50 protein-coding genes (2 of these 50 running past the window's edge) are annotated in these 57,671 nt (G+C 63.3%); 41 read left to right on the top strand and 9 right to left on the bottom strand.

From position 1 onward, the window contains the following. The 4 genes in view from ppk1 to HNQ39_RS07825 are tightly spaced (at most 15 nt apart) and all read left to right on the top strand, a layout consistent with a single transcriptional unit that may run on beyond the window. Nucleotides 1–1,298, top strand: partial view of a polyphosphate kinase 1 gene (ppk1, locus tag HNQ39_RS07840; protein ID WP_184193424.1) — the 3' portion only. 772 nt of this gene lie to the left of the window's left edge; the window shows 1,298 of its 2,070 coding nt (coding positions 773–2,070); its start codon lies beyond the left edge, outside the window; the stop codon is at nt 1,296–1,298. Beyond that, nucleotides 1,295–1,900 carry a DUF5995 family protein gene (locus tag HNQ39_RS07835; RefSeq protein WP_184193422.1) on the top strand — a complete coding sequence of 202 codons (606 nt, stop codon included), beginning with the start codon at nt 1,295–1,297 and terminating at the stop codon, nt 1,898–1,900. The genes ppk1 and HNQ39_RS07835 overlap by 4 nt, the downstream gene beginning before the upstream one ends. Further along, nucleotides 1,897–2,814, top strand: coding sequence for a hypothetical protein (locus HNQ39_RS07830; RefSeq protein WP_184193420.1), 918 nt, complete (start codon nt 1,897–1,899; stop codon nt 2,812–2,814). Before HNQ39_RS07835 ends, HNQ39_RS07830 begins: the two co-directional genes overlap by 4 nt. Before the next feature lie 15 nt (nt 2,815–2,829). Next, nucleotides 2,830–3,528, top strand: a complete 699-nt coding sequence (locus tag HNQ39_RS07825; protein ID WP_184193418.1) for a protein kinase family protein — start codon at nt 2,830–2,832, stop codon at nt 3,526–3,528. Here the strand turns inward: HNQ39_RS07825 and HNQ39_RS07820 are convergent. Further along, nucleotides 3,525–4,763, bottom strand: a complete 1,239-nt coding sequence (locus HNQ39_RS07820; RefSeq protein ID WP_184193416.1) for a TPR end-of-group domain-containing protein — start codon at nt 4,761–4,763, stop codon at nt 3,525–3,527. The two genes, HNQ39_RS07825 and HNQ39_RS07820, sit on opposite strands and share 4 nt — an antisense overlap. A 67-nt stretch (nt 4,764–4,830) precedes the next feature. On the opposite strand from HNQ39_RS07820, the gene HNQ39_RS07815 reads away from it, so the two are divergent. The 4 genes from HNQ39_RS07815 to HNQ39_RS07800 all read left to right on the top strand — a co-directional run bounded on the left by HNQ39_RS07815 (nt 4,831) and on the right by HNQ39_RS07800 (nt 7,656). Beyond that, nucleotides 4,831–5,478 (top strand): SGNH/GDSL hydrolase family protein, encoded by a 648-nt coding sequence (locus tag HNQ39_RS07815; protein WP_184193414.1) that lies wholly within the window; start codon nt 4,831–4,833, stop codon nt 5,476–5,478. Between the two features lie 7 nt (nt 5,479–5,485). Next, nucleotides 5,486–6,031: a hypothetical protein gene (locus HNQ39_RS07810; RefSeq protein WP_184193412.1), complete on the top strand. Its 546-nt coding sequence runs from the start codon at nt 5,486–5,488 to the stop codon at nt 6,029–6,031. 78 nt (nt 6,032–6,109) lie between these two features. Continuing rightward, nucleotides 6,110–6,826: a PEP-CTERM sorting domain-containing protein gene (locus HNQ39_RS07805; protein WP_184193410.1), complete on the top strand. Its 717-nt coding sequence runs from the start codon at nt 6,110–6,112 to the stop codon at nt 6,824–6,826. Nucleotides 6,827–6,981: 155 nt separating this feature from the next. Then, on the top strand, nt 6,982–7,656 hold the full coding sequence (locus HNQ39_RS07800) for a PEP-CTERM sorting domain-containing protein (RefSeq protein ID WP_184193408.1): 675 nt from the start codon (nt 6,982–6,984) through the stop codon (nt 7,654–7,656). Here the strand turns inward: HNQ39_RS07800 and HNQ39_RS07795 are convergent. The 3 genes from HNQ39_RS07795 to HNQ39_RS07785 form a co-directional block, all read right to left on the bottom strand. Beyond that, nucleotides 7,653–8,381, bottom strand: a complete 729-nt coding sequence (locus HNQ39_RS07795; protein ID WP_184193406.1) for a VanW family protein — start codon at nt 8,379–8,381, stop codon at nt 7,653–7,655. The two genes, HNQ39_RS07800 and HNQ39_RS07795, sit on opposite strands and share 4 nt — an antisense overlap. Then, entirely contained in the window at nt 8,378–9,703 is a 1,326-nt protein-coding gene (locus tag HNQ39_RS07790) for a BNR-4 repeat-containing protein (RefSeq protein ID WP_184193404.1), read from the bottom strand. Before HNQ39_RS07790 ends, HNQ39_RS07795 begins: the two co-directional genes overlap by 4 nt. A 79-nt stretch (nt 9,704–9,782) precedes the next feature. Beyond that, nucleotides 9,783–10,976: a hypothetical protein gene (locus HNQ39_RS07785; protein ID WP_184193402.1), complete on the bottom strand. Its 1,194-nt coding sequence runs from the start codon at nt 10,974–10,976 to the stop codon at nt 9,783–9,785. Between the two features lie 58 nt (nt 10,977–11,034). On the opposite strand from HNQ39_RS07785, the gene HNQ39_RS07780 reads away from it, so the two are divergent. Beyond that, the gene (locus HNQ39_RS07780; RefSeq protein WP_221289891.1) at nt 11,035–13,020 is read left to right on the top strand and encodes a DEAD/DEAH box helicase; all 1,986 of its coding nucleotides are present in this window, start codon (nt 11,035–11,037) and stop codon (nt 13,018–13,020) included. Here the strand turns inward: HNQ39_RS07780 and HNQ39_RS07775 are convergent. Next, complete coding sequence (locus HNQ39_RS07775) at nt 13,017–14,582, bottom strand: beta-N-acetylhexosaminidase (RefSeq protein ID WP_184193400.1); 1,566 nt, start codon at nt 14,580–14,582, stop codon at nt 13,017–13,019. The genes HNQ39_RS07780 and HNQ39_RS07775 overlap by 4 nt on opposite strands. A gap of 66 nt (nt 14,583–14,648) precedes the next feature. Here HNQ39_RS07775 and HNQ39_RS07770 point away from each other — a divergent pair, with 66 nt between their 5' ends. The 6 genes from HNQ39_RS07770 to HNQ39_RS07745 all read left to right on the top strand — a co-directional run bounded on the left by HNQ39_RS07770 (nt 14,649) and on the right by HNQ39_RS07745 (nt 18,886). Then, entirely contained in the window at nt 14,649–15,323 is a 675-nt protein-coding gene (locus tag HNQ39_RS07770) for a hypothetical protein (protein ID WP_184193398.1), read from the top strand. A gap of 53 nt (nt 15,324–15,376) precedes the next feature. Then, entirely contained in the window at nt 15,377–16,288 is a 912-nt protein-coding gene (locus HNQ39_RS07765; protein WP_184193396.1) for a S1 family peptidase, read from the top strand. A gap of 80 nt (nt 16,289–16,368) precedes the next feature. Then, complete coding sequence (locus HNQ39_RS07760; protein ID WP_184193394.1) at nt 16,369–16,953, top strand: sigma-70 family RNA polymerase sigma factor; 585 nt, start codon at nt 16,369–16,371, stop codon at nt 16,951–16,953. Between the two features lie 5 nt (nt 16,954–16,958). Beyond that, a complete protein-coding gene (locus tag HNQ39_RS07755) occupies nt 16,959–17,558 on the top strand; it encodes an anti-sigma factor family protein (protein WP_343075957.1) in 600 nt (199 codons plus the stop codon). Between the two features lie 11 nt (nt 17,559–17,569). Continuing rightward, entirely contained in the window at nt 17,570–17,890 is a 321-nt protein-coding gene (locus tag HNQ39_RS07750) for an FmdB family zinc ribbon protein (protein ID WP_184193390.1), read from the top strand. Nucleotides 17,891–17,893: 3 nt separating this feature from the next. Continuing rightward, complete coding sequence (locus HNQ39_RS07745) at nt 17,894–18,886, top strand: Gfo/Idh/MocA family protein (protein ID WP_184193388.1); 993 nt, start codon at nt 17,894–17,896, stop codon at nt 18,884–18,886. A gap of 126 nt (nt 18,887–19,012) precedes the next feature. On the opposite strand, the gene HNQ39_RS07740 is transcribed toward HNQ39_RS07745, so the two are convergent. Continuing rightward, complete coding sequence (locus tag HNQ39_RS07740; RefSeq protein WP_184193386.1) at nt 19,013–20,062, bottom strand: lactonase family protein; 1,050 nt, start codon at nt 20,060–20,062, stop codon at nt 19,013–19,015. A gap of 161 nt (nt 20,063–20,223) precedes the next feature. Here HNQ39_RS07740 and HNQ39_RS07735 point away from each other — a divergent pair, with 161 nt between their 5' ends. The 26 genes from HNQ39_RS07735 to HNQ39_RS07610 all read left to right on the top strand — a co-directional run bounded on the left by HNQ39_RS07735 (nt 20,224) and on the right by HNQ39_RS07610 (nt 54,334). Next, entirely contained in the window at nt 20,224–20,913 is a 690-nt protein-coding gene (locus tag HNQ39_RS07735; RefSeq protein ID WP_184193384.1) for a prolipoprotein diacylglyceryl transferase, read from the top strand. Next, nucleotides 20,882–21,208: a hypothetical protein gene (locus HNQ39_RS07730; RefSeq protein WP_184193382.1), complete on the top strand. Its 327-nt coding sequence runs from the start codon at nt 20,882–20,884 to the stop codon at nt 21,206–21,208. Before HNQ39_RS07735 ends, HNQ39_RS07730 begins: the two co-directional genes overlap by 32 nt. A 27-nt stretch (nt 21,209–21,235) precedes the next feature. Continuing rightward, a complete protein-coding gene (locus HNQ39_RS07725; RefSeq protein ID WP_184193380.1) occupies nt 21,236–21,886 on the top strand; it encodes a Uma2 family endonuclease in 651 nt (216 codons plus the stop codon). A 260-nt stretch (nt 21,887–22,146) separates the two neighbouring features. Continuing rightward, nucleotides 22,147–22,698, top strand: a complete 552-nt coding sequence (locus tag HNQ39_RS07720) for a hypothetical protein (RefSeq protein ID WP_184193378.1) — start codon at nt 22,147–22,149, stop codon at nt 22,696–22,698. Continuing rightward, entirely contained in the window at nt 22,695–24,065 is a 1,371-nt protein-coding gene (locus HNQ39_RS07715) for a radical SAM protein (protein WP_184193376.1), read from the top strand. Before HNQ39_RS07720 ends, HNQ39_RS07715 begins: the two co-directional genes overlap by 4 nt. A 174-nt stretch (nt 24,066–24,239) precedes the next feature. Next, nucleotides 24,240–24,629, top strand: coding sequence for a hypothetical protein (locus HNQ39_RS07710; protein WP_184193374.1), 390 nt, complete (start codon nt 24,240–24,242; stop codon nt 24,627–24,629). Nucleotides 24,630–24,758: 129 nt separating this feature from the next. Next, nucleotides 24,759–26,582, top strand: a complete 1,824-nt coding sequence (locus HNQ39_RS07705) for a CocE/NonD family hydrolase (RefSeq protein ID WP_184193372.1) — start codon at nt 24,759–24,761, stop codon at nt 26,580–26,582. A 13-nt stretch (nt 26,583–26,595) separates the two neighbouring features. After that, nucleotides 26,596–26,856 (top strand): hypothetical protein, encoded by a 261-nt coding sequence (locus HNQ39_RS07700; protein ID WP_184193370.1) that lies wholly within the window; start codon nt 26,596–26,598, stop codon nt 26,854–26,856. 76 nt (nt 26,857–26,932) lie between these two features. Beyond that, nucleotides 26,933–29,413 carry a type I pullulanase gene (gene pulA / locus HNQ39_RS07695; RefSeq protein WP_184193368.1) on the top strand — a complete coding sequence of 827 codons (2,481 nt, stop codon included), beginning with the start codon at nt 26,933–26,935 and terminating at the stop codon, nt 29,411–29,413. Continuing rightward, nucleotides 29,410–31,017, top strand: a complete 1,608-nt coding sequence (locus HNQ39_RS07690; protein ID WP_184193366.1) for a sulfatase-like hydrolase/transferase — start codon at nt 29,410–29,412, stop codon at nt 31,015–31,017. The genes pulA and HNQ39_RS07690 overlap by 4 nt, the downstream gene beginning before the upstream one ends. After that, nucleotides 30,992–32,422 carry a sulfatase family protein gene (locus HNQ39_RS07685; RefSeq protein WP_184193363.1) on the top strand — a complete coding sequence of 477 codons (1,431 nt, stop codon included), beginning with the start codon at nt 30,992–30,994 and terminating at the stop codon, nt 32,420–32,422. Before HNQ39_RS07690 ends, HNQ39_RS07685 begins: the two co-directional genes overlap by 26 nt. Beyond that, nucleotides 32,419–33,921, top strand: a complete 1,503-nt coding sequence (locus HNQ39_RS07680) for a sulfatase (RefSeq protein WP_221289881.1) — start codon at nt 32,419–32,421, stop codon at nt 33,919–33,921. The genes HNQ39_RS07685 and HNQ39_RS07680 overlap by 4 nt, the downstream gene beginning before the upstream one ends. Beyond that, nucleotides 33,918–34,235 carry a hypothetical protein gene (locus HNQ39_RS07675; RefSeq protein ID WP_184193361.1) on the top strand — a complete coding sequence of 106 codons (318 nt, stop codon included), beginning with the start codon at nt 33,918–33,920 and terminating at the stop codon, nt 34,233–34,235. The genes HNQ39_RS07680 and HNQ39_RS07675 overlap by 4 nt, the downstream gene beginning before the upstream one ends. Before the next feature lie 6 nt (nt 34,236–34,241). Beyond that, nucleotides 34,242–34,883 (top strand): SMI1/KNR4 family protein, encoded by a 642-nt coding sequence (locus tag HNQ39_RS07670; RefSeq protein WP_184193359.1) that lies wholly within the window; start codon nt 34,242–34,244, stop codon nt 34,881–34,883. Between the two features lie 48 nt (nt 34,884–34,931). Further along, nucleotides 34,932–35,462: a hypothetical protein gene (locus tag HNQ39_RS07665; protein WP_184193357.1), complete on the top strand. Its 531-nt coding sequence runs from the start codon at nt 34,932–34,934 to the stop codon at nt 35,460–35,462. A 72-nt stretch (nt 35,463–35,534) separates the two neighbouring features. Beyond that, nucleotides 35,535–36,083 (top strand): hypothetical protein, encoded by a 549-nt coding sequence (locus tag HNQ39_RS07660; RefSeq protein ID WP_184193355.1) that lies wholly within the window; start codon nt 35,535–35,537, stop codon nt 36,081–36,083. Between the two features lie 36 nt (nt 36,084–36,119). Further along, complete coding sequence (locus HNQ39_RS07655; RefSeq protein ID WP_184193353.1) at nt 36,120–37,652, top strand: arylsulfatase; 1,533 nt, start codon at nt 36,120–36,122, stop codon at nt 37,650–37,652. Nucleotides 37,653–37,828: 176 nt separating this feature from the next. Next, a complete protein-coding gene (locus HNQ39_RS07650; protein ID WP_184193352.1) occupies nt 37,829–40,828 on the top strand; it encodes a tetratricopeptide repeat protein in 3,000 nt (999 codons plus the stop codon). A gap of 3 nt (nt 40,829–40,831) precedes the next feature. Beyond that, nucleotides 40,832–42,388 carry an L-serine ammonia-lyase, iron-sulfur-dependent, subunit alpha gene (locus tag HNQ39_RS07645; RefSeq protein ID WP_221289880.1) on the top strand — a complete coding sequence of 519 codons (1,557 nt, stop codon included), beginning with the start codon at nt 40,832–40,834 and terminating at the stop codon, nt 42,386–42,388. Then, nucleotides 42,385–43,722, top strand: coding sequence for a sulfatase (locus tag HNQ39_RS07640; RefSeq protein ID WP_184193351.1), 1,338 nt, complete (start codon nt 42,385–42,387; stop codon nt 43,720–43,722). The genes HNQ39_RS07645 and HNQ39_RS07640 overlap by 4 nt, the downstream gene beginning before the upstream one ends. Nucleotide 43,723: 1 nt before the next feature. After that, entirely contained in the window at nt 43,724–45,874 is a 2,151-nt protein-coding gene (locus HNQ39_RS07635; protein WP_184193350.1) for a family 20 glycosylhydrolase, read from the top strand. Nucleotides 45,875–45,885: 11 nt separating this feature from the next. Continuing rightward, nucleotides 45,886–47,712, top strand: coding sequence for a sulfatase-like hydrolase/transferase (locus HNQ39_RS07630; RefSeq protein ID WP_221289878.1), 1,827 nt, complete (start codon nt 45,886–45,888; stop codon nt 47,710–47,712). Nucleotides 47,713–47,795: 83 nt separating this feature from the next. Beyond that, nucleotides 47,796–49,742 carry a sulfatase-like hydrolase/transferase gene (locus HNQ39_RS07625; protein ID WP_221289876.1) on the top strand — a complete coding sequence of 649 codons (1,947 nt, stop codon included), beginning with the start codon at nt 47,796–47,798 and terminating at the stop codon, nt 49,740–49,742. A gap of 1 nt (nt 49,743) precedes the next feature. Beyond that, complete coding sequence (locus HNQ39_RS07620) at nt 49,744–50,181, top strand: nucleoside deaminase (RefSeq protein WP_184193347.1); 438 nt, start codon at nt 49,744–49,746, stop codon at nt 50,179–50,181. After that, the gene (locus tag HNQ39_RS07615) at nt 50,178–51,533 is read left to right on the top strand and encodes an arylsulfatase (RefSeq protein ID WP_184193346.1); all 1,356 of its coding nucleotides are present in this window, start codon (nt 50,178–50,180) and stop codon (nt 51,531–51,533) included. The genes HNQ39_RS07620 and HNQ39_RS07615 overlap by 4 nt, the downstream gene beginning before the upstream one ends. A gap of 152 nt (nt 51,534–51,685) precedes the next feature. Continuing rightward, a complete protein-coding gene (locus HNQ39_RS07610) occupies nt 51,686–54,334 on the top strand; it encodes a sulfatase-like hydrolase/transferase (protein WP_184193345.1) in 2,649 nt (882 codons plus the stop codon). Nucleotides 54,335–54,348: 14 nt separating this feature from the next. Here HNQ39_RS07610 and lon read toward each other — a convergent pair whose 3' ends face one another. The 3 genes from lon to HNQ39_RS07595 all read right to left on the bottom strand — a co-directional run. After that, nucleotides 54,349–56,889 carry an endopeptidase La gene (lon, locus tag HNQ39_RS07605; RefSeq protein ID WP_184193344.1) on the bottom strand — a complete coding sequence of 847 codons (2,541 nt, stop codon included), beginning with the start codon at nt 56,887–56,889 and terminating at the stop codon, nt 54,349–54,351. A gap of 35 nt (nt 56,890–56,924) precedes the next feature. Further along, nucleotides 56,925–57,329 (bottom strand): Hsp20/alpha crystallin family protein, encoded by a 405-nt coding sequence (locus HNQ39_RS07600; RefSeq protein ID WP_184193343.1) that lies wholly within the window; start codon nt 57,327–57,329, stop codon nt 56,925–56,927. Nucleotides 57,330–57,442: 113 nt separating this feature from the next. Then, nucleotides 57,443–57,671, bottom strand: the 3' portion of a protein-coding gene (locus HNQ39_RS07595; protein ID WP_184193342.1) for an NIL domain-containing protein. The gene runs 53 nt beyond the window's last position; only the last 229 of its 282 coding nucleotides appear in the window; its start codon lies beyond the right edge, outside the window; the stop codon is at nt 57,443–57,445.

The following is a 57,671-nucleotide window of genomic DNA, read 5'->3' as shown; positions in this document are numbered from 1 at the left end:
ACTTTGGCTTTGTCACCCGCCTTGAAGTGACGGAAGCCATGCCCACGACCATCCGCAACCTGGTGATCGAGGGGCTAGAGATGGACCCACGAAACCTGGTTGCCACGGGCGCGAGCCTCGGCGGCGAGCTCGGGTACTCATCGCTGATGGAGCTGATGAAGGTAGACCGCCCCGATCTCAAGGACAAGCCCTATGTCCCCCGCCTCCCCGCCACCCTCTCCACCGGGCAAGATATCTTTGGCGCGATCGCCAGCAACGATATCCTCCTACACCACCCCTACGACTCCTTCGCGCCCGTGCTCGCCCTGGTCGAGGCCGCGGCGCGGGACCAGAACGTCCTGGCGATCAAGCAGACTCTCTACCGGGTCGGGGCCAACTCGCCGCTGGTTCCCGCCCTGGTCACGGCCCGCGATGTGGACACCCAAGTGGCGGTTCTGGTCGAGCTCAAGGCCCGCTTCGACGAGCAGAACAATATCGCCTGGGCACGGCAGCTCGAGCAAGCCGGTGTTCACGTGGTCTACGGCCTGATGGGGCTCAAGACCCACTCCAAGTGCCTGCTGATTGTCCGAAAAGAGGCCGATGGGATCAAGCGCTACGTCCACCTGGGAACCGGCAACTACAACGCCACCACCGCCCGCTTCTACACCGACCTGGGGCTCCTCACCTGCGACCCCGAGCTCGGGGCGGATGTCACCGATCTCTTCAACTACCTCACGGGCTACTCACGGCAGACTAAGTTTCGCAAGCTCCTGGTCGCCCCAATCAACCTGCGCCAGGAGATGGCCCGCCGCATCCAGCGGGAGGCCGAGCACGCCAAGGCAGGCCGCCCCGCCCGCCTGATCTTCCAGATGAACGCGCTGGTGGACCCCGAGATGATCGAGCTCCTCTACGCGGCATCGGGTGCAGGAGTGAGAGTCGAGCTCATTATCCGCGGTATCTGCTGCCTGCTGCCTGGCCTACCGGGCTGGTCGGAGAATATCCGGGTAGTCTCCATTGTGGGGCGTTTCTTAGAGCATGCGCGCATCTTCTACTTTGAGAATGGCGGCGAGCCGGAGCTCTACGCGGGCAGCGCCGACCTGATGCAGCGCAACCTGGATCGCCGTGTCGAGGTGGTCTTCCCCATCGAGAACCCCAAGCTCAAGGCACACGTGGTCAATAAAGTCCTGGCGACCCTGCTCGCCGACAATGTCCAAGCCCGAGAGCTCAAGCCCGATGGGAGCTACGAGCGGCTCAAGCCCAAGGACCGTAAGCGCCGCGATGCCCAGATGCTCTTCCAGCGCACCGGCCAGCGTCGGTGACCCTCGCCGCGGAGCGTGAGCGTTTCTTGCAGGAGGGGACCCTGGCAGATGTCTTTGCGGTGGCGTACTTCCACGTGACGCGCCTGATCCCCACGGTCCCCCTGCGCTACCCGACGGTCACAGCGGCGCAGCAGCAGGCGTTCTACGCGGCCTACGCCAACCGTGCAAGCCTGCCCCACTGGCAGCCGTACCTGGCACTTGCAGGAGACAGACGGCTCCGGCGCGGCACCGATCCCGGCGCTCTGCTCCAGACCCTGCTCCTGCGCGCGATGACCGCACACATCACCGTCGATCTCCCCCCCGTGCTTGTCGCAACCCGCCCTCCCGCTCTGGCATGGGAGAGCCTCGCGCCGGATTTCTTCGCTCTTGATCCTCTCTTTGATAAGGCCCTCCACGCCAGCTTCGATGACTTTGGGCGCGTGACGGGTCGGCATCTTGGAGCGCTACGCACCACCCACCGGGAGGCGCTGGAGCTAGGTAACTGGCTCCTCTGTCGCTTTGGGAAGGGCTCGGTTCAGCTACGCCACCTTCGCCGGACAGCGTGGCAAAACGCACAGCGGGTCACGTTTTCCCAAGAAATGCCGTACAATACGGTGAGATGACACCACTACGCTACCACCTTGTCGATCTTTCCGGGCCGAACCCGAGCGCCAAGTTTGGCCTACGCTCGCGTCTGGCAATCAACGATGCCGGAACTATTGCGGGGGCGTGCGACGATCGCGCGGCGCTCTGGGAGCGGGGTAAGATCCACTTTCTCGCCGGTCCGGGCACCTATGCCTGGGGCATCAACCCCAAGGGTGAGGTGGCGATCGAAGACGGTAAATCCGGGCTTTTCTGGCGTAAGGGGCAGCTCGAGGCGCTCCCGATCCAGACGCAGCCGGGCGAGCGTGTCGTGCCGCGTGATATCGCCGAGGGCCGGACGGTTGTCGGCACTACCGAGAGCAAGGGGCTCCCGCTGGGACAGGCGTGGGTTCTCAAGGGGACGATCTTCCGCTGGCTCTCCGATGCCGCCGAGGCGCGTGTCCTCTGCCCGGATGGTCGGGTCGCGGGCTTTGTCCATGTGGCCCAGGGCGATGTCCCTGTGGTCTGGAAGAGCAACCAGATCGCCTGGCTCCCGCTCCCTGCACGCTGCAAGACCGGCCGCGCGACCGCAGTCAATGCCACCGGAACCTTGGTGGGAACGGGCATGCTCGCCGACGACGACACCGAGGAGGGGTTCCCCACCCGTGCGCTCCGCTGGCGTCCCAATAGCTCCGCCGAGATTCTCTTCCCCGGAGTCGCCACGGCCATCAACGACCGCGGCTGGGTCGCCGGGCACCAGGCGGAGAAATTTGAGAGTGTGGGCGCAGGCGGCGTCCTATGGGCAGAGGGCAAGAAACACTTCGTGGACGACCTGATCGAGAGCCGGGGCCACTGGCACGTGCTTGAGCTCCATGGCCTCAACAACAAGGGACAGCTGGTCGGGCAGGCCCTCTACCGCGACGAGCTACGGGCGGTCTTGCTCGATCCTCGCTAGCCCCTCCTTCTCTCGATGACCGCGTTTCAGTGGCTTGCCGCCAACCTCCCCGATGCCTGCCCGTTTGAGAAGAGCGACAGCGCCACCCTGGCCTGGCGCACCCCAGCGCTCTTTATCAAGTTCTTCCCCTACGCCCTCCAGGAGCGTGCCGCGGTCGAGGCGGAGCTCAGCACGGCCAACCTCCACGAGAATATAATTCCGTCGTTGCTGATGTCGGGGGTCGATGATGGCGTGCTGCTGATCTACCCCTTTGTCTCGGGCGAGACCCTCAATACGCCCGAGGCCCGCGAAAAATTCTACACCCTCCCCGACACCGAGCGCCGCGCCGCACTCCAAGTGATCCTCGCCGCGCTCGCCGCAGTCACGTCGGCGGGGTGGACACTCGTGGACTTCTACGAGGGCAACCTGATCTACGACTACGAGAACAAGAAGCCCTGGCTCTTCGACTGGGACCTGTGTGTCAAGGCCCCGAGCTTCTCGCTCACCACCAACCGCAACTGGGGCAGCTCACGCCTCATGGCCCCGGAGGAGTTTCTCAAAGGGGACACCATCGACGCACAAACTAATGTCTTCAATGTCGCCCGCTTCGCCCTGCTCGCCCTCGGGGAGAGCGCCACGGAGCAGGAGAGAGCCGTCCTAGCCCGCGCTACCAGCCCCGAAAAAGCCGCGCGCCCCAGCTCGGTCGCGGCCCTTGTGGCGGAACTAGGGCTCTAACGAAACTTCTCGGCGTAGCGGCTGGCGGCAAGAAACGCTCTGAAGTCGGAGATGTGGAGGATATCGTGGACGGCTTGTTTCTTGTCCGCGGCGTTTTTGTAGTACGCCTCACAGATCTTGTAGCCCATGAAGTAGCCGAGGTCATCGGGGCGCTTGCCCTCGCCGCTGTCGGAGTAGAGCCAGACTTTCTGCCTATCGAAGCGTAGCATGTCCTGCTGAAACCTCTCCCAGAGCTCACGCTCGTGGGCGTTGCCGTAGGGAAAGACCTCGCGCTCGTGGAACTGCCCCACGCTCCCGGAACAGAGCTCACCCAAAAAGTCCGCGCTCCCCTCTTGGATGCAGGCGCGCAGCAGGGTCATGTCCAGCGTGTTGTAGCGCTGCTGAAAGTGGATCATCTCATGGGCGATGATAAACGGCAGGTCGTGGGTCGGGGTGAGCACGAGCTTCTGCCAGCGCCCCAGCTCGTCGGTGGGGGTCTGGGGGGTGGCGGTGTACATCTCCGCGCTCATCAAGAGGCTCCGCCCCGAGACCGTCCCGCCGCCGTAGAACGCCCCGATACAGAAAGTCGAGGCAGGAAACTGGGCGTCGGGGTAGAGCGCCTTGAACTTGCGAAACGCCGCGACCGTCGCCGGGCGCTGCTTGGCGATCTCGTAGGTCGCGGGGCGAATTGCGGCAAAGAACTTCGGGTTTGCTGTCACAAAGCCCGCCACTCCCGCCGCGCTGGCGCGGCGCACCCGCACCCAGTCCTTCATCCCCGGCGTCGCCTTATCGAAGTACTCGCTCTGGAAGATCGAGGCGCGTTGTGCCCCCGGCGGAACCGCAACTGCCTTGTCGTAGGCCGCCCAAAACCGCGGGATATCGTCGGTGACAAACGGCGCACGGTCCGGGTTCGCCAGGGCGAGGCGGCGCTTCTCGGCGGCCTTTTCGGTGCGCGCCAGAATCCCCGCCCAGCGCGAGTCGGTGCGCAGGCTCTCAAGGTCCGAGTCTTTCTTGAGGAGCGGGGCATCGTCGAAGCCCACCTTCAGCGCCTGCTCCAGCACCGAGAACGCCCGGTCGCGGTCCCCTGCGAGGGCAAGTGCACAGGCCGTGTTGTAGAGCGCCTCGGGCTGGCGCTCCCCTAAAGAGATCGCGTAGAGGCCCAGTGCGCTCGCCTCTAAGTAACGCTTGGCATCGTAGGCGGCCTGAAACGCCTGAGCAAGCTGCTGAAGACTGGGCGGAGTCTGCGTGAAAATCATAGCTTTTCCAAAGATACGCCCTCAAGCCAGGAAGTTACAGCGCACGAACTTGCGGCATAATAGTGCCATGCTCGCTGATCCCAAGACCTATCTCGCGCCCCTCACCGAGGAGCTGCGCAAGACGTGGCCGTCCAACCGGCTGGTCAATATTGTCTGTCATGGCCATAGTGTGCCCGCCGGGTACTTCAAGACGCCCGTTGTGGATAGCTTTCACGCCTACCCGCACCTGCTCCACCGGGCGCTCAAGGAGCACTTTCCCCATGCCGTGCTCAACGTGATTGTCACGGCGATTGGCGGCGAGGAGTCGGAGAGCGGTGCGCGGCGCTTTGAGGCCGAGGTGCTCTGCCACCGGCCCGATCTGCTGCTGATCGACTACAGCCTCAACGACCGGCGGCTCGGGCTGGAGCGGGCGGCGGCGGCCTGGGGGCAGATGATCCAGGCGGCGCAGAAAAAGAAAGTCCCGCTGATCTGCTGCACGCCGACTCTGGACAACGGCGACCTGGTCGAGCTACGCAAGCACGCCGCGCAGGTGCGGGAGCTGGCGGAGAGAAATAGCCTCGGGCTGGCCGATAGCTTCGCCCGCTGGGAGCGCACCATCGCCGAGGGCACGCCGCGTGAGGCGCTTCTCTCCCAGAGCAACCACCCCAACGAAGCGGGGCATAAGCTCGTTGTCCAGGAGCTCCTGCGCTGGTTTCCGGGGGTCGAGCGGGTATAGTTAAGGCATGAGACGCTACACCTATCTCCTTCCTCTCGCCGCTCTTGGCCTACTGGGCTGCTCTCCTGAGAAGCCCGCCGAGCCGGAAACTGCCGCAACCCCCACCACGACGCTTGCACACTCTGCAGACGATGGCCATGGGCATGGGGCCCCCGACGCTCCTGCGGCCCCTGCGGCTCCTGCTGCGCCTGCGGGTGCCCCGATGGCAGGTGCGACCGATCCCTACGCCCCTCTCTCCAAGACCCCGGAGCTCGACAAGGCAATCGCCGATTCCGAGAAGGCCGGCGACAAGACCGCCCTCGCCGCCGCCTACTCCAAGCGGGGAATGTTCCGCATGAAGGACGACGACAAGGCGGGGCAGCGGGTGAAGTACCGCGCCGCGCTCTCGGACTTCCGCAAGGCACTCGCCGCCGATCCTAAGAATGTCGAGGCGCTTGCCGCCAAGAGCGAGATCGAGAGCATCTACACCGGCATGGGCCGCCCCGTCCCCTCCGAAGCCGAGGCCGACGAGGTCAGCAAGACGGGGGTCTACAAGCCCAAGACTGGCGAGTAAGCCCGGCTTTCTGGCACACTTCTTGCCCTACCTGTTCCTGAAATAATGTCCATTAGACACAGGAACAGGTAGGAAGCATTGAACCCCCTTTTCAAGACCACACTGGTCGCCCTTACACTCGTGGCCACCTCCGCACTCGGTCACGCACAGACCATCACCTTTGCCAACTTCACCCAGAAGTACTCGGGGACTCCCCCCGTAGCGCCGAAGGTCTTTGAGTTTGTCAACACCGGCAACGCCGCGACCACGGGCTTTACCACCACCACCCTGGTGAACTTCACCTTCCTGGTCAACCCCAGCAACCCCGCGATCCCGGTCGGCACGCCTATCGACGCCAACCTCACCATCACGTCGCTGGTCGATGGCTTCTCCACAGGCAACTTTGTCCCCAGCCAGAAGCTCAAGAGTGTCCAGATCTCCTTCACCGGTACGGGCGCTCTCGCGGGCCAGAACCTCCTGACGGTCTTTGCGTCCACGGGAATCCTCTCCGGGAGCAAGGGCTCCGCCACCGCCAACCTAGAAGAGACCGACAACGGCTCCAACCAGATTGTGCAGTACTCGTCGGCGTTCCTAGACTTCAGCACCAGCAACCAGCAGAACTACAGCATCTCCCTCAACAACATCGACAGCCCGGGGCTGGTCCACGATGGCAACTTCCCCAGCGGCTACCTGGCGGGCTTCCAGGCCAACGCGTCGGGACAGTTTGCCTCGAACGCCGCCTTTATCCCGGAGCCATCTACCCTCGCCCTCCTCAGCTTGGGAGCACTGGGGCTGCTCCGAAGACGCCGAAAATAAATTCTCACTGTTAACGATACTGGTTTTCACTGTGTAATTCTTCTCAAAGTACCGAGTTCGGGGTAAAACGTACATAAGTACGCAACTTGGTAGTGGAGAGAAGAATGAATCGTCGTTTTAATAGAGGGACTGTCACTATATTAACGCTCAGTTTTATGACGTTAACAAGATCCGCCTACGCACAGTCCCCTAACCTATTTGCCACCTTTGGTCAGGCAAACCCCGAAAAATCCTTTATCTTCACCCCAAGCGCAGGCGGAGCGAGCTTTGGCCTGAGCTCCGCGATTCCGGTGAACTTCCAGTACCAGACCACCAACGGACTGGGGCCGGTCGGCATCAATATCCCTGCGCTCCTCACCCTGTCCTCGGTCAACCAGGGAAGCCTGATCACGGAGGGTGGGTTCTTGATCCAGCCGCTCCAGAACATCGAGATGCGGTTCACGTCGCTGAGCGCCCCCAGCAATGCGGGCGACCTGCTCCGCCTCTCGCTGACCACGGGGAACCTCATCACGCGCCCCGGCAGCCAGACCGCGAGCCTCACTGGGACGGAGAGCCCCACGGGCGGCTCGGTGGTCAACTTCGCGTCGGACTACCTGGACTTCTCGGTTCCGCTCCAGAACAAGAACTTCTCGATCTCGCTCACCAGTATCGAGCCGCGGATCGCCGACGGTGGCAATGGCTTTCTAGCCCCCTTCACAGCAACCGGCACCGGCAACTTTGGCTCCTCGCCGCTCCCGCCGCCCAAGAACCAGATCCCGGAGCCGGGGACTCTGGCCCTTGTCGCTCTGGGAGGCCTGCTCTTTACCCGCCGCCGCAAGCACGCGGCCTAGTCCGAGTTCACCGCATTCAGGGTCGCGTAGGTATCGTCGGAGAGGCGCTCTCTTGTCGCCCCTTGGGTGCGGTAGGTCGCGACCCGTAGCCCGGGAGTTCCTTGGCTTGCCCGACGACGCCCCGGGACGCGCTCATGGCCGGGCTCCTGCACCGAGAGAACGCGGCTCTCCAGGGTCACGGCGCGGGGGAGCCCCTGCGCCGCCCAGACCTCCACACACAGCCGCTCGCCGCGCACGCTCGCCTGCAAGCGCACGGGGAAGGCGTAGGGGTTCTTCAGCCGCAGGTCCACTCCCGGCCAGGCCACCGCAGCATCGCGGCCCGGCGGGACATACTTGGGCGCGACCGTGTGCGGGTGGCGCTCCACCACGGTCAGGCCCGCCAGCAGTGCCGCATTGTAGAGCGTGGTCGAGGTCTGGCAGACCCCGCCGCCCAGCGCCGGCACCATCGTCCCCTCCACCGAGACCGGCGCGGGAACGTAGCCGCTGTCGTTGTCGTTGGCGGAGACCACGGCGTTGTAGGAGAACACCTTCCCCACCCCGATCACCCGCCCTTCCAGCGCCCGTGCCGCCAGGGTCGCGTTGCGAATCTGGGCCTTCTTGCGCCCCTTGAGGCTGGTCGTGTACCCCGCAAGGCGCTGCTCAGGCTTCGCGGGGACCACCCGTAGGTTTGCCCAGACCAGCCCTGCGAGCACCAAGCCCCCGACAACCACCACGGGTGCCTTCATAGGAGCGCCCTCTCTTGGGACATTGTCTCGGGGAGGGAGAGGACCTTCCCGGAGAGGGTGGCCGCGTAGAGCCGTGAGGCATGGGGCGCACGCTCCTCGTCGAGCGGGTTTCCATCGGCCCAGAGCGCGTAGAAGTCCGGGTGGGCGTGGAGCGGGCGACGGACATACGTATGGTTGCGCGTGGCAGCGGGGGTCAGCGAGGCTCCCTTGTGCCAGGTCTTTCCAAAGTCGCGGGTGGTCCACACAAAGACCTCACCGCCGGTCGTGCCGGGCTGGGGGCCGGGGCCGGTGGGTGCGATCACGCGCCAGCTGCCCTCGCCCTCGATATAGAGCGAGCCGTGGTCGTAGTTGTGGTCGCTCTCGGTGAAGGCGTAGCGCTCCCAGCCGGCTCCTGTCCAGCGGGCGGTCCACCACTGGTACGGCCCACTCTGCGGCCCCGGCTCAAAGCCCTTGCTGGTCAGGTAGAGCACGATCACGCGGCCCTGCGAATCGTAGTTGATATCTTTCAGATAGACCAGCTTCCCCTCTTTTTGGTAGTCAAAGACCAGCGCAGGGTTTGGGGTCTGTGTGAGCGGCAGTGCCAGCCTCTCGCCCAAGATCGTTGTCCAGCTCTTGCCCCCATCGCGGCTCTGCATCAGGTAGAGGTTGGTGCGTGCATTGAGTCCGCCGGGCTTGGGGTGGTAGTCAAAGACCGTGGTCAAGACGCCGCGCTCGGTGTCCGGCCAGCTAATCTGGTAGTGCCCCTCCGCGATAAACGCCGTGGGCTGCGGCTCGGCCCAGGTGCGCCCGTCGCGGCTCGTCTGGCAGAACAGCCCTCGCCCCTTGCTGTAGCGCGTGTGCAGAAAGACAAAGCCATGCCTCTCCAGCCACCACGGCTGCCCATAGGAAAAATTCGTCTCCAGCACGCGCTCCCAGGCATCGATCTCGTAGGGCTTTGCGCTCTTATGGATAAACGACGGCCTCCCGGTCCCGTGAGAGTTGGAGAACACCCAGAGGTAGCCGTCGCCGTCGATTGCCAGGGTCGGGTTGTCGTGGGCATCGTCGGTCTTCTTATCTAGAAGCAGCGCGGGACGCGGCACGGTCCCCGTTTTATGGTCGAAGTAGCTCACCGCGTGCCAGAGCGTGTTCTTGCCTTGCGGGGTCGCCCCGTAGACAAAGAACGTCTTCTGTACTTTCGGCGCGTAGATCGCAATCGGGACATGCTGCTGCGGGTAGGTGGCAAAGCCCCCGCTGTACTTATAGCGCAGGGGGCCTTTCACCGGCTGATTCATGTACCAGATCCCCCGATAGCCCGTGTCTCGTTCCGCCTTGAAGATCGCCATAGCGCATTATACGCCGGGGCGCAACCTCTCCCCCTACCCACTCTCCCGGGCGTTCGTACCTCACTGGGAAAGGGGAATTTCATGTTCTGAGCAGTGGAGTGAGTACCCGGCAGGCTTTGGCGGGATCGAGGCGGTAGGGAACGCTGCCCTCAAAAAAGCAGGCGCGGCGGATGAGATAGGGCAGCATGCTGCCAAACACAATCGCCTCTCCCGTCTCTCGATTGGTAACCAGGCAGTCCGCACTCCCCCCGACTTCCCGGCTCAGGTAGTATGTATCATCGTCGTGGAAGGGATCCAGGTGGTGACCACGGTAGGAAGTTACTTCCACGTGGAGCGGGGATTGCTTTGGCTTGTTCCCGTGGCTGAGAGCTATCCGGAGCGCCTCCGCGAGCCTGTCACGCGAGATACCGCAGGTTCTTAGTGTCTGTGTATCTCTCTGAATCACCGCACCGACACTCTCGCTCTCGGCAAGGAACCGTCGGCGAATCAGAAAAGCGTCGAGCTCTTCCGCTTCCATCCCTCGGTAGTGGGCCAGTACCTCCGTGATCTCACGCGGCGTCATCTGGCAGAGCACCTCGTCCTCGGGGAGAATCCTGGGAAAGCAGTAGTCAAAATCCCCTTCCGGGAGGGCGAGAGTGGGCATCACATCGGCAAGCTGTGGCGGTAGGATACCGCGCAGAGCCATGGTCAGCTCAGGGATGGAGTCGGGGCCACTGTGCTTGAGCACGCTTCCCAGTAGCCCGTGAGCAAGGCCAAGCCGGTACTTTCTGAGGAAAGGCCGATACCGTTTCTGAGCGGTCAGCACGATTTTCCAGAGGCTCAGCGCATCGAGAGCGCGGACGGTTCGCCAGAGTAGCTCCGCCTCTTGGGCACGTGCTTGATCGGTGAGGACACTGAGCAGAGACTCGGGGAGTCCGCCAAAAAGCTTTTCCTCGCGGCGCGCCTTTGCATCGTGGCCCTGCTGCGCAAATGCAAGCAGTTTCTGGTTCTCCGGCTCGGCGAGTAGCGCCTCCAGCGCGCCGGGATGAGCCCGCACAAACGCGGCGAGTGCACGATCGAGCGCATCTATCGCAGGAAGGGTCTCTTGAGGGCGCTCCCCAAAAGACTCGCCGCCTTGACGATAGCGCAGAGGAGCTTTCCAGCGCCAGAGGATATGCCCCAGAAGCGTAAAGGCATCGTCGGGGGTGGCGAGTGGGTCAGGCTTTTGGAAGAAGCGGGGGTTCTCGACAATCTGCGCCCACTCTTTCGGTTGACCTGCTATCTCTGCGAGCATTTCGGGGGGGAGTTTAGGCATTTGTGGCGATTCCCTTCGATTAGGGATATACCATCACGTGAAGAAAAACGACAATCCTAAGCCAGGGAAGAAACCCCTGCCCTTTGGCGCGAAGCCAAATGCCCCCAAATCTGCCCCTCGCCCTGCGGCGAAGAAGCCTACCAGTGCGAAGCCGGGTTACCCCGCCAAGCCCCCATTCTCGCCCAAACCTGCCGTAAAACCCGAGGCGAGCGAGCCGAAGCGTGCCGTCCGACCGGCCCCTGAGCCTATCCCCGCACCGCTTGAGCCCCCCACGGCACCGCGCCTGAAGCCGCGCACCATCAAGCCCAAAGAGCCTACCCCCTTCGCAGCGACGAAGGAGCGAAAGGGCGAAGGGGTCGCCGTCTCAGCGGCGGGGGATGTCACCCCCAAAGCGGTAGAGCCCGTTGTTGAGGCACCGCTTGCCACGTTTGCCGACCTGGGCCTCCCCGAGGCGCTCCTCGCCGCGGTGACGGTCGCGGGGTTTGAGTCCCCCACACCGATCCAGGCACGTGCGATCCCTGTCTTGCTAGAGGGCAAGGACCTGATCGGGCAGGCGCAGACCGGAACCGGAAAGACCGCCGCCTTTGCCCTACCCCTGCTCGCCCGAATCGATGTGGACGCGCCGGGGACACAGGCGCTCGTGCTGGTTCCCACCCGTGAGCTGGCGATCCAGGCAGCCGAGCAGATCCACAAGCTCGCCGGGAAGACCGGCCTGCGGGTCGTGCCCGTCTACGGCGGCCAGCCCATCGACCGGCAGTTCCGTGCGCTCATGAAGCCCCCTGCCGTGGTGGTCGGAACCCCGGGACGCCTCATGGACCACATGCGCCGCGGCTCGGTGGTGCTGGATAAGGTCTCGTTCTGTGCGATCGACGAAGCCGATGAGATGCTGGCCTTTGGCTTTATCGAGGATATCGAGACCATCTTAGCGGCGCTCCCCGAGTCCCGCCAGACCGCGCTCTTCTCCGCGACCATGCCCCCGGCGATCTCCGCCCTGGTGAAGAAGTTCCTCCCCGGTGCCCAGAAGGTCGAGATCGCGGCCAAGCAGCGCACGGTCGATACGGTCCGCCAGGTCTACTACGAGGTCGCTCCCGGCAAGAAGCGCGAGGCGCTCACCCGAATCCTGGACATGGAGACCCCGGGGCCGACCATTGTCTTCTGCCGGACGCGCCTCGAGACCCAGGAGCTCGCCGAGCTGCTCAGTGTTCGTGGGTACTCCGCCGAGCCCATCCACGGCGACATGGCGCAGTCCGAGCGCGACCGGGTGATGAAGAAGTTCAAGGAGGGCCAGGCCGATATTCTGGTCGCCACCGATGTGGCCGCGCGCGGGCTCGATATCGACTCCGTGACCCATGTCATCAACTTCGACCTGCCCTGGGATGTGGAGCAGTATATCCACCGGATCGGGCGCACCGGGCGGGCGGGCCGCGAGGGCGATGCCCTGAGCCTGATCGAGCCGCGCGAGCGCCGCAACCTCCTGCGCTTTGAGTACCAGATCGGGACGAAGATCGCGCCGCTCCGGGTTCCTAGCGCCGCCGATATCGCCGTGCGCCGCCGTGAGGTCTTTGCCACCAAGCTGGCCGAGCGCCTGGAGGCCGGCAACTTCGAGGCCCAGTTCCCCATTGTTAGCGAGCTCTCCGAGAGCCACGATATCGCCGATATCGCCGCCGCCGCGCTCCAGCTTCTGTGGGAAGCGACCTCGGCGGGCAACTCCCGTGAGGCGGAGATGGACGAAGAGCTCGCCGCCCAGCGCGAGCAGCCGGAGGCGGGGATGGTGCGCCTCTTTGTGAGCATGGGCCGCGCCGACAAGCTGCGGCCATCGGACCTGGTCGGCGCGATCCTCAACGAGACGGGCTTGCCGCCCAAGGCCGTGGGGACGATCGACGTCCTGGACCGCGTCACCTTCTTCGAGGTGCCCGCCGCCAACGCCGAGCAGGTCATGGACGCGCTCAGCAACACCAAGCTCCGGGGGCGTCGCCCCAAGGTCGGCAACGCCCGTCAGGTGGAGAACCGGGGCCGCTACTAGGCGCTCCAGCGCTGGTCGAAGACCGCCTCAGGAGAGAAGGGAAGCTCTCCTGGGGCGGGGCCACCGCCGTTCCAGAAGTACTCCGCAGCCAACACCATGGCGGTGAACTGGCGCTTCTCCTCCGTTTTTAGAACATCCTCGCTCGACTCATAGCCGCACCAGGTGGTCTGGATCAGCCCCTGCGCCCCGACTTGTGCTGCCGCGCGGCTGAGGGTCTGGATATTCTTGGGTCGGTACCAGCTCGCGGCGACCAGCTTCTGAAAGCCCGCCCCCTTGAGCTGGCGCAGCGACGGAAAATCCGCGTGCTCGCCGTACTGCCAGTCGGCGATTACCACATCGCGCGGGATGCCTGCCCGGATCGCGGCGGCTTGGCTGGCGCTTGGGGCGGTTCCAAAGGCGGGCTTGACCTCGGGGGCATGGAGCGCCATGTCGGCCCAGACATAGATCGGCTTGCCACGGGCGGCAAAGAAGTCTCGCCAGTGCTTGACCCCCTTGAGAAAGAGCTCGGGCGCTGCCGTGGGGCGGGAGCGGTAGGGAAAGCGCCCCTTGAGCGAGACCTCGTCGAGGCCCACGTGAAAGGCCGGTGCCTGGAAGAGCGCATCAGCCTCGGCGACAAAGCGCTCGACATAGCGCACCGCGGCGGGGTCGTTGAGGCAGAGCGCGTAGGGGGTGGCAGGGTCTTCCGCAAAGCGGGAGTTTGTCCCTTGGCCCAGCAGCCAGCCCATGTGTCCCAGGCTCTGCAGGAGGGGATAGACTGTCAGGTTGCGCTCCCGGGCAAAGGCAATTTCCTCACGAAGCTGCGCGGGTGTTCCGGCCCACGGTGGCGCGACTCCCGGGTCGGCGTCCCAGCGTACCTGCTCGACCTCCAGAAAGAGCGCATTGAGCTTGAGGGGGGCAAAGATGCGCTCGATCAGCTTCTGGTGAAAGGGCAGTGCACGGTTGCCATGAAAGAGGTGGACCGCACGCAGGGGCAAAGTCGGCCAGTCGCGCACCGACGCCGCGGCGAGCTCGGTCTTGTCCACAAAGAGCTGCAAGAGAGTCTGCACGCCCCAGAAGAGCCCACGGGCATCGCTTGCAGAGAGCGTCACGCCGTCGGGGAGGACACGGAGTAGGTAGCCTTCGGGTCTCTGGGGCGTGTCCGGGTGCCGTGGTCCCCCCAGCTGGATCGCATTGGGGAGCGCCGTAGCCGAGAGCTTGAGGGGCTGACCAAAGCGTGCGGTCATCGCTGCCTGGAGTGCGGTCACGGCGCGCTGCTCCTGGGGGGTCAGGGCTCCCAGCACGACAAGTGGGGTCTCCGGGCCAAGCTTAAAGACCCCACCCTCACGAAACTGCACTTCTTTGGGACGTGGGATCAGCATGGGCCGGCCCTTGTCGGCGCTCGGGGCCGGTGAGGCGGTAGCGATCGCCAGCTGTCGGAGAGGGATGCCTTCTTCGGGGAGGGGGGTAGGTGTCGGGGCCGGCTCTGCGGGGGGCTCCTTCTGGCAACCCGTCGCCAGTGCTCCCAAGACAGTGGCGGCAGTCGCCAAGGGAAGTAGCTCCGTCCCCCATGATTTCATAGACATACCCTTATGTTCGGCTCAAAATCGTCCGATAAAAAGATATATCTCGTATCGGAGTTTGCGATTCAAATGAAAGTTATTCTCAAACCAGGCGGACTGGCCGTCCTCACAGCCCTCCTTGTCGGTGGTGGAATCGGGCTCACCAAGCTACGCCCCGCTCCTCAAACCCCGGAAGCAGCTCCAACCGGTACCGGGAAAACCACCAAAGCCCCAACCGCTTCGTCCTCGAGTGCGGACCCAACCAGTCCGGTGAGCGGTGCGCCAAAGCCCCTCGGTGGCTCCTCTCTCATCGACCCCAATAAGCAAGAGTGGACCCTAGTCACCCAGAAGCCCGCGGTTGCGGCCATGAAGCTCCAGACCAGCACGGACCTGCCCGCGGGCCTGCAGCACTCCCTGCACCTCGATGTCAAGGCAGTCGATCCCAACAAGTACTGGTGTGCCCAGCTCCTCAAGACTGTCCCCCAGGCAGTGGAGGGCAACCACAACCTCACGGTTCAGTTCTGGGGCCGCTCCGAGAAGAAGACCGCGGTCTATATTGTCTTTGAGGAGGGAGTCTCCCCCCACGCGGCGGAGCTCCAAAAGCAAGTGCGCTTCACCCCGGAGTGGCGACAGTACCAGTTTCCCTTCCGCACCACCAAAGACCACACCGATGTCCACGCGACTTTCTGTGTGAAGGCGGGGATCGAGCCGGGTGAGGTCGATATCGCCAACATGCACGTGGTCGACAACGGCCCCGCAAAGTAGATGGCGCGTTTTTGGACGTAGGAAATCGGGCGCTTCATGGGGAATCCTCTCTTATGAAGCGTCTCCTTGTTTGTGCCCTCGCCCTGAGCCTCGCCCTTCCCAGCCAGGCTATCGTGCGCCGTGACGATGTCGCGGATAGTCAGTACCTCACTCTCGGAGCAGCGTCTCAGTTTAGTGCGGTCGGGAACTTCGGGTTCTGCACCGGCACCTTGATCGCCCCCCAGTGGGTCCTGTGTGCCGCGCACTGCTCGATCTACATGGGCGGTGCCAGCTTCACCCTTGCCGGCGCAGGGACAGCCGCGGTGGCGGAGGTCTTTAATGCCCCGGGTTGGAATGGCCAGCTTGAGAACGGCTCGGATATCTCCCTGGTCCGGCTGGCGACCCCGCTGGTGGGAGTGACTCCTGCGCAGCTCTACACGGGCTCCAGTGAGCTAGGCCAGGTCGCCTACTCCGTAGGCTATGGCGCGATCGGCACGGGCAGCCTCGGCAACACGGGCGGCGGTGACAACCAGAAGCGCGCCGCGATGAACGTGATCGACCAGACCAGCAGTGTCCTCACGGGCTGGGCAACCGACTACCTGATCGCCGACTTTGACAGCCACCTCGTCACCAACACACGCTTCACCCAGTTTGGCTCGGACAACAACCCACTCGCTCTGGAGGGAAGCATCAGCTTTGGCGACAGCGGTGGCGGCACCTTCATCAACGACGGCGGCACCTGGAAGGTGATCGGGGTCCATAGCTGGATCGATGGCCTGGTCAGTGTCAATGGGGTGGCGGGGGATGGCTCCGACAACTCCTCCTACACCGACCTCTATGGGGTGACCCGTGTCTCCACACACCTGGCCTGGATCAACAGTACCCTCGCCGGTAGCAGTGCCCCGGAGCCGGGCTCGGTGATCTTTCTGGGGCTGGGGCTGGGATTTCTGCGAACTTTTCGGCGGCGCTCCCTGTCTAAGAACTAGGACCAGCCGCTAGCGCCGTTGTAAAATATTTTTACATTTGGGAACGCGGCACAGCCTTTGCGACGTAGAGTAGGATAACTATGGCGGAGAGCGAAGCACTAACAGTCGAGAGCCCTTCTTTCGGAGGAAATGCAGGCGGCGTCTTTGAGCGCCTGATGCAGCGCCACCGGAAGCAGGCCTACCATGTCGCCTACCGGATGACAGGCAACCACGCCGATGCCGAGGACCTCCTCCAAGAGGCCTTCGTGCGTGCCTTCCGCTTCTTCGACAACTACCGCCGTGACCTTCCTTTTGAGAAGTGGCTCTTTCGGATCATGTCCAACTTATTCGTGGACGGTGTCCGAAAGAAGAACCGGATGCGCACCACGAGCCTGGATGCCCCGCTCACGGGCGAGGCGGAGAGCAATCTCTTCCTCGATATCCCCGACGCGCGCACCGAGCCCGAGCGGGTGACCCTGCACGAGGAGCTCGATGAGCAGATCCAGCGTGCTCTGGCATCGCTTCCCGCCGATTTCCGCAAGACGGTCATCCTCGCCGATATCGAGCAGCTCTCCTACGAGGAGATCAGCAAGCTCACCGGCTGTACGATTGGAACCGTCCGCTCTCGTCTTCATCGTGGCCGCAAGCTCCTCCGAGCCCGGCTGGAAGGGTTTAGTCTGAGGTAGCTCCGGTGTCGTGTCGTCACTGTCGAGAACGTCTCTCTGCCTATTTGGATTCAGAGCTCTCCCCCGATGAGCGTGAGGGAGTACAGAGCCATCTAGACTCTTGTGCTGCTTGCACGGTGGAGTACCGCGCCCTCGCCGAGACCAAGCGCGCCCTCGCCTCTTTGGGTGCCCGTGTCTCCCGAGAGGAGATCGAGCGCCTCCTCCAGACCGATGTCGGAGAGACTGTCCGGCGCTACGCCAACATGCCGGTCAGCCCTCGAACCATCACCGCCGCGATTCTCTCTGTGATCGGGCTCTGCGCGGTCACGGCCCGCCTGACCACCCGGGAGAGCCGCCGAGGAACCCCGCTCTCGGAGGGGGGCTACCTGGTGATCCAGCCCGATACCCCCCAGGCAACCATGGCCTTCTCGGTCCTAGAGGTCTCGTCGCACCAGCACCTGCTCGCCTCCCAGAACAATATCGCCGAGACCTGCTACGTGGTCCCTGCGGAGAGTAGTGTCCTGCGCCCTGCGATCTACTGTGGGACGGTCTATGCCCTCCCGACCCCGCCTCCCCAGACCAACCGGCACCGCTTCTACTTCCAGGCCAGCTTTACGACGCAGTAGCGTCTCCTCTCATGCCGATCTTTGAGTTCGCCTGCAACGACTGTCCCCAAAAACGCTTCTCCGAGCTGGTGGGGATGCTGGCAAACCCCGCTCCAATCCAGTGCCCGCGCTGTGGGAGCAAGAATGTCCGCAAGCTGGTCTCCCGCTTTGCCCGCCTACGCTCCGCCGACGAAGCGCTGGACTCCTTGGCGGAGCTGGCGGATACTGTGGACGAGAGTAGCCCCCAGGCCATGCGCCACCTGATGAAAGAGGTCGCCCATGGGATGGATGCGGACCTAAGTGGCGACGATGTCGAGGAGCTCTTCGAGACCGCTGCCGAGAGTGAGGAGTAAGAGATGCGTTTTGGAGTTGCCCTTCTGGGTCTAGACCACTGGTACACCGCCCATGGTGTCTGTGAGATTGCAAGCAAGTCGGAGAGAGTCGCCCTGATCGGGGTGAGCTCTCCAGATGCCACCCACCGTGCCTGGGCGAGCGAGAAGTACCCCGAGATCCAGGTCACCGAGACCGCCGCCCCCCTGCTGGCTCGCGACGATGTGCACCTGGTGGCGATCTGCGCCCCCACGGCCGCCGCACCGGAGCTGGCCAAGCAAGCCCTCGCGGCGGGCAAGCATGTCGTCGCGGTCAAGCCCCCCGCACGGACGGTCGCGGAGCTGGACTCGGTGATTGTCGCCGCGGAGGTAGCGGGCAAGTTCTATGGCTCGTTTGAGGGCATGCAGCGCCTCACCCCGCGGGTCCTCAAGCTCCGCGAGCTGCTCCAGTCCGGCGCGATCGGCACGCCCCTCTCCTACCACCAGATCGGCCACGGCGGGCTACCGTCGCCCTGGCCCGGTCAGCCCAGCGGTGCCCCCAGCTGGTGGATCGACTCCAGCCAGGCTCCCACCGGCGCGTGGGCCGACCACGCGATCTACGCCATCGACCTGGCACGCTTTGTCTTCGACGGGGAGATTGTCTGGAGTGCGGGGCTGATCGAGAACCGGGTGCACACGACTCTCCCCCTGGAGGACTACGGGATCGCGCTCCTCAAGCTCCAGCCACGCGCGGGCGGCTCCGCGGTCTCGGTGATGCTGGAAGATACCTGGGCGGCGGCACCAGGCGGCGGCGCACACCGTGTGCTCTTTATCGGTACCCACGGCCAGATCCGCCCCGAGGGCAACGACTGGATCGTGACGGCCAATGGCGAAGAGACCCGGCACACCCCAGACCCGTCCCCCTTCTTCCACCTCGACTCCCTCGCCGAGGCGCTCCAGAGCAACGCAGACATACCCTGGTCCGCCGCCGATGCACGCGCCAACCTCGCCGCGTGCCTCGCGGTCTACGCCGGGGCCTGAAAGGCCCCGTCTAAGCCGCCTTCGGCGAAGCGCCCTGTGGGCGCGTTGAGCGCCTAGATTTCTCCGCGGGCTCGGCCCGCTTCGCGCTTGCGCGGTTCGAGCTGGGGCCTTTCAGGCCCCAGCGAACTACCCAAAGACAATGCAGACGGGAGCAGGAACCTCGATCTTCGCTCCGGTCGCCGTGAGCTTGCCGGTCTTCTTGTCGATCTTGTAGGCGACAATCGTGTTGCTATTCTGGTTGGCGGCAAACAAGAAATTCCCACTGGGATCGATCGCGAAGTTGCGTGGGGTCTTGCCTTGCGTGGACTCATTGCCCACCGTCGTCAGCTTGCCATCCGCCCCGATTGCAAAGATCGCGATACTATCGTGGCCGCGGTTGGAGCCGTAGAGGAACTTGCCGTCCGCGCTCACGTGCACATCGGCGCAGGAGTCGGTGGGCTGGTAGGGCCGCGGGAGGGTCGTGATGGTCTGGAGCTCGCGCAGCGCCCCCGACACCTTGTCCCACGCAAAGACTGTCACCGTGCAGTCCAGCTCGTTGATGGAGTAGACAACCGGCTTCTTGGGATGAAATGCAAAGTGGCGCGGGCCGCCGCCGGGGTGTACCGCGGCAAAGGCGGGGTCGTTGGGGACCAGCTTTCCGGTCTTGGGGTTGGGCCGGAAGATCATGACCTTGTCGGTGCCCAGGTCGCAGCCGTAGGCCAGCTTGTTGCTCGTATCGAGGTTGATCGAGTGGGCGTGCGGCCCTTCCTGGCGGCCTTTGTTGGGCCCCGTCCCGCTATCTTGGATCGTGTCCGTGGCGGGGCGGAGCGAGCCATCGGCACTGACCGGGAGCATCGCAAAGGTCCCGCTGGAGTAGTTGGCGACGAGCACATGACTCCCCGTCTTCAGCACCGAGAGGTGACAGGGATCGGCCCCCTGTGACGGCTGCTGGTTAACAAAGGTCAGTGCCCCGCTCACCGGGTCGTAGCGAAACGCCGCCACGATCCCCTCGCCCACCTCCCCTGTGGCAAAGAGGCGGTGGTTCTTGCGATCTGCCACCAGAAATGAGGGGTTATTGATCTTGGGGATGTTCTGCGCGATCCGTGTCCACGCCCCCGTGGTGTCGTCCATGCGAAAGGCATAGACCCCGTCGCTCTGGTTATCTTTGGTGTAGGTCCCAACAAATACAATACTCATGGTGGGCATTATACCTGCCGTCGTGCGGGCATTGGAAATACCTGCCTACGAATCTGGGAGCGTCCCGAGGACGCAGAGGCATACGCCGTTTGCGCGTCCTCGGGACGCTCTCTTTCTTTCAGTCGGGGACTTTTAGCCCCCGGCATGCGCTACAATGCGCTATGATTCCCCTCGCGGCCCTGATGCACTTCACCCCCGCATCGCAGGTCTATGCCTTGGCCTATAGTGTTGGGATCTTAGTCTTCTGCCTCTTTGCCCAAAAGCGCCGCCTCCTCACCGAGGGAATCGGCTATGTCGCGATGACCGGGCTGATCGGAGGGCTCCTGGGGGCCAATGTCGGGCAGTTTCTCGCGACCAGCGGCGGCACCGGCAAGAGCGTCCTCGGGGGGATTCTCGGGGGCTACCTGGCCGTGATGCTCGCCAAGAAGCGCCTCGGGCTGGTGCGCCCGACGGGCGATCTCTTTGCGGTCGCGCTCATGGCAGGCGAGGCCGTGGGGCGCTGGGGGTGCTTTCTCGGGGGCTGCTGCGGTGGGCGGGAGTGCACACTCCCTTGGGCAATCGCCGGGCACCACCCAACCCAGCTCTACCTCTCCGCCGCCTGCGCTCTGATCTTTGTGCTCCTACTCGTCGCAGAGACCTACCGCCGCCCCGCCGAGAACGGCCTCTGGTACCTCCAAGGAGTGCTCTACTGCCCCGCCCGCTTTGTGATCGAGTTCTTCCGCGACGGTGCGACCCGCCACGGGGGGCTCTCAACCGCACAGTGGGCCTGTCTCGTCGGTTTTGTCTTCTTTGTCTACAAGCTCGCCAAGGAGAAACCCTTTGCAACAGTATCAACACTACCGCTGCCCTAACTGCCAGACCGAGCTCGGGGAGCCGCTCTTTCGCTGCCCGCAGTGTGGGATGCAGCTCCAAGACCGCGCCTCCGAGGCGTTCACAAAGGTCCCCGTAATCGACGGCATCCTGGGAACCCTGGCGGGGCTCATTCTGATCAGCACAGGAATCGGCTTTATCGGCGCCGTGGTCGCCTACTTCCGGCTCCGCTCACGCTACCCCTACTTCTGTGTCGGCCTGCTCACCAGCGCGGTTCTGATACTTCTGCTCATCCTGGGCATCTTCCTCGTCTGCCTGAGTGGAATCCCACGATGACGTATAATTTAGGAAGCGAGGCCTGCGATGATACAAACCATCCCCACACTCTATCCTGAAAGCGACGGCCAGCCGATGGCGGACAATACACAGCAGTTCCAGTGGATCGCTCGGCTCAAAGGCGGCTTTGAGTTCGTCACTGCCCACGATCCCCTAGCCTTTGTCGCGGGTGACCTGCTCTGGTATCCCGTGCAAGGACAGCCACAAACACGGCTTGCTCCCGATGTTCTGGTTGTTTTTGGGCGCCCTAAGGGCCACCGGGGTAGCTACAAACAGTGGGAAGAGGACAATATCGCCCCACAGGTTGTTGTGGAGATTCTCTCGCCCGGCAATACCGTGATTGAGATGAGCCGCAAGCAAGGTTTCTACGAGCGCTACGGGGTGGACGAGTACTACCTCTATGATCCCACTCTCAACGAAGCCGAGGGCTGGCTCCGAGAAGCGGGAGGCCTGCGGCGGATCGAGAGCATGGACGGCTGGACAAGCCCACGCCTTGGGGTGCGCTTCGCCTTCGTCGAGGGCAGCTTTACCGTCTTCGGCCCCGATGGCCGTGCTTTTGAGGACTACGAGACCATCCTTGCCGCCCGAAACTCGGCGGAAGCCCGCGCCACCGCGGAACACGAGCGCGCTGAGCGCCTCGCCGCCAAGCTCCGCGAGCTCGGCATCGAGCCAGAGTAGTGACGTGAAAGCTCCACCGCTTCGCCTCACCCTTTGCTTCTTTCTAGGGCTTGCTTTACTTGGGGTAGGAGCTTGGGTTTTCCTTCCCGGAGTCTGGCGGTATCTTTGTCTATCGGGCTTGATCGCCTTTGGAGTCTGGTATCCAGGTTACTTTCTAGAGATCAACGCTGAACCTTTTCCATCGAAAAAACATAAGACAAACCACTTGCCAAGAAAACGCAAACGACGACACAACCGAAAGGGTAAGCACTCGTAACACGATGTCAACCACTCCCTTCACCGAGGAAACAACGGGCCTTTGCCCAACGTACCTGCGCCTAGCCCCATTTTTTCAGGGCACCAAAAACCACGATACACTCACTTACGGGAAGGGGAAAAAGCTCATGCAAAAACGACGCGACGAGGTTATTCATGCTCTCCTCTATGCAGCTCTCGCCTACATCGTCGCCTACCCGCTCTGGCTATTTCTGGGAGCCAGCTACTTAAGAACCCTTGACCGTTGCAACGACGCCCTCTGCCACTTCCCTAAAATCCTCCTCACACCAGCCACAACCGGCAGTGTTGGTCTTTTTTTCGCCCTCGTTTTCGTGCCATGCAATCCGGCATCGAAGAGGATTCTCGCCCTGCTATTTATGCTCTCCCTGATACCAAGCACACGCGAACTCCTAACAATAGCCCCCTCAGGGCTACCAATCAAGTGGGAGCTCTACCAATCCCTCTCCTTTGTCGGGTACTGCCTGCGCAGTTTCTCCCCACTTCTCCTCTTTGGAGTACTTCTGCCTATAGCCTTCAAGTCGCGAGGGACACAATGATTGAGGAAACAACGGGCCTTTGCCCAACGTGCCTGCGTTCGGTCTCTGCGACGATCTACGAGGAGGCGGGGCGGATCTGGATGCGGCAGAATTGCCCGCGCCACGGGGAGAGCACGGCGCTGCTGGCGAGCAATGCGACCGAGTACCAGCGCTTTCGGACCTACGCGGTAGACCGGAGCGCGGGGGGTGGGTGCTGCGGGCCGGGAACCGAGTGCGCCGATGGCCCGCCCACCTGCGTCTTGCTCCTAGAGATCACCCAGGCCTGCAACCTGCGCTGCCCGACCTGCTACGCCGATGCCCGCGGCCACGAGATGATGCCCGACGCCGAGGCGCGGCGGCGGCTCGATAGCTTCTTTCGCACGCAGAGCCGCTTAGACGTGCTCATGCTCTCCGGCGGCGAGCCGACGATTCATCCGCGCTTTATCGAGCTGCTGGACATGGCCCTGGAGTACCCCATCGACCGGGTCGTGATCAACACCAATGGTCTGCGCCTCACCCAGAGCAAGGAGCTGGTCGAGGCGCTGACAGCACGCAAGGACCGGATCGAGCTGTACTTTTCCTACGGCAGCTTCCGCCCCGAGGTCCACGAGCGGCTCTACGGCAAAGACCTAGTCGCACGCAAGCAGGAGGCACTGCGGATCGCCACCGATGCCGGGCTGTTTATCAACCTCGTGCCGACGGTCGAGGCGGGGGTCAACGACGATGAGATCGGGGAGCTCTATCGGTTTGCGCTGGCCCATGAGACGATCTGCGGGATCACCTACCAGCCCGTGATGAACAACGGGCGCTACGAGCACGGCTACGATCCCGGTGCACGCCTGACCCTGACCGGGGTGTTAGAGCGCCTCGTGGCCCAGACCGACGGTGCGCTCCAGCTCGCGGACTTTGTGGGGCTCCCCTGCTCCCACCCCGACTGCTGCGTCCTGACCTACGGGATTCTCGACGAAAAACGCACGACTCTCACGCCCCTCCCGCGGCACCTGGATGTCGCGCGCTACCTGGACCTGTTCTCCGATAAGATCAGCTTCTCCGGTCTGATCGAGGGCGCGCTCAAGCGGGTCTGGAGCGATACCGTGAACCTGCGCGCGGGCCGCACCCTCCGCGATCTGATGACCCTCTACGCCCACAGCGGCGTCAAAGACCTCCTCCCCCTGCGCAACGATCCCCAAGCCGTGGGCCGCCGGACGTTTCGGATCGTGGTCAAGCCCTTCATGGACGCCCACACTTGGGACCAGAAGCGGGTGGATCAGTGCTGCACCAAGCTCCTCAACGAAAACGGCGAGGCCGTCAGCTTCTGCGAGTACAATGTCTTCCACCGAGGCCGAAAGCCCGAGGTGAGCGGCCTACAGCTCGTGATGGCGAGGTGAGGATCGCCCCCGATTAGATCGCCCCCGTTGGAGGGGGGCGTCTTGCTGTCGTCGCAGGCTCCGACACGAAGGCCTACGGCCATAAATTTGGTATGGGCGGCTCGCCCTTTGTAGCCGCAGGCTCTTCAGTCCCGTCCCTCCAACGGGCGGGATAAAATGGGGAGGAAAGCGCCCATGAAACCGATAGCCCCAATTGTTGCCCTACTCGTTGGCTTACCACTGCTGACGAGTCTTGGCTGTGCCTTTATCGAAGGGCTCCTCCCTCAGCCCGGCATTGATATACTGCAGTTTCCCCTGAATGTCGCCACGTTTCTCCTCGGAGCCATCTCGCACTTCTGGCAAAAACGCAACAACCCGAAGTCTTCGCTACTTACCTGGTTGGTAGGGCTCGTGCTGATTCTTATCCTTGGTTCGCAGGCTATCGCAGGGGTAGGTTTTCTCTTCCGCCCCGCGCTCTTTGCTTGGGCACGCCCCGAGCTCAACCACATTGCCAAGCTCTACAAAGACGATAGGCTTCCGATTCGACTCGGGGAAAAGCCCCGTGCCAGCGAACCGGACCAGTGAACTCGGGATGGGCGCTTGCGCCCTTTGTGTCCGAGGCACTAGGACTGCAAGACGCCCCCCTCCAACGGGGGCGGTCAACGGGGGCGATGCCGTGCAGGAATCCCGCCCCTCGATACGGAAATGAGTTTCATGCGCCGCACTCTCCCTCTCGCCGTTCTTGCCCTTGGCCTCGCCGCTGTCTCCCAGCACGCTGCCGCGCCCCACGCGGCGGCGCTCCGGCGGGTCGAGCAGCGCTACACCAAGCGCGATGTGCAGATTCCCATGCGCGATGGCACCAAGCTCTACACCGTGATCTACACCCCCAAAGACACGAGCGAGAAACACCCGATCCTGATGGAGCGCACCCCCTACTCGGTGCCCTACGGCGCGGACGACTTCGGCCCGGTCGAGGGAAGCTACGCGCAAGAGAACTACATCCTGGTCTTCCAGGATGTCCGGGGAAAGTACCTGTCCGAGGGCGACTACGAGAATGTCCGCCCCCTCAGCCCCGATGGCAAGGGAGTCGATGAGAGCTCCGACACCTACGACACCATCGACTGGCTGGTGAAGAATGTCGAGGGCAATAATGGGAAAGTGGGGATGGTGGGTGTTTCGTATCCGGGCTTCTACGCCGCGGTCGGGGCGGTGCGAGCACACCCCGCGCTCAAGGCGGTCTCGCCCCAGGCTCCCGTCACGGATTGGTTCTTAGGCGACGACGACCACCACAATGGGGCCTTCATGCTCCTGGACAACTTCGCCTGGTGCTTCGGCGGCTTCGACTGGCCGCGACAAGGCCCCAGCAAGCAGGAGTTCGACCCGAAGCTCTCCTACGACTCCAACAACGCCTACGACTTTTATTTGAAACTCGGGGCCTTGAAGAACGCCAACGAGCGCTTCTTCCACGGCAAGATTCCCTTCTGGAACGACCTGATCGAGCACGATACCTACGATGCCTTCTGGCAGGCGCGCACGCCCCTGCCGCACTTTAAGAACATGACGCCCGCCTTCCTGGTGGTCGGGGGGTTCTTCGATGCCGAGGACCTCTGGGGACCGCAGCACATGATCCGCGCCCTGCAAGCCCAGAGCCCCAAGACCCCGGCGTCGATCGTGATCGGCCCCTGGTCGCACGGGGGCTGGGGCGGTGATGGGAGCCGCTTCCACGACCTGAGGTTTGGACAGGACACCGCCGCCACGTTCCGCGACAAGCTGGAGCTGCCGTTCTTCAACTACTACCTCAAGGGCAAGGGAACACCGCCCGATCCCAAGGTCAAGGCACGGGTCTTTGCCACGGGCTCGAACCAGTGGCTTGCCTTCTCCGCCTGGCCTCCGAAGGGCCTGCCCACACGTAGCTTCTACCTCCAGCCCGGAAAAGGCCTCGCGACAGCTCCCGTGAGCAATGAGAAAGCCGCAGCAGATAGCTACGTCTCTGATCCGGCAAGCCCCGTTCCCTATACCAGCTTCCCCGGCGTGCGCCGCGACTCGCGCTACATGGCCGAGGACCAGCGCTTCGCCAGCAAGCGCCCCGATGTGCTCACCTACACCAGTGCCCCGCTGACAAAGGACATGACCACGGTCGGCGGGATCGAGGTCGAGCTCACGGTCGCCACCACCGGCACCGACTCCGACTGGATCGTGAAGGTGATCGATGTCTCCCCCGACACGGGTGTCCAGCGCCTTGTCCGCGGCGATGCGTTCCGGGGCAAGTTCCGCAACAGCTTCACCAAGCCCGAGCCCTTTGTCCCTGGCAAGCCCACCCCGGTGCACTTCGCCCTTGGGGATATCTGCCACACGTTCAAGAAGGGCCACCGCCTTCAAGTGCAGATTCAGAGCAGCTGGTTCCCGCTCGTGGACCGCAACCCGCAGAAGTTCATGAGCATCGGAAAGGCCGACGACAGCGATTTTGTGAAGGCAACGCAGACCGTTTTTCACTCGAAAAAGTACCCCTCGCGGATTCGCTTCACGGTAAAGCCATGAAAGAGCCTGCCCCATGAAAGACCGAACGGGAAAAGACTGGGAGGGCTGGGCCTTTACGTTCTGCAAGGCCGCGTTTCTCGTGCTGATCTTCACGGGGAAGTACGCCCTGCTCGCGCTCTCCGGACTCTCCGCGATCTGCTACATCATCGCCGCGGCAAAGGGCGTGCGCGAGTGGCGCTGCTGGGCCAAGCCGCCCTGGGTGACACTCTTCTGGTGCCTGGTGTTTGCCGTCGAGCTGGCCCGCCACACCGGGCACTTACACCTTACCCCCTAACCCCCGCCCGGCGGGGGAATAAGCTCCCCCGTCGGACGGGGGCGGGGGGGGGGTGGCCGCTGGGTACAATACCCGCATGCTACGCCGCAACCCTGCCCTGCCCGTCCCTGCCCAGCCCGCGTTCCTCGATGCGCTCGATGAGATCCGCTACTGGCTCCCCCAGTCGCTCACCCCTGAGCGGCTCGCGCCACGCTTTCGCGTGCGGGTCGGGGCGCAGAGTATCCCTGTGGTGGCGGTCTCCGGTGGCGAGCCAGCCGCGCCCGTCCGCGATCCCAACAACGTGGTTCTGGCGGGGACGATCCAGGTAGCTTTGGGCGGGCGCGAGTGGAACCCCGCAGGCACGGAGACCCAGCTGACACGCCTCGCCGAGGGCGTGTACGAGCTGGTTGTCTCGCTCCCGGCGGGTAGCTACGCCTACAAGCTCACGCGCGGGGGCTCCTGGGACGAGAACTACGGCGCGGGGTTCGTGCCGGGCGGGGCCAATATCGCGCTGACCGTGCCCAAGGCCCAGCTCGTGCGCTTTGTGGTGGACTTCGGCAAGAAGACAATTCAAGACTCGATCAACCAGCCCGCTACTGTCCCCCTGCCCACCGCGCTTCCCGAGCGCTCTAGGGCCGCGGCACCCCCGGCACGCTTTCAGTCCGTGCGGCTCCGGCTAGCGCGTAAGCTGACCGCGGCAGAGGTCGCGCAGCCCCTGCGTGTCCAGTTCGAGCGGGAGCCCGAGCGCGTGGTCTACGTCCGCGAGGCCCTCTCGGACCCGCTGTTTCACTACGCAGGCGGCGATCTGGGGGCACACTGGAGCCGCACCCAGACGACCTTCACGCTCTGGAGCCCGGTGGCGGAGCAGGTGACCCTGGTACTGGGAGAGAAGCGGCATGCGCTGAAGCGGGGCACGGCGGGAGTCTGGCGTGTGACGGTTCCCGGCGACTGGCACGGGACTCCCTACCACTACGAGCTCCGCTCCTACGGCCAGAGCCGCCGCGCCGCGGATATCTACGGGGTCGCCGCTACGGCCGACTCAGCACGCTCCGTCGTTGCCGATCTGAGCCGCACCAACCCGCCGGGCTGGCCCGCCCCGCGCCCGTTCGTCGGCAAGAGAGCCACCGATGCCCTTGTCTACGAGCTCCATGTCCGGGACTTCACGATCCATCCGTCGAGCGGTGTCAAGCCCGAGTGGCGTGGCAAGTACCTGGGGCTCGCCCAAAAGAGCGAGTACCTGGCGCGACTCGGGGTCACCCACGTCCACCTGCTACCGATCCAGAACTTCAACGCCGCCCACTCCAAGACCTACAACTGGGGCTACGAGACCACACTCTTCAATGTCCCTGAGGAGCAGTACGCCACCCAGCCCGACGGCGACCCACTCGCTCGGATTCGGGAGGTCAAGACCCTGATCGCGGCGCTGCAAAGGCGTGGCTTGGGGGTGGTCTTGGACGTGGTCTACAACCATACGGTCCCCAGTGAGGGCGCCCTCTCCGCGTTCTGGGAGTGCGTCCCCTACTACTACTTCCGCAGCAACGACAAGGGCGAGCTCCTCAATGAGTCCGGGGTGGGCAACGCCCTCCACGACGAGCGCCCGATGGTGCGAAAGTTTATCCGCGAGAGCCTGGCTCTCTGGGCACGGGAGTATAGAATCGACGGCTTCCGCTTCGACCTGCTGGGGATGTTTACCAAGGAGACGGTCGCCGAGCTGGCCAAGGAGATTCGCCGCCACAACCCCGCCGCGCTGATCTACGGCGAGCCCTGGACCGGGGGCGGACCGCTACGCTTTGGCAAGGGTGACCAGCGCGGGCTCGGGGTGGCGGTCTTCAACGACCACTTCCGCAACGCCCTGCGCGGCGAGCTCGATGGCCCCGGCGCGGGCTTTTCGCACGGGGGACGGGTGGAAAGACCCGCGCTGGAGCAGGCGGTCAGTGGCTCGCTGGCAGACTTTGCCGCCGCCCCCACGGAGACCGTGAACTATGTCTCCGCCCACGACAACATGACCTTCTGGGACAAGACCGCCCTGAGCCTCCCCAATGACCCCGCACTCCAGCGCGCCGCTGTCAAGCTCGCCCATGCCGCCGTGCTGCTCTCCCAGGGGATTCCGTTTCTGGAGGGGGGGATCGAGCTGGGGCGCACCAAGGGAATGAGCCACAACTCCTACGACGCCGGCGACACGGCCAATCAGTTCGACTGGGCACGCGGGGAGCGCTTCGCCGATATCCATGCCTATCTCGCGGGCCTGATCGCCCTGCGCCGCGCCCACCCAGCGCTTCGTCTGCACACCGCGGAGCAGGTAAAGAGTACCCTCACCTTCCTGCCCCTAGAGAACGGGGTCGCGTTTCGGGGGATCGCGTTTCGCCTGGAGGGCAGGCGTGTCAAAGACCCCTGGTCCGAGATCATTGTGGCCCTGCACCGGTTCAAAACCCCAAGCACGTTCACGCTCCCCCCTGGCCCCTGGCAGGTCGCGGTGGATGCGCAGACGGCGGGAACACGTAGCCTCGGCACGGTGGAAAACCGCTTGACACTTGCCCCGCTTTCGGCTACCGTACTCTTTCGTAAGGAAACCCCATGAAGCTTCTTCTCTCTCTTGTCTCTCTGGTTGCTCTTGCCACACTGACCGCCCCAGCGCTGGCGCAGAGCAAGCCCAATGTCTTGTTTATCGCGGTCGATGACCTGCGCCCCGAGCTAGGCTGCTATGGCAACACAGTCATCAAGTCCCCCAACATAGATCGTCTAGCTAAATCAGGCATGGTCTTTCAGCAAGCCTACTGCCAGCAAGCGGTCTGCTCGCCGTCGCGCAGCTCGCTCCTCACCGGGCGGCGACCCGATGCGACCAAGGTCTGGGACCTGGTCACCCACTTCCGCACGGCGCTCCCCGATACGGTCACCCTCCCGCAGTACTTCAAGCAACAGGGCTACCACGCCGCCGGGCTGGGCAAGATCTACCATGGTGGCTACGACGATGCACCGTCGTGGAGCGTCCCCCACTGGACCCCCAAGACCAAGGAGCTGGACACCACCAAGAGCCATGCCTACCTCGCCACCGACAAGGCCGAGGAGCAGCTCCCCGATGGTGCCGTGGCCGCCGAGGCGATCTCCCGGCTCAAGGACTATAAAAAATCTGGGCAGCCGTTCTTTCTCGCGGTTGGGTTTGTCAAGCCGCACCTGCCCTTTGTCTCCCCCAAGAAGTACTGGGACCTCTACGACCCCGCCAAGATTCCCGGCGGCGATAGCGACACGCTCCCGGAGGGTGCCCCCGCATTTGTCGGCCACGACAACGGCGAGCTCCACGGCTACGGCAATATCCCCGCCGGCAACCCGATCTCCCCTGCCGTCTCCCGCGAGCTGCGCCACGGCTACTACGCCGCGATTAGCTACATGGACGCCCAAGTTGGCAAGCTCCTCGACACGCTCAAGGCGGAGGGACTCGATAAAAACACGATTATTGTCCTCTGGGGCGACCACGGCTGGCAGCTAGGCGACCATGGGCTCTGGCACAAGCACACCAACTTCGAGCGCGCCACCCACGCCCCGCTGATTGTCAGTGCGCCGGGCATGCCCAACGCGGGCAAGACCACCCCGGCTCTGGCGGAGTTCGTGGATATCTACCCCACCCTCGCCGAGCTGGCAGGGCTTCCCCAGCCGACAGGCCTCGATGGCAAGAGCCTCAAGCCGATCCTCGACAACCCGAGCGCGAGTGTCCGTAAGGTGGCGCTCAGCCAGTACCCGCGTAGCGCCGACGGCAAGCCGGTGATGGGCTACAGCGCCCGCGACACCCGCTGGCGCCTAACCCTCTGGCGGGACCGCACAAGCGGCGCGACGGTCGCCACGGAGCTCTACGACGAGAAAAACGACCCGAAGGAGAGCGTCAATGTCGCCGCCAAGCCGGAGAACGCCGCCGTGATCGCGGAGCTGACACGGGAGCTCGACACGGCCTATGCAAACCTAGGTGCCCCTGTCCCCACCACCAAGAACGCCAAGACACCGCAAAAAGCCGCCACGGACCGAGTCGCGCTCTTCAACCGGAAAGATACCAACAAGGACGACCAGCTCACCTACGACGAGTTCATGGCCGGCCAGCCCGACCCGGAGCAGGCCAAGGAGCGCTTCAAGAAGTTCGATACCAACAAAGATGGGAAGCTAAGCCGCGATGAGTTTATCAAGCAAGGGAAGTAGGCAAGACAGTCGGCCCAATATCGTCCTGATCTACACCGACGACCTGGGCTTTGGCGATGTAGGCTGCTACGGCGCAAGATCCGTTAAGACGCCCCATATCGACCGGATTGCCCGTGAGGGGCTGCGCTTCACCGATGCCCATGCGCCGTCGGCGACCTGCACGCCGTCGCGCTACGCTCTGCTCACGGGCGAGTACGCCTGGCGCAAGCCGGGCACGGGGGTGCTTCCTGGCAACGCGGCGCTGATTGTCGAGCCCGGCCGTACGACAGTCGCGTCGGTGCTCCAAAAAGCGGGCTACGCCACGGGGATCGTGGGGAAGTGGCACCTCGGGCTGGGCGCGACCGGCGGGCCGGACTGGAACGAGCGGATCGCCCCCGGCCCGGGTCAAGTCGGCTTTGGCTACCACTTCCTCATGGCCGCGACCGGCGACCGAGTCCCCTGTGTCTATATCGAGAACGAGCAGGTGGCCGGCCTGACCAAGACCGACCCGATCCAGGTGCGCTACACCAAAGAGAACTACGACGGCGAGCTCGACGGTGTCCGGGATCGTGCGGGCCTGAAGATGGACTGGAGTAATGGCCACAACAACGCCGTGGTCAATGGAATCGGGCGGATCGGCTACATGAAGGGCGGCAAGTCCGCGCGCTGGATCGACGAAGACATGGCGGAGGTGTTTACGAAGAAAGCGGTCGCCTTTATCGAGAACAACAAAACCAGGCCCTTCTTCCTCTCGTTCAACACCCACGATATCCATGTCCCGCGTGTCCCCCACCCCCGTTTTGTCGGCAAGACTCCGATGGGCCCACGCGGCGATGCCATCGCGGAGCTGGACTGGTGCGTCGGGGAGATTCTGAAAACATTAGATAAACTCAAACTGACCCAAAACACCCTCCTGATCTTCTCCAGCGACAATGGGCCGGTGCTCGACGATGGCTACAAAGACAGTGCGGTGGAAAAGCTAGGCGACCACAAGCCCGCGGGGCCGTGGCGCGGTGGGAAGTACAGCCTCTTCGAGGGCGGGACGCGTGTCCCGTTTCTCGTGCGCTGGCCCGCACGTGTCAAGCCCGGTGTCTCCGACGCGCTGGTCTGCCAGGTTGATTTTCTGGCGTCGTTTGCCGCCCTCACCGGCCAAGGCTTCGACAAGCGCACCGCCCCCGATAGCGAGAACACGCTCGCGGCGTTTCTGGGCGAGTCCAAGACCGGCCGCACGAGCCTGGTCGAGCACGCCAACACCCTCACCCTGCGCGAGGGGAGCTGGAAGTTCATCAAGCAAGGCCGCCAGCTCTACGACCTCGCCACCGACCCCGGCGAGACCACCAATCTCGCCGCAAAACTCCCCGAGCGCACCGCTGCCATGGCCGCCGCGCTGGAGAAAATCCGCGGCGTGGGAGCGTCCCGACCGTGAAGCTCGCCCTGATTAGCTTGGCACTTCTGGGAACCGCATTGTCCCCCCGCCCGGCGGGGGTTAGGGGGGAGACCAACCGCTACAACGTGTTGTTTATCGCCATCGACGATCTCCGGCCCGAGCTGGGGTGCTACGGCGTTAAAGAGGCGCAGTCGCCGAACCTGGATAGACTCGCCCAGTCGGGGATGGTCTTTAGCCGCCAGTACGCGGTTGTCCCGACCTGTGGGGCATCGCGGTATGCCCTCCTGACCGGGCGCTCGCCGCGCAGTACAGGAGTCACGGCCAACAACGAGGCGTTCTATCCCGGCAAGACTGCCCTCGACACGCAGCTCCTCCCCGGTGCTCAGAGCCTCCCGGAGCTCTTTCGGCGCAGCGGCTACCAGACGGTCGATATCGGAAAGATCTCCCACACCGCCGATGGCCGGGTCTATGGCTACAATGGCGCGGGCGACGGTCGCCCGGAGCTGCCCCATGCCTGGGACGTGCTCCCGACCCCGTTTGGCACGTGGCAGCGCGGCTGGGGAGTCTTCTTCGCCTACGAGGGCGGCAAGCACCGCGAGGACGGCCAGGGGCACAACGCCCTGATGGAGTTCACGGCCAAGAGCGACGACGACCTCCCCGACGGCCAAATGGCCCACGAGGCGATTGCGCAACTGAAAGGCTTTAAGCAGTCCGGCAAGCCATTCTTCCTTGGGCTAGGCTTTTTCAAGCCGCACCTGCCCTTTGTCGCGCCCAAGCAGGACTGGGACGCGTTCGAGGGCAAGCCGATCCCTCTGCCCCCCTCCCCGCTCAAGCCCGCCGCGCCCTACTGGCACGCGAGCGCCGAGTTCTATAAGTATGCTCTACCCTTCCCCAAAAAGCAGCCGCTCGACGACGACGCGGCCCGGACGGCGCGGCGGGCGTATCTGGCCTGCGTCCGCTACACCGACCGGCAGGTGGGAAAAGTTCTCGATGCGCTAAAGTCCGAAGGGCTCGATAAAAATACAATTGTCGTGGTCTGGGGCGATCATGGCTGGCACCTGGGCGAGCAGCAGATCTGGGGCAAGCACAGCCCCTTCGAGCGCGCCGTTCGGAGCACGCTGATCGTCCGCGCCCCCGGAGTCGGCCCCACGGGAAAGGCCAGCGATGCTCTGATCGAGAACGACGACCTCTACCCCACCCTGGTCGAGCTCTGCCAGCCACGCTTCACCAAGACCCACTACCCGCTCGATGGCAAGAGCTTCGCCCCCGTCCTCGCCGGGCAGCAGCGCACCGTCCGCGACTCCGCGCTCAGCTACTGGCAAGACACCATCACCGTCCGCACCGCCACCCACCGCCTGATCGCCCGGCGCACCAAGGACGGTAAGGGCTTCACCGACATCGCCCTCTACGATCTCACCAAAGACCTCGACAGCACCGAAAACCTCGCCGACACCAACCCCACTCTCCGCGATGCGCTCCTGAAAATGCTGCCGGTCGCGCCGAAGCCTACCCCATTGTCAGCAAGGGAGAAGCCATGAGTGGGAGACGCCCCCCCTTCCAGCTCATGCCAGAGCACAGCTACAAACCACAGGAGTTTGTGCATCGCCAGCCCCTCCTGAATGGGCCGGGCTGGGCCTACTCCATCGAGCACCTTCCCTCGGGGATCGTGAAGCATGTTTACTACCGCCCCGAAGATGAGAAACCAGACTTCGCGGAGTTTCGTCTCTTTGCGGAGCTCGTGAGTGAGCTTCTAGAGAAAAACATCCCGCCTCAGCCGCCAAAAATCGGAGTCAAGAAAATCGGAAAGCCGCGCTGGAGCAAGGCCGAGAAAGAGGCACATGAGCAAGGGTGAGAGAAAATGACTACTACTGACGACTCCCACGCCTGGTTAAAAACCGTCCGTGAAGGTATCGCCGAGCTTACCCAACACTACGGTGGATACTGGAGACGCGAGAAGATTGTCTTGGGCTCTTGTCCCACTGAGAAAGAACTCGCCGTACGCGAGCAAGGACTAGGAATCCGCCTCCCCGAAGACTACAGAGATTTCTTGCTCCACATCGGCAATGGCGGCTTTGGTCCCGATCTCGGGCTCTCTGTTTTCCCGCTTGGCCCCAACGATCCGTCCCTTGAACATGGGAGTCATTGGCCCTCGATTCCCGAACACGAAGAGGTCATTGGGAGTCCCTTTCCCCACACCAAAGCCAGGCACTTCTTTACCGACACGCCACCCGATGACTGGGAAGTCCTTACCGGCTTCCTTGAGCTCGGCGACCGGGGGTGCGGTATGTATAGCATCTTAGTCGTCTCCGGCGAAGAGTATGGTCATGTCTGGCAGACAGACGAGTACGGAGTAGGTCCTTATGAAGAAGGGTACCGTTTGACAAGTCTCATCGGCAAACTCCTCTGGCCCCCAATCCGGCCCCATCGTTACACCTTCAAGGACTGGTACCTAGACTGGCTCCAAGCCATGCTCAACACCGCCCGTCGTTCCGCGCCATGATTCCCCCTCCGAGGGAACGCTGGCGGAATAATAAGTGTCCTTTTGGGTATGGACTTCGCTGCGCTCTACCAGACGATCTTTCGAACCGATACGACCGCCCCCGGCTACGCCCTAGTTCCCGTGCCGGAAGATCGCTCTCTGTCCAATGCTCTGGCGTGGGTTCGGGAGGGGCTGGAGGCAGTTCAGGGTAAGCCCTTCGGCGTCGTACACCAGACGGAGTTCGACCAGCAGGTGACCACACGCTTCCACCGCGACGGCGGCCCCGACGAGTCGTTTCTCTTTCTGGGCTACGCCCCCACGGGGGTTCACAGTGTCGTACGAATCGCGGATCATGTGCGGGCCGCCGCCGCGCACCACCTCACTCCAGAGGCGTTTCTCAGCACATTTCCGCCTCTCTCGCCGCGCTTCTCCGAGGTTCTGGCCCCGTTTGTGACCGCCCTCACAGACTTCGACCACACTCGCCCCCAGCTCTTGCTCCTCAACAATAGCGTGGCCACCGGGGTTCTCCACCAAGCCACGATTCCAAGCCCCGACCCAGCACTCTCGCGCAAGATACTCTCCTGGATGCTCACCCCGTAAAGCTCTCCGCCCCGTTTGGAGAAAGGCCACACCGAAGCAGGACATTACCGTGAAAGAGCAGAACGTCTCTCCATGCATCCCGACGATCCACGCTGGCAAGAGATTCGCGGGCGCTGGCTTTCCCAGTACGAGCGGGGCATTCTCACCGAGGCGGAGTTTCGCACGCTGGATAGCTGCACCCTCCATCTGCAGCTCGTCACCCCGACACCAGAAGAGCTGACTCTGGAGCTCGGGTTTTACAACCACTCCGATACGACGGTGCCTTGCTCGTTTCTTCTGGAGGATAGCTACCACCAGCAAGCCGCTTTCCGACACCTCCATGTTTTCCGGGTTCTCGAAGACAACCAGAGCATCGTAAGCTTCGGGGCGAGCCATGTTCCCTGGATAAAGACTTTCCCTTCCTTCTCTCCCGACCGGCAGAGCTTACACGGCGGCCTGATCGCCCCCAAAACGCAGCGGACGTTCCGTATTCCGGGCACGCTTCAGGGGACACGGCTGGAGCTTCGTTTCGGCGATGCATTCGCGGTAGAGTACCGAGTCACCCCCGGCACGACGTACCAGTTCCGCTTTTACTGGAGCGAGCTACTTTCCAACACGGTAAGCTGGACGGCTCCCTCTTAGGAAGGACTTCCCCGGCTTGGAGCCGAACCTGTTCCCATGAACGAAACTCGCGAGGCCCCACGGCCCAATGTGGTGCTGATTCTCGCCGATGACATGGGCTGGTCCGATCTAGGCTGCTACGGCTCGGAGATCAAGACACCGAACTTGGATAGCTTGGCAAAGAACGGCCTGCGCTTCACCCAGTTCTACAACACCGCGCGCTGCTGGCCGAGCCGGGCGGGGCTGCTGACGGGCTACTACGCCCAGCAGGTGCGCCGCGACACGGTGCCGGGAGTTAAGAGCGGCGTGCAAGGGACGCGCCCGGAGTGGGCGCCGCTGCTCTCGACACGGCTCAAGGCGCTGGGGTACCGCTCCTACCACTCGGGGAAGTGGCATATCGACGGCAAGCCGCTGCAGAATGGCTTTGAGCACAGCTACAGCCTCGACGACCACGATAGATACTTTGCGCCGCGCCAGCACACGCTCGACGACAAGCCGCTGGCGCCGATTGGGCCCAAGGACGGCTACTACGCGACCACCTATATCGCCGAGCACGCCATTCGCTGCCTCAAAGAGCACGACGCGCAGCACAAATCCCAGCCGTTCTTTACCTATCTGGCCTTCACCGCGCCGCACTTCCCGGTCCAAGCCCCGCCGGACGATATCGCGCGCTACAAGGACGCCTACCTCAAGGGCTGGGACGCCCTCCGCGAGGTGCGCTACAAGAAGCAAGCGGCGCTGGGGATCGCCGCCAGCAAGCTCTCCGAGATCGAGCGTGAGGTCGGGCCGCCCTATCCCTTCCCGGATGCCATCAAGAAGCTCGGTCCCAACGAGGTCAATCGGCCCGTGGCGTGGGAGACACTGAGCACCGAGCAGAAGCACTTCCAGGCCACCAAGATGGCGATCCACGCCGCGATGGTGGACCGCATGGACCGGGAGATCGGGCGCGTGCTTGCCCAAGTAAAGGCGATGGGCGCAGAGGAGAATACCATCGTCCTCTTCCTCTCCGACAACGGCGCGAGCGCGGAGATGATGGTGCGCGGCGACGGCCACGATCTCTCGCTCCCGATGGGCGCCGATGGGACGTTCTTAAGTATCGGCCCCGGCTGGTCCAGCCTCTGCAACACCCCGCTCCGGCGGCACAAGACCTGGGTGCATGAGGGCGGCATCTCCACCCCGCTGATCGTGAGCTGGCCCAAGGGGATCAAAGAGAAAAACACGCTCCGCACCACCCCAGCGCACCTGGTAGATGTCGTGCCGACGATCCTAGAGCAGGCCGGAGGAAGCACTACCCTGGGCCACGCCGCGCCGGGAAAGAGCCTCACGCCACTCTTCACCGCCGACAGTGGCCTCACCCACGACTCGCTCTGGTGGGCGCACGAGGGGAACCGGGCACTGCGGGTCGGGGACTGGAAGATTGTCGCGGCGGGAAAAGAGAGCCCGTGGGAGCTCTACAACCTCAAGGAGAGCCGCGCGGAGACCGAGAACCTGGCGGCAAAGCACCCCGAGCGCGTCAAAGAGCTGGCCGCACTCTGGCAGGTGCAGTGGGATGCCTACGCTAAGCAGGCACTGGAAAATAAGTTGCCCTAGACAAGAGCCGCAAGAGCCGCAGGATAAATCCTTCGGCTTAAGAGGGCGACGGCGACCTTCGTCGCCAGCGAGTTCCCTGGGCACGAAGGTGCCCGTAGCCCCCTCAAGCCCAAAGACTCGTTCTTAGGGCTCCCCCGGGCTTGCTCGTCAAGCTAGTGGGCGAAGTATAATAAACCATGGCGATTCCCCGCGGCACGATCACGCTCCTCTTCACCGATATCGAAGGTAGCACCAAGCTCTGGGAGGGCCATCCCGAGGCGATGCAGACGGTCCTCGCTCGCCATGATGCCCTGCTCCGAGAGGCGATTGAGGCACACACAGGCTTCGTCTTCAAGACCATCGGCGATGCGTTCTGCGCCGCCTTTGCCACCGCGCCCGAGGCAGCCCAAGCCGCTCTCGACGCGCAGCTTGCCCTCGCCCTGGAGGTATGGCCGGAGCCTCTCACGCTTAAAGTGCGTATGGCCCTGCACACGGGCGCGGTCGAGAGCCGCGATCGTGACTACTTTGGCCCGCCGCTTAACCGAGTCGCACGCCTGCTCTCGACCGGTCACGGGGGGCAGACGCTTCTGACACAGGCAACGCAAGAGCTCGTGCGCGATAGCCTGCCACCCACCGCCACGCTCCGTGATCTGGGAACACACCAGCTCAAAGACCTCGCCCGCCCCGAGCAGATCTACCAGCTCCAGCACCCCAGCCTCGCCGAGAGCTTCCCCGCGCTCAAGTCGCTCTCGACCCACCCCAACAACCTACCACAACAAGTCACGAGCTTTATCGGACGAGAGAAAGAGCTGGCGGAGGTGCAGGAGCGGCTCGCCCAAACGCGCCTGCTAACCCTCACCGGGGCGGGGGGCAGCGGCAAGTCTCGGCTCTCGCTCCAGGCTGCTGCCGATCTGCTGGAGCGCTTCCCCGACGGTGCCTTTCTGGTCGAGCTGGCCCCCCTCGCCGACCCGGACTTGGTGGTGCAGACCGTGGCGGGTGCGTTGGGCCTCAAGGAAGAGACCGGCCTACCAATCCTAAACACGCTGGTCGAGTCTCTTAAAAACAAGCAGCTCTTGCTGCTTCTCGATAACTGTGAGCATGTTTTAGATGCCAGTGCCAAGCTCGCCGATGCGCTGATCCGCAGCTGCCCCGACCTGAAGATTCTCGCCACCAGCCGCGAGGGCCTGGGAATCGCGGGGGAGTCCACCTACCGGGTGCCATCGCTCTCGCTCCCCGACCCCAAACAAACCCAGACGGCAGAGACGCTCTCGCACTTCGAGGCCGTCCGGCTCTTCATCGACAGAGCGCTTCAGACCCAACCAACCTTTGCCGTCACCAACGAAAACGCTCCCGCGCTTGCCTCGATCTGCTTTCGCCTCGATGGTATTCCCCTCGCCATTGAGCTTGCCGCCGCCCGCGCCCGCTCGCTCTCGGTGGAGGAGATCAATACCAAGCTCGACCAGCGCTTCCGCCTGCTCACCGGCGGCTCACGCACGGCCTTGCCACGCCAGCAAACCCTGCGCTCGCTCATCGACTGGAGCTACGCGCTCCTCACCGCGCAAGAGAAGCAAGTGCTGGAGAGCCTCTCGGTCTTTGCGGGGGGCTGGACTTTGGAGGCAGCGGAAGCTGTCTGTGTGAGCGACACGGTGGAAGACTGGGAAGTACTCGACTTGCTCACGTCGCTGGTGGACAAGAGCCTTGTCTTAGCGGAACAGAAGCACGGACACACGCGCTACCGCATGCTGGAGACCATTCGGCAGTACTCCCGCGATAGACTCCTCGACAGGGGAACCGGCAGCGCGGTGCGTGAGAAGCACCTGGACTACTTCCTGGCGCTCGCAAAAGAAGCCGAGCCAAAGGTGAGGGGCGCGGAGCAGAACAAGTGGCTAAACACTCTGGAGGAGGAGCATGAAAACCTGCGCCTGAGCCTAGAGTGGGCGCTCCAGGATGAGGGCGGCGAGAAAGCCAGCGCCCTGAGCCTGAGCCTGGCAGATTTCTGGGTTCTTCGGGGCTACCATGCAGAAGGGCGTGAGTGGTTGGAGCAAGCTCTAGCAAAGCCTCATGCACAGCCACGAACCCAATGTCGCGCACGGCTCCTGATGAATGTCGGCGACTTCGCCTGGTATCAAGCCGATAACCGTATTGCACAGGCACATTTTGAAGAGTGTCTAGAGCTTGCCCGTGAGCTTGGCGACAAGAGAATTATTGCCTACGCGCTCCGTGGAACGGTTGCGAACACGACCAGCTATGCAACAAAGCGTACCCATTACGAAGACAGTCTCGCACTTTTCAGAGAGGTGGGCGATACCTACGAGACATTCATGGCTTTACTCTATTTGGGTGGGTTGGAGCTAGCCGACGGAAATCTTCTCCGCGTAAAAGAAATCGCAAACGAGTGTCTCGCCCTATCTCATGTACTGGGCAGTCCGGCGCTCATTGCCTCTGCCTTTACGCAGATGGGCAATGTGGCGAAGCGTGAAGGCAATCTACAGCAAGCGCGCACCTACCACGAAGAGAGCCTGCGCCTCAGGCGAGAGGGTAGTGAGAAGCACCTCATGGCGATCTCTCTGGAGCACCTGGGGATGATCGCTCTCGAACAGCAAGACTATCCTAATGCCATGGTTTATTTTGAAGAGAACCTCCGCCTTCAGACAGAACTGGGGGGCAGGACGAAGGGAATGCGTGGGAAAAGCTTCCTGGGGATGGTCGCCTTTTGTCAGGGGGATTATGCCGGAGCGCGCTCGATCTATGAAGAGAGCCTTGCCCTTGCCCGAGAAATGGACAATGTCACCGGCCGAGCAAGCACCGCTTTCTCTGCCTGTGCTTTGGGACACGTCGCGTGCTTCCAGGGAGACGATTCCACCGCCCACGCATGTTTCCACGAGAGCCTGGCGATCTGCCAGGAGTATCTTCAGGAGCGGCGCTTGTGTCTTTCCTACGTCCTGACCGGCTTTGGACTGCTGGCCTTGAGCGCACACGATATTCTCTGCGCGGCGTGTCTCTGGGGAGCAGGGGCCAAATTACGCGAAGGGATAGACAGCCCCATGACTCTGGCCCCACAGAACCAGCTAGAGATGAAGTATGCCGCCGCCCGTGCCGTGCTAAACGACGATACCGCCTTCGATGCCGCGTGGCAGGAAGGCCGTGCGCTGACCTTAGAGCAAGCCATTGCCCTTGCTCGAGAAACGAGCTCTTAAATCATGCTAGTTAGTATCTTCAACGATGTTTTAGGCCCCGTGATGCGCGGGCCGTCGAGCTCCCACTGCGCGGCGGCGCTTCGGATCGGGCGGCTGGCGCGGGACTTGATGGGCGGCAAGATCGAGAGAGTGCTGGTGGAGTTCGATAGAAGCGGCTCGCTCCCGACCACGCACGCCAGCCAGGGCTCGGACATGGGGCTCTTTGGCGGTCTGCTCGGCTGGGACGCTGCCGATGAGCGCCTGCCAGACTCTGCAATAGCACTGCGCGACGCCGGAATAGAACTCTCCATTGAGACGGTCGATGTCGGAGACCCGCACCCCAATACCTACCGCCTGACCCTCTCCAATGCCACGGAGACACACACGCTCCACGCCATCTCCACCGGCGGCGGGATGATCGAAGTGATTCAGATCGACGGCCAGCCGGTCTCGCTCTTTGGCGATCAGGAAGTGTGTGTGGCGGGGCGCACGCTGCATCCCGTCCTCCCCGTGCTCACCCTCCCCAGCTCCACCGTCCCCTTCAAGAGCGCCCTTGGGATGCTGCGCTATATCGAGAGTAACCTCTCCCCGAGTGACCTCTCCCCCAGCCCCTCTCCCGGGCGCTCGTCCCTCGCTGGGAAAGGGGAGCAAAGCCCCTCGTACTCCCCCTTCCCCAAGGAGGAACGACTGCCCGCACCCAGAGGGTACCCGGGGGGCAGGGGGGAGAGGTTCTCCGAGGAGACGCCTCTCTGGAAGCTCGCGGCGCAGTACGAGATGCAGCGTGGCGGGCTAACCGAGGACGAGGTGCTTGCTAAAGCCCTCAACCTCATCCAGATCCTGCGCCGCTCGATTGCGCAGGGACTCGCCGGGACGCACTACGACGACCGAATTCTGGGGGCACAGAGCCCCGGCTTTGCCGCAAAGCTCGCGGCGGGGCAGCTCCTCAACGGCGGCGCCCTCAACCGGATCGTGCTCTATGTGACGGCACTGATGGAGGTGAAGAGCTCCATGGGCGTGATTGTCGCCGCGCCCACTGCTGGTGCCTGCGCCGCGCTCCCCGGTGCTGTGATCGCGATGGCAGAGGAGCTGGGGCTTGATGAAAGGGAGATGGCGAAGGCGTTTCTGGCCAGCGGCCTGATCGGGGTGTTTATCACGACCCGCTGGAGCTTTGCGGCAGAGGTCGGGGGCTGTCAGGCGGAGGGCGGCTCGGCGGCGTGCATGGCGGCGGCCGCCCTTGTCCAGCTTGGCGGGGGGACGCTCACGCAATCGCTCGCGGCTTCGTCGATGGCCTTGCAGAACATGCTCGGCCTGATCTGCGACCCGATCGCCAACCGGGTCGAGGCACCGTGCCTGGGTAAGAATGTCATGGCCGCCAGCAACGCTCTCTCCTGCGCCAACATGGCCCTCGCCGGCTACGACCCGCTGATCCCGCTAGATGAAGTGATCGAGACCGCCAAGCGTGTCTCCGCCCAAATGCCCCGCGAGCTGCGCTGCACCAACCTCGGTGGCCTCTCCATCAGCCCCACGTCGCAAGCCATCGAAGAAAAACTTCTCCAGCTTCAGCTCAGGAGACAGAATTGATACGCCCTAATATTGTCTTCATCCTCGCCGATGACCTCGGCGTGCTCGACCTCGGGTGCCAGGGCAGCAGGTTCTACGAGACACCGAACTTGGACCGCTTGGCAAGGGAAGGGATGCGCTTCACCAATGCCTACGCCGCGTGCCCGGTCTGCTCCCCCACACGGGCATCGGCGCTCACGGGCAAGTGGCCGCAGCGCACCGGGGTCACCGACTACATCAACGAGCAAGTGGGCAAGCTCGGCGGGACAAAGCCGGGCTTCCCCTTGCTCTGTCCCCCCGCGGCAGACAAGCTAAGCCTCTCCGAGATCACGATTGCCAAAAAGCTCAAAAGCGCGGGCTACGCGACGGGCCTGGTGGGCAAGTGGCACCTCGGCGGCAAAGAGACGCTCCCGGAGAACCATGGCTTCGACTTCAGTGTGGGCGGCGATGACCGAGGCGGCAATGCCCATGTCGGGCCCAGCAAGCTCCACAACCTAGAGCTCAAGACAGGCGAGTGGCTGATGGACCGCCTCACCGATACGGCCATTGAGTTTGTCGCGCAGAGCAAAGACAAGCCGTTTCTGCTCTGGTTCACCCCCTACGACCCCCACACGCCGCTGATCGGCAAGCCCGAGCTGGTGAAAAAGTACGAGGCAAAGGCCGCCACACTCACGGCAGAGTTTCGCGACGAGCCCCCACGCAAAGACCGCCGGACACAGACACACGCGGTCTACGCCGCGATGCTGGAGGATCTGGACCGCAACCTCGGGCGGCTCTTTGCGACACTTCCTGAGAACACACTCGTCCTCTTTACGTCGGACAACGGCGGCCTCTCGACCTCGGAGGGCTCCCCAACCAGCAACGCGCCGTACCGGGCGGGCAAGGGCTGGCTCTACGAGGGCGGTATCCGTGAGCCGCTTCTCGTGAAGTGGCCGGGTGTCGTCAAGCCAGGCACCACCAACGACTCCCTCACGATCACCTGCGACTTCTTCCCAACCTTTCTGGAGGCCGCCGGCCTGCGCCCAGAGGCACTCGATGGGGCGAGCCTCGTGCCGGCCCTCAAGGGCAAGCCCCTTGCACCGCGCCCACTTTTCTGGCACTATCCGCACTACGGCAACCAAGGCGGTGGGATGGCCGCCGCCGTCCGCGACGGTGACTGGAAGCTGATCGAGTGGTTCGTCATCGAGCGTATCGAGCTCTACAACCTGAAATCGGACCCTGGTGAGCAGAAAAACCTCGCGGCGCAGGAGCCGGGACGCGTGAAGGCGCTCCAGGCAAAGCTCCACGCCTGGCAGAAATCCGTGGACGCCAAGTTCCCTATCAAAAACCCCAACCCCAAGAGTGAGGCAAAGTAACGTGCTTTTAACGACCCTGCTAGCAAGCGCCCTAGCCCTGACAACGCAGCCCCTCCGCCCCGCACTGTCGCTGATCCCCAAGCCGGTCTCGGTCACCCAAGTGAGCGGCGCGTTTGTGCTGGATGAGAAGGTGACCATCGGCACCGATGTCGCGAGCCGTCCGGCGGCGCAGCTCCTCTCCGGCTGGCTGAAGGCGACCACGGGGCGTGAGACCAAGGTCGGTGGGCGCGGTAGTATCTCGCTGAAGGTGAACCCAGCGCTCACCAACCTCGGCAGCGAGGGCTACCAGCTCGAGGTCAGCTCTAAGGGCGTGGGCTTGAGCGCCCCCAAGTACGCCGGGATTGTCAATGGCCTCCAGACCTTTCGCCAGCTCTGGCCGACGGGAAAAGCACCGCAATTCACGCTTCCCGCTGTCAGGATCGAGGACCAGCCGACCTTTGCCTGGCGCGGGATGATGCTGGATGTCTCGCGCTACTTTATGGACAAGGCCTATGTCCTGCACTTCTTAGACATCATGGCTGCCCACAAGCTCAATGTTCTCCACCTGCACCTGATCGACGATGCGGGCTGGCGGGTGGAGATCAAAAAATACCCCAAGCTCACCCAGATCGGGGGCTTTCGCGGCGAGGGCGCGGCGCGCGAGGGCGGCTTCTACACCCAGGCCGATATCAAGGAGATGGTCGCCTACGCCACGGCACGCAATATCACGATTGTCCCCGAGATCGAGCTCCCCGCCCACACGCTCTCGGCGGTCTGTGCTTATCCGTGGCTCGCCTGCACCGGCAAGCAGCACACGATGCCCACTGTCCACTTCATCTCCGACGATCTCTACTGCGCGGGGAAGTCCACTACCTGGGCGTTTCTCAAAGATGTCTTCGACGAGCTCTGCGCGCTTTTTCCGTCGCAGTATATCCATATCGGCGGCGATGAGGCGCAGTACAGCAAGTGGAGGGCCTGCCCGGACTGCCAGAAAAAGAAAGCCGAGCTCGGGCTCGCCGATGAGAAAGCGCTCCAGGGCTGGATGACCCGCGAGGTCGAGGGGATGCTCGCCAAGAAAGGCAAGCGCATTCTGGGCTGGAACGAGATCCTGCGCTGTGGGGTCAGCACGACCGCGGGGATCATGGCCTGGAACGATGCCAAGGCGGCGGGCGATGCGGCGCGGGGCGGCAACCCGGTCGTGGTGGCGCTGACCACGCGCTGCTACTTCGACATGCAGCAGAGCAAGCTCCGCGGGGAGCTCCCCGGCGCGGGCTGGAGCAACCCCGTCACGCTGCAAAATGCCTACGACTGGGACCCCATGCCCACCAATCTGGACGCGGCGCAGCAGAAGAACATCCTTGGCGTGCAGGGCTGCCTCTGGACCGACATGTTCCTCCACAAGCCCGAGATCAAGAAGCCCAGCCCCGCTGCCTACTGCGACTACTACCTCCTCCCCCGCGCCGCCGCCCTCGCCGAGGTGGCTTGGACCCCGCAGGCCCAGCGCCGCTTCCCGGACTTCACCGAGCGCATGAAGCGCCAGTATGTCCGCTACACCGACTCCGGCTGGAACTTCCGCCTGCCCCTGCCCGAGCTCACGCACAGCGGCGACACCGTCACCGCAACCTGCCCGATCGAGGGCGGCACGGTGCGCTACACCACCGACGGCACCGATCCCACAGCCAGCTCCCCGGAGCTCAAGGGCACGGTCACGGTCGCGCGCTTCGAGGACCTCAAGGCCATCACGCTCGCACCCGACGGCAAGCGCACCAGCCTGATCTTCGAGACGCTAACACCGACGAATCCATTCAAGCAATACGGCACCAAGCTCGGGGAGTGGAAGTCCGGCAAGGTTGGCGACCGCAAGGCGATCCCTGTGGACTTTGACGTCTCCAAGCTGATCTCCGGCAATGGGACTTACCAGATTACATTTGTCTACACCAGCGGCCGGGAGCGACTGGATATCGACAAAGTGGAGGTCTTTCGCAACACCGAGACACTCGCCCTCGCCACCGACCGACACCATGGCTTCACGGGCGGCGCGACCAAGGACAATGTCTACACCCTCAAGCTCGAAGGCTTCGACCCCAGCGCCTCGTACACCCTCCGCGCCCATATCTACGGCGACGAAGGCAGTGACTCCAATGGGGTTGTGCTAATCAAGAAAGTAAACTAGATATGCCCCCCATGGTTCCTCCTACCCTAGGAATGGATCGCCCCAATATCGTCTTCATTCTCTCCGATGATCTGGGGTGGGCAGATACGGAGCTGTACGGCAAGACAAAGCTCTACAAGACCCCGAACTTACTGCGCCTCGCCAAGCGCGGGATGGTGTTCTCACGCGCGTACTCGGCGAGCCCGCTGTGCTCCCCGACGCGGGCGAGCATTCTGACGGGACAGAGCCCGGCCCGAATTGGGATTACGGCCCCCAACAGTCACCTGCCCGAGGTAAAGCTGGCCGCATCGGTGCAGAAAAGCGCTCCGGCGACGTCAAAGGCCTTGCAGTGCGAGAGTGCGACGCGGCTGAATACAAGCTACGTCACGCTGGCAGAGACGCTGAAGTCTGCCGGGTACGCGACAGCGCACTTTGGTAAGTGGCACCTAGGCGCGGAGCCGTACTCGCCGCTTCAGCAGGGCTTTGAGGTGGATCTGCCGCACACCTCCGGCCCAGGTCCCGCAGGAAGCTTTGTCGCGCCGTGGAAATTCCCCAAGTTCTCGCCCCGTACACCAAACGAGCATATCGAGGATCGGATGGGCGACGAGGCCGTGGCCTGGATGACGCAGCACAAAGACAAGCCGTTCTTTCTCAACTACTGGCAGTTCTCGGTGCACGCCCCATTCGATGCCAAGAAGTCGCTGATCGAGAAGTACAAAGGGGTGGTAGACCCGAAAAGCCCGCAGCGCAGCCCCACCTACGCCGCGATGGTGGAGTCCATGGACGACAGCATCGGCAAGCTCCTAGACGCACTGGATCGCCTGGGGATCGCAGACAAGACGGCGATTGTCTTTCTCGCGGACAACGGCGGCAATATGTACAACACGGTCGACGGCACCACGCCCACCAGCAATGCCCCGCTCCGAGGCGGAAAGGCGACGGTCTATGAGGGAGGGATTCGTGTCCCATGTGTCGTGAGCTGGCCCGGAGTCACCAAACCAGGAGCACGCAACGACGAGGCCATTATCCAGAGCACGGACTTCTACCCAACACTTCTGGAGCTACTCAAGCTCAAGCCCGAAGCAAGTCCAGTCTTCGATGGGCGCAGTATCGCCCGCGCTCTGAATGGAAAAGCGCTCGCGCCCAAGCCCATCTTCACGTTCTTTCCCCACAGCCCCAACGTCCCCGACACGCTCCCGCCCGCCGTCACCGTGCACTCCGGCGACTGGAAATTAATCCGGCTCTTCCACCAAGGAGAAAACGGCGCACATGCCTACCAGCTCTACAACCTCAAGGACGATCTGAGCGAGACCAATAACCTCGCGGCCAGCCAACCGGAGCGGGTCAAGCAGCTGGATACGTTGATCGAGGGATTTCTCAAAGATACCAAGGCAGTCGTGCCCCTCCCCAATCCCACCTACAACACAAAGGCAAAGCCCGAAGCCGCCGCCCCACCTGCAGTTGATCCCCTAGGAGGCTGGAAAGCACGTGGCTGTGAGGCAGTCGTCACAGACGGCGCGCTTACCGTCACAGGGGCTGGCCCCACGCCGTTTCTGGGGTTCGCCGCAGGAAAAATCGGCGGCCCGACGACGGTCTCTCTGCGTGTAAAGAGTTCAGGCGGAGGCCCGGGCAAGGTCGAGTGGCTCCCGACACCGCAAGCCACCGACAAGGCAAAGTCGGTCGGCTTTACGCTTCAGGCAACGGGAGAGTGGCAGGAGCTCACTATCACGCTGCCCGCCGAAGGCACCTTGGGCATCCTACGGCTATATCTCCCCGCACAAAAAGCCCCGCTCACCGTGGATTGGATTGAGGTCAAACCAACCCAAGGAAAATCCCAACGCTGGAATTTTGAAAAATGAAAAATGAAACCATCCTCCCGCACGATAAACGTGGGGCTCTAGGGCGTTCTCCGTCCTGGCAACAAAACAAGCCAAATATCATCGTGATTCTTGTGGACGACATGGGCTTTGCCGATATTGGCTGCTACGGCTCGGAGATTCCAACCCCCAACCTAGATGCGCTGGCCAGAGATGGAGTGCGTTTTCGACAGTTCTATAACACCGCACGCTGCTGCCCGACGCGGGCAACACTGCTCACGGGGCTCTATGCCCACCAAGCGGGCGTCGGGCACATGGTGGAGGACAAGGGGCTTCCAGGCTACTCCGGGCACCTCAATGACCAGTGCGCGACCCTGGCAGAGGTGCTAGGACCAGCGGGCTACTTCACGATTATGTGTGGCAAGTGGCATGTCGGGCAGAACCTGGGGGTGGTGCCCTGGAAGCGCGGCTTTGAGCGCTCGCTGAGTGCCGCCGCAGGGGGTTTCTACCAGCCGGGTGATGAGAAGGCGAAGCTCTTTCTCAATGGCCAGCCCAACCCGCCGCTCCCCAAGAGCTGGTACTCGACCGATCTTTGGACCGAGTACGGGATTACGTTTATCGACGAGGCACGCGCCGCCAAGAAGCCGTTTTTTCTCTATCTCGCCCACAACGCGCCGCACTTTCCGCTCCAAGCCCCCGCGGAGGATATCGCACGATTCCGCGGCAAGTACCGAGCGGGCTGGGACAGGCTGCGCGAGGACCGCCTTGCAAGACAAAAACAGCTCGGGCTGGCGGAGCCTGACTGGACACTCGCGCCCCGCCCCGAGACGGTTGCGGCCTGGGAGAGCCTGAGCGAGACGGAGAAAGACCGCTTCGACCACCTTATGGCGACCTACGCGGCGTGTGTCTGGCACATGGATAAAGCAGTAGGGACACTCGTGGCCGCCCTCAAAGAGCGGGGCGAGCTGGACAACACGCTGATCTTGTTTATGAGCGACAACGGAGGCAATGCAGAGTCCGGGCCAAACGGAAGGACACAGGGCGACCCGAGTGCCCCGACATCGGACTGGTACTGTGGACAGTCGTGGGCCTGGCTCCAGAACACGCCGTTTCGCGAGTACAAGCACTACACCCATGAGGGAGGCATCTCGACCCCCCTGATCGCCCACTGGCCCACCGGGATTCCGCGTCGCCGCAACGGAGCGTGGGAGTCGCAGCCGGGGCACCTGATCGACATCATGGCCACCGTGGTCGATGTCAGTGGCGCTCGCTACCCCACGGGTAAGGTCAAGCCCATGGAGGGGGTCAGCCTGCGCCCCGCGTTCTTGGGCAAGCCGCTCGCTCGGACACAGCCTCTTTTCTGGGAGCACGAGGGCAACCGCGCCATCCGTGAGGGGCGCTGGAAGGCAGTCGCAAAAGAAAACCAGCCCTGGGAGCTCTACGATATCGAGAGGGACCGCAGCGAACGGACAAACCTCGCCTCCCGCGAGACGGGGCGAGTCACGGCCCTGGCGGCAAAGTGGGATGCCTGGGCCGCGCGTGCCAATGTCCTCCCGCTGGGTGGCTGGCGCGGCAAGAAAGGCGCGGCGGAGAAAACCTCAACCAAGACACGCTTCACGCTCAAGGCAGGCGAGCATCTCGACCGGGCCGAGGCACCCGCAATCGCCAACCGAGCCTTCACCATCACCGCGAGCTTCGACACCAAGACGGCACGCGACGGGGTGATTGTCGCACAAGGAGGCTCGGCGCTGGGCTACTCCCTCTTCCTGGAGGACGGCAAGCTGGTCTTTGCCTTTCGCACCAAGGCTGGGGTAACCCGCGTGGCGACACCAGAGACCGTGATGGGAGCCCATACAGCGCGGGTGGAGGTGACGAAAAACGGTGCGCTCCAGCTGAGCCTGGATGGCACGCGTATCGGGGAGGCGGTGGGAAACGGGCCGCTGGCGACACTCCCCACCGATGGCCTGGATGTGGGAAGCGATACCGGGGGGAAAGTCGTTGCCTACAAACAGAGCGATGTGTTCACGGGGACGATTACATCGGTCGTGATTGAGCGGGAGAGCGCCACCTAAAATGCAAACGGATGCCGAGCACCTCCTGGAGCTGATCGCCTTCACAAAGCCCTACGAAACGCCCTTTGGGGCGCGGATCGTTGACTCGGCGACGGGCACGGTTCTGCTTCAGGTGGTCAACCAGGTCGCCGAGAACAACGATCCCACCGCTCATGCGGAGCTGCTCGCCGTGCGGCTCGCCTGTCAGCAGCGGCAGAGCCCTTCCCTCGCGGGCTTTACGCTCTACTCGACCTGTGAGCCCTGCCCGATGTGCATGGGGAGCCTTCTCTGGGCGGAGCTGGACCGAGTTGTCTTTGGCGCGACTATTGCGGATGCGGCAAGGCACTACGCCCAGATCTACATCCCCGCCCAGGAAGTAGCCCAGCGCAGCGACTTTCAGACAATTGTCGAGGGGCCGCTCCTCCAAGCGGAGTGCTATACTCTTTTTCCAAAACCATGAAACCCAATATTATCGTTGTCCTCGCCGACGACCTAGGCTACGGCGAGCTAGGCTGCTTTGGCCAGAAGCTCATCCCGACACCGCATCTCGATACGATGGCGGCGGAGGGGATGAAGCTGACCCACTTCTACGCCGGAGCGCCGGTCTGTGCGCCGTCGCGCTCGGTCCTGATGACGGGGCTCCACACCGGCCACACGCGGGTTCGGGGCAACGCTGGGCCGACCAACCCAGCGGCGCAGCTGCTCCGAAAAAGCGATCTGACGGTGGCAGAGGCGCTAAAATCCGCAGGCTATGCCACGGCGCTGGTCGGCAAGTGGGGCCTCGCCAACGAGGGCGAAGAGGGTATCCCAACCAACAAGGGCTTCGACCACTTCTTCGGCTACCTCAATCAGACCCACGCCCACAACCCCTACCCGCCCTTTCTGCTACGTGGGGAGAAGCGGGTCGCGCTGCGCAATGTGAAGCACCCCGCCTGCCCCGAGGCGCAGTGGAAGACCGGCGCGGGCTGGGCGGGCGAAAAGTGCGACTTCGCCCCCGATCTCCTGGCCGACGAAGCCCTCAAGTGGGTAGAGGCGCACCACAAGCAGCCGTTCTTTCTCTACTGGTCGCTCATCACGCCCCACGCCAACAACGAGGCGACCCGTGGCACGGGCAACGGCCAAGAGGTTCCCGAGCTGGGTACCTTCGCCGACAAGCCCTGGCCCGCCCCCGATAAAGCGCACGCTGCGACAGTTGCTCGGCTCGATGCCGACATGGGGCGGCTCTTTGCTCTGCTCAAGCGGCTCAAGATAGACAACAACACGCTCGTGCTCTTTACCAGCGACAACGGCCACCACCGTGAGGGCGCCAACAACCCCGCGCTCTTTGCGGCCAGTGGCCCGTTCCGTGGCCTCAAGCGCGACCTCTACGACGGTGGCATTCGGGTCCCGACCATCGCGCGCTGGCCGGGCAAGGTCGCTCCGGGAACGCAGAGCAGCCATGTCAGCTCCTTCGCCGATCTCTTCCCCACCCTGACCACGCTCATAGAAGCCCCCCTGCCCCCCAAGACCGATGGGATTAGCTTCTTGCCGACCTTGCTGGGCAAGCCAGGGCAGCGGGCGCACAAGACACTCTACTGGGAGTTTCACGAGGGTGGCTTCTCGCAGGCGGTGGTCATGGACGCGCGCTGGAAGGCGCTTCGCACCAAGCGCCTCGATGCCCCAGTCGAGCTCTACGACCTCGCAAGCGATCCCGGTGAGACCCGCAACCTCGCCCAGAGTAACCCTGCGCTCGTGCAGCGTGCCAAAGACCTCTTCCGCACCGAGCGCACCGACCTGCCCGAGTGGCCCATTACGGAGGCTCCTGCCAAATGAAAACACATTACGATTTCCCGCACGGTGAACGTGGGGCTATGGGGCCTTCGGCCGTTCGCTTCGCTCAAAATTTTACCGACGAGGAACGAGGAGGCGGCGCGAACGCGCCCCATAGCCGGATGATTTCCATCCGGGCTTGCACCACATCCACCATGCGCGTACTCGGTTATGTTTTCGCTGCCTTGGCAAGCCTCAGCAGTGTTGCGCACGCACAGGCGCAGCAGCCCGAGCGGCCCAATATTTTATGGATTGTCAGCGAGGACAACTCCGCGCAGTGGCTCGGGTGCTACGGCAACAAAGAGGCAAAGACGCCACGGCTCGACGCGCTGGCGAAGGAGAGCGCTGTCTTTGAGAGCGCCTACTCCAACGCCCCGGTCTGTGCGGTGGCGCGGGCAACCCTGCTCATGGGGGCCTACTCCCCCACCATGGGCACCCAGCACATGCGCAGCCGACATGTCATCCCAGCGGCCTACAAGCCCTATGTCTCCTACCTGCGCGAGCAAGGCTACTACTGTACCAACAACGCCAAGACCGACTACAACATCAAGGGGAACGACACCGCACTCTGGGATGTATCGTCGAATAGAGCGCACTATAAAAACCGCCCTAGCGGCAAGCCGTTTTTCGCGGTCTTCAATATCGAGATCAGCCACGAGAGCAATCTCTTTCCCGAAAAAGTCCAGAGCAACCGGGACAAGGGCCTGATCCCACAGATACCGCGCCTCGATCCCAAGACTCTCTTCCTGCCGCCCTATGTCCCGGACCTGCCGGAGATGCGCTCGGACTGGGCGATCTACCACGACACGATCAGCGCAATGGACAAGCAAGTGGGAGAGAAGCTCGATGAGCTGGAGCGCAGTGGGCAGGCCGAGAACACCATTGTCTTCTACTACGCCGACCACGGCGGCCCGACTCCACGCGGTAAGCGCTACTTAGAGCAGACCGGTGTCCGGATTCCCTTGATGGTGCGTGTGCCGAAAAAATGGCGGTCACTCTCCCCGTTTATGCCTGGCCAGCGGGTGCACGAGCCGGTCGCCTTTGTGGACTTTGCCCCCACCTTGCTCTCGCTCCTGGGCCAGCCCAAGCCCGCACAGATGCAAGGAAGGGCGTTCTTGGGAAGCAAACGGGTCGCTGTTCAGCCTGATGCTCATGTCTTTCTCTATGCCGACCGGTTTGATGAGCTCTACGGGATGCGCCGCGGGATCACCGATGGCCGCTACAAGTACATCCGGCGCTTCCTGCCGCACCTGGCCGCCGCCCCATACAGCTACTACCAGCTAACCATGCCCGGCTGGGCCGCGTGGCAGAAGGCCTGGCAAGCGGGGACACTCACGGGCTACCACAAGGCGCTCTGGGAGGGGCCGCAGGCCACGGAGGAGCTCTTCGATCTCCAGACCGATCCCTGGGAGCTCAAAAACCTCGCGGGGGCGCCCAGTCAAGCAGCGCGCCTAGCGGTGCTCCGGGGACGGCTCAAGCAGACCATGCTCGATACCCGCGATACGGGAATTATCCCTGAGCCGATGTTTGCGGAGCTCGCTCCCCAGAAAGCCATCGCCGACTACCCTCTGAACCGAACCAAAGTGCTGGACACCGCGTTTCTAGCGACCGAGCGCAACGTGAAGAACCTTCCCACGCTACAAAAAGCACTCGCCTCGCCAGATGCGCTCGTGCGCTACTGGGGGGCGCTCGGCTGCGTGGTCCTCGGGAAGGCCGCACTGCCCGCCAAGGCGAGCCTGGAGCCGCTTCTCACCGATAGCTCCGTGACCAACCGTATCACGGCGGCACACGCCCTGGTTGTCTTGGGACAGCGCGAGCGTGGGGTAGCTGCACTGGCAAGCGAGCTGGAGAAGACCAACAACGAGTACGCGGCCCAGCTAATCGCCAATACACTCACCCACCAGAGTGCCTTGGAGGCGATCTCCCCGGCATGGATCGAGAAGACCCTCGCAAACCCCAAGGCCGACGAGTACCTCAAGCGCCTTGCGGCTCGGCTCCAAAAAGCTCCCCCAGCGATTAGTGCGATTACCGCGCCACCCGCAGCGCTCAAGGCACCGGCGTTCTACAAAAAATACATCAGTGCCAATGGCTACCCGATTGTGGCATCGGAGAAAGTCAATGACTACGCGCTCAAGGAGGCGGCCTACCTCGTCAATCTCTTGCTCGCCAAGCGCCCCGATGTCCGTGATGCCATGATCGCCAGCGGCTCACGAATGTGCATCCTTGCCTACAATGAGTTCACCACAGACCAGCCCGACTTTGCTTGGCTCATGCCAAAAGATTTCTGGGACCGGCGTGCGCGCGGGCTCGGTGGGAGCGAGACCGACCCGCTCTGCTCCTGTGCAGAGGAGAATCTCTTGGGCTATCCGGGCGACCCCTACGCCGCAGAGAATATCCTGATCCATGAGTTCGCCCACAATATCCACCTGCGGGGCATGGTGCGCGTGGACAAGACCTTCGACTCCCGTGTGAAGGCCTGCTACGAGAGCGCCATGAAGGCGGGGCTCTGGAAGGGCAAGTACGCCTCCACCAACCACCATGAGTACTTTGCGGAGGGCGTGCAGTCCTGGTTCGACAACAACCGGGAGAACGACCACGACCACAACCATGTCAATACCCGCGCGGAGCTGATCGAGTACGACCCAGGGCTTGCGGCGCTCTGCCGTGAGGTCTTTGGGGACACGGTGCTCAAGTACACCAAGCCCGCGACAAGGCTCACCGGGCACATGGAAGGCTACAACCCAAAAGACGCCCCGACCTTTGTCTGGCCGGAGCGTCTCAGGAATATCAAGCAAGCCCCCTAAGGGAACGGAGGCGGCTAGGCGCGAGCGGGGGGGACGCTGGGTTGCTGGAGCGGCTCGGGGAGCGGCGCGGTCGGTACGGGCACGGGCTTGGCCGCGGGCTTCTCCGGGCTTGCCTTCACCCGAATCCGCCGTGCCTTGTTCGTGGGCTCAAGGGCCAGCTCCAAGACATCGCGGACACTCTCGGCGAAGTGGAAGGTCATGCCCTGCCGTAGCTCGGCGGGGATATCCTCCTCCAGGTCCTTACGGTTGCGCGCGGGCAGGATCACGGTGGTGACCCCCGAGCGCTTGGCCGCCAGAACCTTCTCCTTGATCCCGCCCACCGGCAAGACACGCCCGGTGAGCGTTACTTCCCCGGTCATGGCGAGCCGTGGCTTGACACGCCGCCCGGTGAGCAGGCTGGTCATGACCGTGGTCATGGTCACCCCCGCCGATGGCCCATCTTTCGGTGTGGCCCCTGCAGGGACATGGATATGAAGCTCGGTCTCGTTCCAGAAGTTGGCCGGCAGCCCCAGCTCGGTGGCATTGGCGCGGATGTAGCTCAGGGCCGCCTTGGCAGACTCCTGCATCACATCGCCCAGCTGGCCGGTGAGCTGAAGGGTCTTGGAGCCCTCCATCTTCTGGGCCTCGATAAAGATCACATCGCCGCCCACGGGAGTCCAGACCAGGCCGGTCGCGACCCCCGGAATGCTCGTGCGGTCGTCCAGCTCCTCAAACTCAAAGCGCGGAGCCCCCAGATACTCCTCAACCGTGGCGCGGGTGACTGTCAAGGGCTCGGTGCGCCCCTCGGCGAAGCTGCGGGTTACCTTGCGGCAGACCGCTGCCACCTGGCGCTCCAGGCTTCGGACACCGGCCTCCCGGGTGTGGCCCTGAACCAGCGCATAGAGCGCCTCGTCGGTGACCGTCACCTGATCCGTGGTCAGCCCGTGCTCCCGTAGCTGCTTGGGAACCAGGTGCTGGCGCGCGATCGCGACTTTCTCCTGCTCCGTGTAGCCCGTCAGCTCGATAATCTCCATGCGGTCGCGGAGCGGCCCCTGGATCGTGTCCAGCCCATTGGCTGTGGTGATAAAGAGGACGTTGGAGAGATCAAACGGCGTGTCCAGGTAGTTGTCCCGAAAAGTCGTGTTCTGCTCGGGGTCGAGTGCCTCCAGAAGCGCCGAGCTCGGGTCGCCGCGGTGGTCGTGGGCGAGCTTGTCGATCTCATCGAGCAGGAAGACCGGGTTGTTGGTCCCGGCGCGCTTGAGCCCCGTGACAATCTGCCCCGCCATCGCCCCGATATAGGTGCGCCGGTGGCCCCGGATCTCCGCCTCGTCGCGCACCCCGCCCAGAGAGAGCCGGTAGAACTCTCGTCCCATGGCGCGGGCGATACTGCGTCCCAGGCTCGTCTTTCCCACCCCAGGAGGCCCGACAAAGCAAAGGATCGGCTGGCGCACAGGCTCGCCGCGCTCCTGCTTGATCTTGCGCACCGCCAGAAACTCCAGCAGGCGATCCTTGATCTTCTCAAGACCGTAGTGGTCGTCGTCGAGGACCTCCTTCACGTGAGGAATATCGAGGTTGTCGTCGGTGGACTTTGCCCAGGGTAGGCTCGCCATCAGGTCCAGATAGGTCCGGGCGACCGTGTACTCCGGGGCACCAAAGGCCATGCGGCTCATGCGCTCCAGCTCACGGTCGGCCTCCTTGCGGGCCTCGGCGGGAAGCTGTGCGGCATCGAGGCGCTCACGGAGCTCCTCGACATCCCGGCCACGCTCATCGCCCTCCCCGAGCTCCTTGTGGATCACCTTGAGCTGCTCGCGCAGGTAGTACTCGCGCTGGGCCTTGCTCATCTCCCCAGCGGCTTGGTTGTGGATGCTCGCTCCCAGCTCCATGATCTGCGCCTCCCGCAGGAGCATGGCGTGCAGGGCCCGCATCCGCTCGACCAGGGGCAGGGTCTCTAGGATCTGGGCCTTCTCCGCCGTGTTGAGGTGGGCGTGTGCGGCGATCATGTCGGTCATGGTGCCAACCGGGGTGACCTGCTCGATCTCCTTGAAGTGGTCGGGCATGTCGTTGCTGAGCTCGACAATCCGCGTAAAGGTCCCTGCGAGCTCGCGCCGCAGTGCCTCGACCTCCAGGTTCTCCTCGTCGGTCAGCTCAGCGGGCTCGTCACAGACCTTGATCCGGGCGCGCAGGTAGGGCTCTTCCTGGAGGATCTCCTGGATATGGAAGCGCTGGATGCCCTGAACTAGGAGCTGGGTGGTGTCTCGTCCCCGGTTCATCATGCGGATGGTCACCACGACACCGGTCGGGTAGACATCGGCAGGCGTCGGGCGCTCGGTGCCGGGGTCGCGCTGGGTGACAATCCCAATCAGGCGGCTCCCATCGCGCACCGAGTCCGAGATCAGGCGCATGTAGGGCTCTCGTCCCACCACGATCGGCGCGACCAGGACCGGGAAGATCACGGCATCGCGCAGGGGCAGGAGGTTGAGCACCTCAGGGATCGTCGGTGTCCCCTGGGTCTCGGTATTGAGCTGATCAAAGACATTCTCCAGCCCATCGTTCATCTCTTCTGTGTTCTCGTCCATTTTGTCTTTACTCCCTCTACTCTCACCAACTCAGCTTACTCTTGCGAGATCGGAATGCTCCGTGTGGGGACACGTGCTCGCTCGGGCAAGCGAATGGTCAAGAAGCCATTTTTCAGCGTCGCCGTGATCCCCTCTCGCTCCACACGAAAATCATCGGGGATCTCAAAGGTTCTCTCGAAGGGCCCGAAGTAGATCTCCAGCTGGTGGCAGACCAGCCGGCGCTCCGCCGGGCTCTCCCCGCGTGCCCCTGAGACCGTCAGGTGCCGCCCGTCACCGGAGAGGGTCACCGAGAGGGTCTCGATGGTCGCTCCGGCAAGCTCAAGCTTAATAACGAGCTCGCCGTCGGTTTCGTGAACATCGGCGGCGGGCTGCCAGAACCGAGAGATGCCTCCCTGGTTATCAAGAAATGCCCGCAGGGCCTCTTCGGTAAATCTAGTCATAGCTTCAGTTCTTTATACATCAGAATTTACCTGAGCGTTCCACACTCAAGAAAAATCAGTAAAAATAAGGAAAGCCGGGGAGAGCCCCGGCTTCTCCTTGTGCTCTTGGGGGGCTAGGTACCACGCCCCGGGTTCTGGATGGCTCCGGTGCTAGCTCCGACCAGGGTCTCGAGCGGGCCCTGGGTGGTGACTCCAAAGGTCTGAAGGTCCGCGATTGCCCGCTCGATCTCTTCCGATGGGCCGGAGAAAGCCACCTCCGCGGCGCCCCCCTCTTCGGAGAGCATCGCCCGGCGGATGGTAAGGGAGATACGAAAACGCCGCGCGATAGTTCCGAGGATCGGA

The sequence above is a fragment of the Armatimonas rosea genome (assembly GCF_014202505.1).
Taxonomy (GTDB): domain Bacteria; phylum Armatimonadota; class Armatimonadia; order Armatimonadales; family Armatimonadaceae; genus Armatimonas; species Armatimonas rosea.
The sequence above is the reverse complement of the archived record's forward strand: the minus strand, read 5'-3'. Positions and strand labels throughout refer to the sequence as shown.

Excerpts from the sequence above, each read along its gene's own strand:
- HNQ39_RS07810 (WP_184193412.1), top strand. The coding sequence starts at position 5,486 with ATGAGACGCTACACCTATCTCCTTCCTCTCGCCGCTCTTGGCCTACTG.
- HNQ39_RS07670 (WP_184193359.1), top strand. The coding sequence starts at position 34,242 with ATGACTACTACTGACGACTCCCACGCCTGGTTAAAAACCGTCCGTGAA.
- HNQ39_RS07700 (WP_184193370.1), top strand. The coding sequence starts at position 26,596 with ATGAAAGACCGAACGGGAAAAGACTGGGAGGGCTGGGCCTTTACGTTC.
- HNQ39_RS07795 (WP_184193406.1), bottom strand. The coding sequence starts at position 8,381 with ATGAAGGCACCCGTGGTGGTTGTCGGGGGCTTGGTGCTCGCAGGGCTG.
- HNQ39_RS07705 (WP_184193372.1), top strand. The coding sequence starts at position 24,759 with ATGCGCCGCACTCTCCCTCTCGCCGTTCTTGCCCTTGGCCTCGCCGCT.
- HNQ39_RS07665 (WP_184193357.1), top strand. The coding sequence starts at position 34,932 with ATGGACTTCGCTGCGCTCTACCAGACGATCTTTCGAACCGATACGACC.
- HNQ39_RS07650 (WP_184193352.1), top strand. The coding sequence starts at position 37,829 with ATGGCGATTCCCCGCGGCACGATCACGCTCCTCTTCACCGATATCGAA.
- HNQ39_RS07725 (WP_184193380.1), top strand. The coding sequence starts at position 21,236 with ATGATACAAACCATCCCCACACTCTATCCTGAAAGCGACGGCCAGCCG.
- HNQ39_RS07655 (WP_184193353.1), top strand. The coding sequence starts at position 36,120 with ATGAACGAAACTCGCGAGGCCCCACGGCCCAATGTGGTGCTGATTCTC.
- HNQ39_RS07690 (WP_184193366.1), top strand. The coding sequence starts at position 29,410 with ATGAAGCTTCTTCTCTCTCTTGTCTCTCTGGTTGCTCTTGCCACACTG.
- HNQ39_RS07760 (WP_184193394.1), top strand. The coding sequence starts at position 16,369 with ATGGCGGAGAGCGAAGCACTAACAGTCGAGAGCCCTTCTTTCGGAGGA.
- HNQ39_RS07630 (WP_221289878.1), top strand. The coding sequence starts at position 45,886 with ATGGTTCCTCCTACCCTAGGAATGGATCGCCCCAATATCGTCTTCATT.
- HNQ39_RS07785 (WP_184193402.1), bottom strand. The coding sequence starts at position 10,976 with ATGCTCGCAGAGATAGCAGGTCAACCGAAAGAGTGGGCGCAGATTGTC.
- HNQ39_RS07675 (WP_184193361.1), top strand. The coding sequence starts at position 33,918 with ATGAGTGGGAGACGCCCCCCCTTCCAGCTCATGCCAGAGCACAGCTAC.
- HNQ39_RS07710 (WP_184193374.1), top strand. The coding sequence starts at position 24,240 with ATGAAACCGATAGCCCCAATTGTTGCCCTACTCGTTGGCTTACCACTG.
- HNQ39_RS07735 (WP_184193384.1), top strand. The coding sequence starts at position 20,224 with ATGATTCCCCTCGCGGCCCTGATGCACTTCACCCCCGCATCGCAGGTC.
- HNQ39_RS07610 (WP_184193345.1), top strand. The coding sequence starts at position 51,686 with ATGCGCGTACTCGGTTATGTTTTCGCTGCCTTGGCAAGCCTCAGCAGT.
- HNQ39_RS07645 (WP_221289880.1), top strand. The coding sequence starts at position 40,832 with ATGCTAGTTAGTATCTTCAACGATGTTTTAGGCCCCGTGATGCGCGGG.
- HNQ39_RS07685 (WP_184193363.1), top strand. The coding sequence starts at position 30,992 with ATGAGTTTATCAAGCAAGGGAAGTAGGCAAGACAGTCGGCCCAATATC.
- HNQ39_RS07800 (WP_184193408.1), top strand. The coding sequence starts at position 6,982 with ATGACGTTAACAAGATCCGCCTACGCACAGTCCCCTAACCTATTTGCC.
- HNQ39_RS07770 (WP_184193398.1), top strand. The coding sequence starts at position 14,649 with ATGAAAGTTATTCTCAAACCAGGCGGACTGGCCGTCCTCACAGCCCTC.
- HNQ39_RS07740 (WP_184193386.1), bottom strand. The coding sequence starts at position 20,062 with ATGAGTATTGTATTTGTTGGGACCTACACCAAAGATAACCAGAGCGAC.
- HNQ39_RS07820 (WP_184193416.1), bottom strand. The coding sequence starts at position 4,763 with ATGATTTTCACGCAGACTCCGCCCAGTCTTCAGCAGCTTGCTCAGGCG.
- lon (WP_184193344.1), bottom strand. The coding sequence starts at position 56,889 with ATGGACGAGAACACAGAAGAGATGAACGATGGGCTGGAGAATGTCTTT.
- pulA (WP_184193368.1), top strand. The coding sequence starts at position 26,933 with ATGCTACGCCGCAACCCTGCCCTGCCCGTCCCTGCCCAGCCCGCGTTC.
- HNQ39_RS07815 (WP_184193414.1), top strand. The coding sequence starts at position 4,831 with ATGCTCGCTGATCCCAAGACCTATCTCGCGCCCCTCACCGAGGAGCTG.
- HNQ39_RS07825 (WP_184193418.1), top strand. The coding sequence starts at position 2,830 with ATGACCGCGTTTCAGTGGCTTGCCGCCAACCTCCCCGATGCCTGCCCG.
- HNQ39_RS07720 (WP_184193378.1), top strand. The coding sequence starts at position 22,147 with ATGTCAACCACTCCCTTCACCGAGGAAACAACGGGCCTTTGCCCAACG.
- HNQ39_RS07750 (WP_184193390.1), top strand. The coding sequence starts at position 17,570 with ATGCCGATCTTTGAGTTCGCCTGCAACGACTGTCCCCAAAAACGCTTC.
- HNQ39_RS07775 (WP_184193400.1), bottom strand. The coding sequence starts at position 14,582 with ATGTCTATGAAATCATGGGGGACGGAGCTACTTCCCTTGGCGACTGCC.
- HNQ39_RS07745 (WP_184193388.1), top strand. The coding sequence starts at position 17,894 with ATGCGTTTTGGAGTTGCCCTTCTGGGTCTAGACCACTGGTACACCGCC.
- HNQ39_RS07620 (WP_184193347.1), top strand. The coding sequence starts at position 49,744 with ATGCAAACGGATGCCGAGCACCTCCTGGAGCTGATCGCCTTCACAAAG.
- HNQ39_RS07765 (WP_184193396.1), top strand. The coding sequence starts at position 15,377 with ATGAAGCGTCTCCTTGTTTGTGCCCTCGCCCTGAGCCTCGCCCTTCCC.
- HNQ39_RS07715 (WP_184193376.1), top strand. The coding sequence starts at position 22,695 with ATGATTGAGGAAACAACGGGCCTTTGCCCAACGTGCCTGCGTTCGGTC.
- HNQ39_RS07660 (WP_184193355.1), top strand. The coding sequence starts at position 35,535 with ATGCATCCCGACGATCCACGCTGGCAAGAGATTCGCGGGCGCTGGCTT.
- HNQ39_RS07830 (WP_184193420.1), top strand. The coding sequence starts at position 1,897 with ATGACACCACTACGCTACCACCTTGTCGATCTTTCCGGGCCGAACCCG.
- HNQ39_RS07600 (WP_184193343.1), bottom strand. The coding sequence starts at position 57,329 with ATGACTAGATTTACCGAAGAGGCCCTGCGGGCATTTCTTGATAACCAG.
- HNQ39_RS07790 (WP_184193404.1), bottom strand. The coding sequence starts at position 9,703 with ATGGCGATCTTCAAGGCGGAACGAGACACGGGCTATCGGGGGATCTGG.
- HNQ39_RS07615 (WP_184193346.1), top strand. The coding sequence starts at position 50,178 with ATGAAACCCAATATTATCGTTGTCCTCGCCGACGACCTAGGCTACGGC.